48 protein-coding genes (1 of these 48 cut by a window edge) are annotated in these 56,647 nt (G+C 71.4%); 25 read left to right on the top strand and 23 right to left on the bottom strand.

The annotated features are described in order from the left end of the window. Positions 1-2,100 carry the 3' portion of a type I restriction endonuclease gene (locus ACH4VO_RS02350; protein WP_360983992.1) on the top strand. The gene continues 1,092 nt to the left of window position 1, outside the view, so only the last 2,100 of its 3,192 coding nucleotides appear in the window; its start codon lies off the left edge, out of view; its stop codon occupies positions 2,098-2,100. A gap of 45 nt (positions 2,101-2,145) precedes the next feature. Next, a complete protein-coding gene (locus ACH4VO_RS02345) occupies positions 2,146-3,783 on the top strand; it encodes a serine/threonine-protein kinase (RefSeq protein WP_360983989.1) in 1,638 nt (545 codons plus the stop codon). A gap of 68 nt (positions 3,784-3,851) precedes the next feature. Here ACH4VO_RS02345 and trxA read toward each other — a convergent pair whose 3' ends face one another. After that, entirely contained in the window at positions 3,852-4,193 is a 342-nt protein-coding gene (trxA, locus tag ACH4VO_RS02340) for a thioredoxin (RefSeq protein WP_360983986.1), read from the bottom strand. Then, positions 4,190-4,609, bottom strand: coding sequence for a MerR family transcriptional regulator (locus ACH4VO_RS02335; RefSeq protein WP_360983983.1), 420 nt, complete (start codon positions 4,607-4,609; stop codon positions 4,190-4,192). Before ACH4VO_RS02335 ends, trxA begins: the two co-directional genes overlap by 4 nt. A 198-nt stretch (positions 4,610-4,807) precedes the next feature. Between ACH4VO_RS02335 and ACH4VO_RS02330 the strand changes: the two genes are divergently transcribed. Together ACH4VO_RS02330 and ACH4VO_RS02325 are read left to right on the top strand one after the other, a co-directional pair. After that, positions 4,808-5,080: a type II toxin-antitoxin system prevent-host-death family antitoxin gene (locus tag ACH4VO_RS02330; protein ID WP_360983981.1), complete on the top strand. Its 273-nt coding sequence runs from the start codon at positions 4,808-4,810 to the stop codon at positions 5,078-5,080. Next, a complete protein-coding gene (locus ACH4VO_RS02325; RefSeq protein ID WP_360983978.1) occupies positions 5,073-5,525 on the top strand; it encodes a PIN domain-containing protein in 453 nt (150 codons plus the stop codon). Before ACH4VO_RS02330 ends, ACH4VO_RS02325 begins: the two co-directional genes overlap by 8 nt. A gap of 90 nt (positions 5,526-5,615) precedes the next feature. On the opposite strand, the gene ACH4VO_RS02320 is transcribed toward ACH4VO_RS02325, so the two are convergent. Further along, positions 5,616-6,983, bottom strand: coding sequence for a cation:dicarboxylate symporter family transporter (locus ACH4VO_RS02320; protein ID WP_360983975.1), 1,368 nt, complete (start codon positions 6,981-6,983; stop codon positions 5,616-5,618). Between the two features lie 158 nt (positions 6,984-7,141). On the opposite strand from ACH4VO_RS02320, the gene ACH4VO_RS02315 reads away from it, so the two are divergent. The 3 genes from ACH4VO_RS02315 (at position 7,142) to ACH4VO_RS02305 (ending at position 10,286) form a co-directional block, all read left to right on the top strand. Beyond that, positions 7,142-8,827, top strand: coding sequence for a sensor histidine kinase (locus ACH4VO_RS02315; RefSeq protein ID WP_360983972.1), 1,686 nt, complete (start codon positions 7,142-7,144; stop codon positions 8,825-8,827). Then, positions 8,824-9,498: a response regulator gene (locus tag ACH4VO_RS02310; protein ID WP_360983969.1), complete on the top strand. Its 675-nt coding sequence runs from the start codon at positions 8,824-8,826 to the stop codon at positions 9,496-9,498. The genes ACH4VO_RS02315 and ACH4VO_RS02310 overlap by 4 nt, the downstream gene beginning before the upstream one ends. A gap of 164 nt (positions 9,499-9,662) precedes the next feature. Next, on the top strand, positions 9,663-10,286 hold the full coding sequence (locus ACH4VO_RS02305) for a helix-turn-helix transcriptional regulator (RefSeq protein ID WP_360984345.1): 624 nt from the start codon (positions 9,663-9,665) through the stop codon (positions 10,284-10,286). Positions 10,287-10,721: 435 nt separating this feature from the next. Here ACH4VO_RS02305 and ACH4VO_RS02300 read toward each other — a convergent pair whose 3' ends face one another. After that, positions 10,722-11,747: an ATP-dependent 6-phosphofructokinase gene (locus ACH4VO_RS02300; protein ID WP_360983966.1), complete on the bottom strand. Its 1,026-nt coding sequence runs from the start codon at positions 11,745-11,747 to the stop codon at positions 10,722-10,724. 503 nt (positions 11,748-12,250) lie between these two features. Between ACH4VO_RS02300 and pta the strand changes: the two genes are divergently transcribed. The 3 genes from pta to pyk all read left to right on the top strand — a co-directional run bounded on the left by pta (position 12,251) and on the right by pyk (position 17,069). Next, entirely contained in the window at positions 12,251-14,323 is a 2,073-nt protein-coding gene (pta, locus tag ACH4VO_RS02295) for a phosphate acetyltransferase (protein ID WP_360983963.1), read from the top strand. 41 nt (positions 14,324-14,364) lie between these two features. Continuing rightward, positions 14,365-15,567, top strand: a complete 1,203-nt coding sequence (locus tag ACH4VO_RS02290) for an acetate kinase (RefSeq protein ID WP_360983960.1) — start codon at positions 14,365-14,367, stop codon at positions 15,565-15,567. A gap of 74 nt (positions 15,568-15,641) precedes the next feature. Further along, positions 15,642-17,069: a pyruvate kinase gene (gene pyk / locus ACH4VO_RS02285; protein WP_360983957.1), complete on the top strand. Its 1,428-nt coding sequence runs from the start codon at positions 15,642-15,644 to the stop codon at positions 17,067-17,069. A 103-nt stretch (positions 17,070-17,172) separates the two neighbouring features. On the opposite strand, the gene ACH4VO_RS02280 is transcribed toward pyk, so the two are convergent. The 4 genes from ACH4VO_RS02280 to ACH4VO_RS02265 all read right to left on the bottom strand — a co-directional run bounded on the left by ACH4VO_RS02280 (position 17,173) and on the right by ACH4VO_RS02265 (position 21,356). After that, complete coding sequence (locus tag ACH4VO_RS02280) at positions 17,173-18,471, bottom strand: hypothetical protein (protein WP_360983954.1); 1,299 nt, start codon at positions 18,469-18,471, stop codon at positions 17,173-17,175. Beyond that, positions 18,461-19,036 carry a DUF6114 domain-containing protein gene (locus tag ACH4VO_RS02275; RefSeq protein WP_360983951.1) on the bottom strand — a complete coding sequence of 192 codons (576 nt, stop codon included), beginning with the start codon at positions 19,034-19,036 and terminating at the stop codon, positions 18,461-18,463. The genes ACH4VO_RS02280 and ACH4VO_RS02275 overlap by 11 nt, the downstream gene beginning before the upstream one ends. A gap of 95 nt (positions 19,037-19,131) precedes the next feature. Further along, positions 19,132-19,776, bottom strand: coding sequence for a DUF6230 family protein (locus ACH4VO_RS02270; protein ID WP_360983948.1), 645 nt, complete (start codon positions 19,774-19,776; stop codon positions 19,132-19,134). Positions 19,777-20,375: 599 nt separating this feature from the next. Continuing rightward, positions 20,376-21,356, bottom strand: a complete 981-nt coding sequence (locus ACH4VO_RS02265) for a tetratricopeptide repeat protein (RefSeq protein WP_360983945.1) — start codon at positions 21,354-21,356, stop codon at positions 20,376-20,378. Between the two features lie 317 nt (positions 21,357-21,673). On the opposite strand from ACH4VO_RS02265, the gene ACH4VO_RS02260 reads away from it, so the two are divergent. Continuing rightward, the gene (locus tag ACH4VO_RS02260; protein ID WP_360983942.1) at positions 21,674-22,303 is read left to right on the top strand and encodes a TetR/AcrR family transcriptional regulator; all 630 of its coding nucleotides are present in this window, start codon (positions 21,674-21,676) and stop codon (positions 22,301-22,303) included. 74 nt (positions 22,304-22,377) lie between these two features. Here the strand turns inward: ACH4VO_RS02260 and ACH4VO_RS02255 are convergent, their stop codons facing one another. The 7 genes from ACH4VO_RS02255 to ACH4VO_RS02225 form a co-directional block, all read right to left on the bottom strand. Continuing rightward, on the bottom strand, positions 22,378-23,043 hold the full coding sequence (locus ACH4VO_RS02255) for a hypothetical protein (protein WP_360983939.1): 666 nt from the start codon (positions 23,041-23,043) through the stop codon (positions 22,378-22,380). Positions 23,044-23,053: 10 nt separating this feature from the next. Continuing rightward, complete coding sequence (locus tag ACH4VO_RS02250; RefSeq protein ID WP_360983936.1) at positions 23,054-28,087, bottom strand: LamG-like jellyroll fold domain-containing protein; 5,034 nt, start codon at positions 28,085-28,087, stop codon at positions 23,054-23,056. A 326-nt stretch (positions 28,088-28,413) separates the two neighbouring features. Then, positions 28,414-30,114 (bottom strand): methylmalonyl-CoA mutase family protein, encoded by a 1,701-nt coding sequence (locus ACH4VO_RS02245; RefSeq protein ID WP_360983933.1) that lies wholly within the window; start codon positions 30,112-30,114, stop codon positions 28,414-28,416. A gap of 86 nt (positions 30,115-30,200) precedes the next feature. Further along, the gene (locus ACH4VO_RS02240) at positions 30,201-30,533 is read right to left on the bottom strand and encodes a DUF3817 domain-containing protein (RefSeq protein ID WP_360983930.1); all 333 of its coding nucleotides are present in this window, start codon (positions 30,531-30,533) and stop codon (positions 30,201-30,203) included. A 55-nt stretch (positions 30,534-30,588) separates the two neighbouring features. Further along, entirely contained in the window at positions 30,589-31,098 is a 510-nt protein-coding gene (locus ACH4VO_RS02235) for a MarR family transcriptional regulator (protein ID WP_360983927.1), read from the bottom strand. Positions 31,099-31,421: 323 nt separating this feature from the next. Next, positions 31,422-31,715, bottom strand: coding sequence for an MTH1187 family thiamine-binding protein (locus ACH4VO_RS02230; protein ID WP_307124914.1), 294 nt, complete (start codon positions 31,713-31,715; stop codon positions 31,422-31,424). Continuing rightward, positions 31,712-32,062, bottom strand: coding sequence for a DUF3817 domain-containing protein (locus ACH4VO_RS02225; RefSeq protein ID WP_069170648.1), 351 nt, complete (start codon positions 32,060-32,062; stop codon positions 31,712-31,714). Before ACH4VO_RS02225 ends, ACH4VO_RS02230 begins: the two co-directional genes overlap by 4 nt. A 210-nt stretch (positions 32,063-32,272) precedes the next feature. On the opposite strand from ACH4VO_RS02225, the gene ACH4VO_RS02220 reads away from it, so the two are divergent. The 4 genes from ACH4VO_RS02220 to ACH4VO_RS02205 all read left to right on the top strand — a co-directional run bounded on the left by ACH4VO_RS02220 (position 32,273) and on the right by ACH4VO_RS02205 (position 34,906). After that, positions 32,273-32,905, top strand: a complete 633-nt coding sequence (locus tag ACH4VO_RS02220) for an AIM24 family protein (RefSeq protein WP_360984342.1) — start codon at positions 32,273-32,275, stop codon at positions 32,903-32,905. Further along, positions 32,905-33,555: an AIM24 family protein gene (locus ACH4VO_RS02215; RefSeq protein WP_360983923.1), complete on the top strand. Its 651-nt coding sequence runs from the start codon at positions 32,905-32,907 to the stop codon at positions 33,553-33,555. The genes ACH4VO_RS02220 and ACH4VO_RS02215 overlap by 1 nt, the downstream gene beginning before the upstream one ends. Beyond that, complete coding sequence (locus tag ACH4VO_RS02210) at positions 33,552-34,334, top strand: AIM24 family protein (protein ID WP_360983920.1); 783 nt, start codon at positions 33,552-33,554, stop codon at positions 34,332-34,334. Before ACH4VO_RS02215 ends, ACH4VO_RS02210 begins: the two co-directional genes overlap by 4 nt. A gap of 95 nt (positions 34,335-34,429) precedes the next feature. Continuing rightward, positions 34,430-34,906, top strand: a complete 477-nt coding sequence (locus tag ACH4VO_RS02205; RefSeq protein WP_360983917.1) for a MarR family transcriptional regulator — start codon at positions 34,430-34,432, stop codon at positions 34,904-34,906. A 64-nt stretch (positions 34,907-34,970) separates the two neighbouring features. On the opposite strand, the gene ACH4VO_RS02200 is transcribed toward ACH4VO_RS02205, so the two are convergent. Together ACH4VO_RS02200 and ACH4VO_RS02195 are read right to left on the bottom strand one after the other, a co-directional pair. After that, positions 34,971-36,443: a HAMP domain-containing sensor histidine kinase gene (locus tag ACH4VO_RS02200; protein WP_360983914.1), complete on the bottom strand. Its 1,473-nt coding sequence runs from the start codon at positions 36,441-36,443 to the stop codon at positions 34,971-34,973. Continuing rightward, positions 36,440-37,099, bottom strand: coding sequence for a response regulator transcription factor (locus ACH4VO_RS02195; protein WP_360983911.1), 660 nt, complete (start codon positions 37,097-37,099; stop codon positions 36,440-36,442). The genes ACH4VO_RS02200 and ACH4VO_RS02195 overlap by 4 nt, the downstream gene beginning before the upstream one ends. A gap of 116 nt (positions 37,100-37,215) precedes the next feature. Here ACH4VO_RS02195 and ACH4VO_RS02190 point away from each other — a divergent pair, with 116 nt between their 5' ends. Continuing rightward, the gene (locus ACH4VO_RS02190; protein ID WP_360983908.1) at positions 37,216-37,812 is read left to right on the top strand and encodes a PepSY domain-containing protein; all 597 of its coding nucleotides are present in this window, start codon (positions 37,216-37,218) and stop codon (positions 37,810-37,812) included. A gap of 290 nt (positions 37,813-38,102) precedes the next feature. Here ACH4VO_RS02190 and meaB read toward each other — a convergent pair whose 3' ends face one another. Then, positions 38,103-39,074: a methylmalonyl Co-A mutase-associated GTPase MeaB gene (meaB, locus tag ACH4VO_RS02185; protein ID WP_360983905.1), complete on the bottom strand. Its 972-nt coding sequence runs from the start codon at positions 39,072-39,074 to the stop codon at positions 38,103-38,105. A 30-nt stretch (positions 39,075-39,104) separates the two neighbouring features. Beyond that, complete coding sequence (locus tag ACH4VO_RS02180) at positions 39,105-40,307, bottom strand: acetyl-CoA C-acetyltransferase (RefSeq protein ID WP_360983903.1); 1,203 nt, start codon at positions 40,305-40,307, stop codon at positions 39,105-39,107. Between the two features lie 295 nt (positions 40,308-40,602). On the opposite strand from ACH4VO_RS02180, the gene mce reads away from it, so the two are divergent. From mce to ACH4VO_RS02145, 7 genes are all read left to right on the top strand, one after another. Further along, a complete protein-coding gene (gene mce / locus ACH4VO_RS02175) occupies positions 40,603-41,031 on the top strand; it encodes a methylmalonyl-CoA epimerase (protein WP_360983900.1) in 429 nt (142 codons plus the stop codon). A gap of 244 nt (positions 41,032-41,275) precedes the next feature. Then, the gene (gene scy / locus ACH4VO_RS02170) at positions 41,276-45,103 is read left to right on the top strand and encodes a polarized growth protein Scy (RefSeq protein WP_360983897.1); all 3,828 of its coding nucleotides are present in this window, start codon (positions 41,276-41,278) and stop codon (positions 45,101-45,103) included. A gap of 194 nt (positions 45,104-45,297) precedes the next feature. Then, positions 45,298-46,236 carry a cellulose-binding protein gene (locus ACH4VO_RS02165; protein ID WP_360983894.1) on the top strand — a complete coding sequence of 313 codons (939 nt, stop codon included), beginning with the start codon at positions 45,298-45,300 and terminating at the stop codon, positions 46,234-46,236. An 86-nt stretch (positions 46,237-46,322) separates the two neighbouring features. Further along, complete coding sequence (locus tag ACH4VO_RS02160) at positions 46,323-47,330, top strand: ABC transporter ATP-binding protein (RefSeq protein WP_360983891.1); 1,008 nt, start codon at positions 46,323-46,325, stop codon at positions 47,328-47,330. A gap of 5 nt (positions 47,331-47,335) precedes the next feature. After that, entirely contained in the window at positions 47,336-48,115 is a 780-nt protein-coding gene (locus ACH4VO_RS02155) for an ABC transporter permease subunit (protein WP_360983888.1), read from the top strand. A gap of 132 nt (positions 48,116-48,247) precedes the next feature. Next, positions 48,248-49,420: an ABC transporter ATP-binding protein gene (locus ACH4VO_RS02150; RefSeq protein WP_360983885.1), complete on the top strand. Its 1,173-nt coding sequence runs from the start codon at positions 48,248-48,250 to the stop codon at positions 49,418-49,420. Then, a complete protein-coding gene (locus ACH4VO_RS02145) occupies positions 49,417-50,292 on the top strand; it encodes an ABC transporter permease subunit (RefSeq protein WP_360983882.1) in 876 nt (291 codons plus the stop codon). The genes ACH4VO_RS02150 and ACH4VO_RS02145 overlap by 4 nt, the downstream gene beginning before the upstream one ends. Positions 50,293-50,308: 16 nt before the next feature. Here the strand turns inward: ACH4VO_RS02145 and ACH4VO_RS02140 are convergent, their stop codons facing one another. Next, complete coding sequence (locus ACH4VO_RS02140; protein WP_360983879.1) at positions 50,309-50,638, bottom strand: ATP/GTP-binding protein; 330 nt, start codon at positions 50,636-50,638, stop codon at positions 50,309-50,311. A 209-nt stretch (positions 50,639-50,847) separates the two neighbouring features. Here ACH4VO_RS02140 and ACH4VO_RS02135 point away from each other — a divergent pair, with 209 nt between their 5' ends. Beyond that, positions 50,848-51,879 (top strand): LLM class flavin-dependent oxidoreductase, encoded by a 1,032-nt coding sequence (locus tag ACH4VO_RS02135; protein ID WP_360983876.1) that lies wholly within the window; start codon positions 50,848-50,850, stop codon positions 51,877-51,879. Between the two features lie 97 nt (positions 51,880-51,976). Here ACH4VO_RS02135 and ACH4VO_RS02130 read toward each other — a convergent pair whose 3' ends face one another. Then, positions 51,977-52,369: an SCO5389 family protein gene (locus ACH4VO_RS02130; protein WP_307124930.1), complete on the bottom strand. Its 393-nt coding sequence runs from the start codon at positions 52,367-52,369 to the stop codon at positions 51,977-51,979. 263 nt (positions 52,370-52,632) lie between these two features. Between ACH4VO_RS02130 and nucS the strand changes: the two genes are divergently transcribed. Next, positions 52,633-53,304 carry an endonuclease NucS gene (nucS, locus tag ACH4VO_RS02125; protein WP_360983873.1) on the top strand — a complete coding sequence of 224 codons (672 nt, stop codon included), beginning with the start codon at positions 52,633-52,635 and terminating at the stop codon, positions 53,302-53,304. A gap of 252 nt (positions 53,305-53,556) precedes the next feature. Here the strand turns inward: nucS and ACH4VO_RS02120 are convergent, their stop codons facing one another. Next, the gene (locus tag ACH4VO_RS02120) at positions 53,557-56,046 is read right to left on the bottom strand and encodes an ATP-binding protein (RefSeq protein WP_360983870.1); all 2,490 of its coding nucleotides are present in this window, start codon (positions 56,044-56,046) and stop codon (positions 53,557-53,559) included. A 213-nt stretch (positions 56,047-56,259) separates the two neighbouring features. Further along, complete coding sequence (locus ACH4VO_RS02115; protein WP_360983867.1) at positions 56,260-56,583, bottom strand: STAS domain-containing protein; 324 nt, start codon at positions 56,581-56,583, stop codon at positions 56,260-56,262. Positions 56,584-56,647: the final 64 nt, after the last annotated feature.

Below are 56,647 nucleotides of genomic sequence, written 5' to 3'. Positions count from 1 at the left end.
AAGGTCATCGTCATCACGGACCGCCGTGTCCTGGACAAGCAGCTCCAGGACACGATCTTCCAGTTCACGCACACGCCGGGCGTGGTCGTCCGGATCGACGAGGACTCCGCACAGCTGGCCGACGCGCTGACCGGCGCCACCGCTCGTATCGTCATCACCACCCTGCAGAAGTTCCCGTTCATCCTGAAGAAGGTCGGCGGGCTCGGCTCCCTGCGCTACGCGGTGATCATCGACGAGGCTCACTCCTCGCAGGGTGGCGACGGCTCGGCGGCGCTGAAGAAGGCGCTCGGGGGCAACACGGTGGACGCGGAGGGCGATCCGCTCACCGCCGAAGCGCTGGCCCGGGGTCAGCAGCCGAACATGTCCTTCTTCGCGTTCACGGCGACCCCCAAGCCCAAGACGCTCCAGCTCTTCGGGACTCCGGACGACACCACCGGTCAGCCCGGTCCGTTCCACGTGTACTCGATGCGTCAGGCCATCGACGAGGGCTTCATCCTCGACGTCCTGGGCAACTACGCCACCTGGAGCACCTACTTCAAGCTGCGCAACGATGCCGCTGAGCAGGTCGAGCAGCAGGTGGACCCGCGTAAGGCGCGTTCGCAGCTGGTGCGGGCGGCTCTGCTGTCCGAGGCGTCCATGGCCCAGCGGGCCAAGATCATGGTGGATCACTTCCGTTCGCACAGCGCCGCCAAACTGGGTGGGCGGGCCAGGGCCATGGTCGTCACCCCGAGCCGCGAACACGCGGTGCGGCTCTACCTGGAGATCCGCAAGTACGTCAACGAACGCGGAGCCACCGACTGTGCGGCTCTGGTGGCCTTCTCCGGATCGTTGACCCTCGACGGGGTCGAGTACACGGAGTCCAAGCTCAACGGCTTCCCTGAGAAGGAACTGCCCGGCCGGTTCGGTTACGTACGGACCGACGATCCGAACCCCCCGGCCGTGCCGAAGCCCGAGTACCGCATCCTCGTCGTCGCGGAGAAGTACCAGACGGGTTTCGACCAGCCGCTCCTGACCACCATGTACGTGGACAAGCCGCTGGCCAACGTGGCGGCGGTGCAGACGTTGTCGCGTCTCAACCGCACTCACCCCGAGAAGTCGCAGGAGGACCTGTTCGTCCTCGACTTCGCCAACAAGCCGGAGGTGATCCGCGACGCCTTCCAGCAGTACTACGAGGTGTCGCTGACCGACGAGATCGACCCGAACCTGCTGTTCGACCGGCAGGACGAGGTCATGGCCTACCAGTTGCTCGTGGAAGCCGACATGGAGGCACTCGTCACGGCGTACTTCGCCGCTTTCGACGACGGTCGTGCCTCCGAGGACGCGGTGAAGAAGGCTCACGCCCAGCTGTACCGGTACACCGCCCCGGCGGTGGACCGCTACAACGACCTGGTGGCCAACGAGCCGGACAAGGCCCAGGAGTTCCGCCGCGCCCTCCAGTCGTACGTCAAGGCGTACGGGTGGCTGTCGCACGTCATCGGCTTCGAGAACCGTGAGCTAGAAAGGCTGTTCCAGTACGGGCGGTTCCTGCTGCGCAGGCTGCCGCGCCCGGACGGAACCGCAGCGGCGGACATAGGCGAGACGGTACCGAGCCATATGCGGGTCAAACAGACCGGCACGCCTGAGCTGAAACTGGACGCGGCCGGTGCGCAGATCCTGCCCGGCCTGCCGGAAGCCGCAGGCGCGGCAGCGGAGATCGAGGAAAAGTCACTGGCGGAGGTCATCCAGTCGATCAACGACGATCTGGGAGCGGACCTCACCACGACGGACCAGATCCTGCTGGGGCAGCTGGTCGTCGCGATCGCGGAGAACCCGGACATGCAGGAGATCGGGCTGCACCAGGACGAGGCGACCTACGGTCGTGAACTGGCCAAGGAGATGGACGACTTCGTCATCCGGCAGGCACAGTCCAACGACGCGCTGATGGTCCGCTACTTCGACGAGGACCAGGTCAACAAGCTGTTCCGGCAGGTGGCGACAGCACAGTCGTACAACCTGATCCGGCGCCCGGCGCGTCGCGAGGCCGACCGGCTGGCCACGGCCGAGCGGGCGGCCGAACTGAAGAACGGAGAATCGGGGCGGGCCGAGCCCGGAACGCCGTAACCTGCACGAACGATCGACGCATCAGTACAGGGAAAGGCGTGCCACATGGGGGACTCGGCACCGCGGACAGCGACGGGTACGGGACGTCCCCTCGCGGGACGGTACCGCCTGGGGACACCGATCGGCGCCGGTGGCATGGGCGAGGTCTGGCAGGCGTACGACGAGGCGCTGGACCGCAGGGTCGCCGTCAAGATGATGCTGGACGAGCAGCCCGGTATGTACGCCGCTCAGCAGGAGATGCTGGAGACCCGGCGCCAGCGCTTCCTGCGTGAGGTACGCACCACCGCCGGGCTGCACGAGCATCCCGGACTTCCGGCGGTCTACGACACCGGGGTCGACGAGGTGACCGGGCGACTGTACGTGGTGATGCAGTTACTGAGGGGGCGTGAGGTCCAGACCCTCATCGACGAGACGGACTACGACTACGAGCCGCTGCCGGTGGCGTGGGCCGCGGCCATCGGAACGCAGATCGCCTCGGCTCTCGGCGAGGTCCATCACCATGATGTCGTCCACCGGGACGTCAAGCCCGCCAACGTGATGCTCACGCCGGGCGGAGTGGTGAAGGTGCTCGACTTCGGGGTCGCGGCGCTGCTCGGTACCGGCGGCGCTCATCCGCATCTCACGCAGGAGGGGATGACGGTGGGTACTCCGGCCTACATGTCCCCCGAGCAGAGTCTCGCCAACGCGGTGGGCCCGGCGGCGGACATCTACGCACTGGCCTGTCTGCTCCACCAACTCCTCGTCGGCACAACACCGTTCATCGCCTCGCGTGACCGGTCCCTTGCCTGGCATCACGTGCACACCGCCCCGCCGGCCGTCCGGTCACTCCGTCCCGACGTACCGGCCGAGGTCGAGCGGTTGCTGCTCCGCATGCTGCACAAGGACTCGGAACAGCGTGTGGGTGCTGCGACGGTCTACGAGACATTGCTGCCTCTGGCCGCTGCGGGGGCTCCTGCCGGAACTCCGCGACTGCTGACCGCCGACGGTCTGGAGCTCGACCCCTGCACTCCGTTCACGCGGCCGTTCGGCGGATCGGTGCGCCGGGAGGCGGGCCGGGCAGCGATGTACACACCGACCGTGGCCGATGCCGTCGCCGCGTCGCCGCCCCCGTCCGGCCCAGCACCGCTGACGGACGCGGAGGCCGACGAGGCAGCAGAGCGGGCGGGAGAACTCGCCCGGCAAAAACAGTTCACGCAAGCATCTGACGTCCTGGCGGCGGCCCTCGACCGTGCCGGGGAGGGCGTGCTGGCGGAGGATCTTTCCCTGTCTCTCGCGCATGTCAAGTTCCTGGCCGGAGCACACCGAGAGGCTCTCGGCCTGTTCGAGCAGGCCGCCGAAGCGATCGGTGCGAGGTTCGGCCCCGACGATCACGAAACACTGCAATGCCGCTACTACGCGGCCGAGTGCCTCGTGGAACTCGGCGAGAAAACTGCGGCCCTCGCGGCCTTCACGGTCTACGCCGCACACGCCCCGGACGACAACGATCCGCTGTCCGTCGAGCGCCATCTCGCGGCACTGGCCCACATCATGCGCCTGGAAGCAGGTGCTGAGCATTTCTCCCGCGCGCGCAGAGCGGCACGCACGCTGGTCGATGCGACACTCCGCTATCGCGGGACGGACACGACCGCGCTCGCGGGCATCGAGGATTTCGTGAAGCGCCTGAATCGCTTCGACAGAGCGTAGGGGACCAGCTGTTCGGGCAGGGTCCCCCGCCCGGACAGCTGGCCCGGCGGCCTCTGAGTCGCCCGGTCTCAAGCCGCCGGGAGCACGTCCTCGAGCTCCTGGAGCAGCCTGCGCTTCGGGCGGGCTCCCACCATCGACTTCACGGGTTCGCCGTCCTGGAAGACCATCAGGGTCGGCATCGAGAGCACCGCGTAGCGGCTGGTGACGTCCGGGTTGTGGTCCACGTCGATCTGCACCACCTTGACGCGGTCGGCCTCCTCGGCGGCGATCGCGCTGAGCACCGGGGCGAGTTGGCGGCAGGGTCCGCACCAGTCGGCGGTGAACTCGACCAGGACCGGCAGGCCTGCTCCCCGTACCTCCTCGTCGAACGTCGTGTCGGTGACCTCGGTTACACCTTCTGCGTGGATCATCTGTCCTCGTCCTCCCAGTTGAGTTCGCATCGGGGTTCGGGACCGCCCGGCACCACGGCCGACGCCTCCAGTTCGGCGCGCGCCAGCTGGGCGCCGACCTGCGTACGAACCGTCCGCAGCTGGTCGATGAGCTGGTCCAGCTCGCCCAGCTTGCGCCGGTAGACCGCCAGCGAGGCGGGGCAGGCGTCGCCGGCCGGGTGGCCGGCGCGCAGGCAGTCGACGAAGGGACGGGTCTCCTCCAGTTCGAATCCGAAGTCCTGCAGGGTCCGTATCTGCTGGATCAGCCGCAGATCGCCCTCGTCGTACGTGCGGTAGCCGTTGTCCGCCCGGCGGGCGTGCAGCAGTCCGCGTGATTCGTAGTACCGCAGCGTCCGTGTCGTCGTCCCGGCGCGTTCGGCCAGCTCCCCGATTCGCATACCGCGACCGTATTCCTTGACGTCCGCGTCAAGGCAAGGGCTTGACCCCGTCCACAGGTACGAAGTCCACATCCGCGATCCCCGCGGCAACGGTCCGGGCACCCTGGGCAGTGCGTCCACCATGCCGTCGTCCACATCCCGTACGGCTGAGAACCGGAGGTTCGGGCGCCCGTGTAGAACAAGTAGTACGCTGACTCCATGAGCGACAGCAGCGAGGTCCCGCTCCGCGAGCTGAATCAGCAGACCTCGCGGGTCATGGCCCGGGTGCAGGCCGGCGAGACGGTCACCATCACGAAGGACGGCGTTCCCATAGGAGACATCGTCCCCCGGGGTCTGCCTCTGGGGAGACCCGCGTACCCCTTCCGCACGGACCCCATGGGGCCGCTGGACCTTCCCGACCTGGGCGGGCCCGAACTCTCCGACGACGAGATCGACGCCACGCTGCGGGGCATGGGCACGGCCGATGACTGACATCCCCGTCGCGATCGCCGACACGAACGCGCTGTACCGCCTCTTCACCCCCAAGGACCCCCGCCACGGGGCGCACAGAGAAGCGCTGAGCAAGGTGGGGCACCTCGTGGTGCCCCCGATGGTGCTGACCGAACTGGACTACCTGCTGACCTCGAAGATCGGGGCGGGCGCCTCCATGAACGCGCTCGACTTCGTGGCACGCCAGGTCGAGGTCCGCCGCTTCGAGATCCCGGACGTCGCGTCCCACCTGCGGAGCACCATGGCCGTCATGCGCGGGTACCAGGACGCCGACAACGGCCGGGGGGTCGGCCTGACCGATGCGATGAACGTCGTACTCGCCGCCGCCTACCGCACAGCCGATCTCTTCACCTCCGACCGGCGCTTCAGGATCATGCGCCCGCTCACCGGCCACGCCGCGTTCCGGCTCCTTCCGGACGACTTGTGAGCCGGCGCCCGGAACCACTCCCGAGCCACCCCGGGAACACGGAAGCGGCCGGTACGGGAGTCCCGTACCGGCCGTACCTGTGTTCAGGTGTTACGCCTTGACCAGCGAGGGCTGCTGCTCCTCGCCGTCCCGGGCATCCGGGACGTGCGGTTCGCCGCCGTGGGCCTCGTCCGTCATCGTCTGCTCGTCGAACGGGAGCGCTCCGGAGAGGACCTGGTCCACCCGGGCCCGGTCGATCTCCTTGGTCCAGGTGCCGACGAGCACCGTGGCCACCGCGTTGCCCGCGAAGTTGGTGAGGGCGCGGGCCTCGCTCATGAAGCGGTCGATGCCGACGATCAGCCCGACGCCGTCGACCAGTTCGGGACGGTGCGACTGGAGGCCGCCCGCGAGGGTGGCCAGTCCGGCGCCCGTGACGCCCGCCGCTCCCTTGGAGGCGATCACCATGAAGACCAGCAGGGAGATCTGCTCGCCGATGCTCAGCGGGTCGCCGGTCGCGTTGGCGATGAACAGCGAGGCCATCGTGAGGTAGATCGCGGTGCCGTCGAGGTTGAAGGAGTAGCCGGTCGGCACGGTGATGCCGACGACGGGCTTGCTGACGCCCATGTGCTCCATCTTCGCGATCAGCCGCGGCAGGGCCGACTCCGAGGAGGACGTGGACAGGATGAGCAGGAACTCGCGGCCCAGGTACTTCAGCAGGGTGAAGATGTTGACCCCGGCCACCAGCCGCAGGATCGCCCCCAGGATCACGAACACGAAGACCGCGCAGGTGACGTAGAAGCCGATCATGATGATCGCCAGCGACTTCAGCGCGTCCACGCCGGTCTCGCCGACCACCGCGGCCATCGCGCCGAACGCGCCGACCGGGGCGACCCACATGATCATGGCGAGGATGCGGAAGACGAGGCGCTGGATGTGGCCGATGCCCCGCAGGACCGGTTCGCCGGCCGAGCCCATGGCCTGCAGGGCGAAGCCCGCCAGCAGCGCGACGAGCAGGGTCTGCAGCACCTCGCCCTCGGTGAAGGCCGAGACCATGGTGGTCGGGATGATGCCGAGCAGGAAGTCCACGGTGGACTCGCTGGCGCCCGAGGCCTGCTTCTCCCCCGCGGCACGCGCGGCCTCGGTGAGGTGGAGGGTGGAGCCGGGCTCCAGGAGGTTTCCGACGACCAGGCCGATGGCCAGGGCGACGGTCGACATCACCAGGAAGTAGCCGAGGGCCAGACCGCCGACGGCGCCGACCTTGGCGGCCTTGCGCACGGAGCCGACGCCCAGCACGATCGTGCAGAAGATGATCGGCGAGATCATCATCTTGATGAGGCTGACGAAGCCGGTCCCGATGGGCTTGAGCTCCACGGCCAGGTCGGGGGCGGCCAGTCCCACCGTGATGCCCAGCACCACGGCGGCGATCACGGCCAGGTAGAGATAGTGCGTACGGTCCCGTCGTGCGGCTGTCTCTGCCACGGGAGCCCTCCTCGGCTGTCTGCGGTCCCTCCCCCGTCCCTGGGGGCCCCGGTGACTATTCACCTCCCTGTGACGGCCGTCACCCTTGCGTTCATATCGTTCACGGACGCTTTCGAGCCACCTTGGGCGGATGCGTGCCGCACGGCAGACTGGATGCCATGCGCCTCCCCCGTACCCGCCCCCGCAGCCTGGCCGGCCAGCTCTTCGCGATGCAGGCCCTGCTGGTGGCCCTGATCGTGGCCGGATGCGCCTTCTTCACCTACGCCTCGGGGCGGACCCAGGCCGAGGAGACCGCCGCCCGTCAGGTGCGGGGGGTCGCCCTCGCGATGGCCGGATCTCCGTCCGTACGTGAGGCCATCCGTACCCCTGATCCGTCCGCCGCACTCCAGCCGTACGCGGAACGGGTCCGGGCGGACACCGGTATCGCCTTCATCACGATCATGGACACGGACGGTGTCCGCTGGACGCACCCGGACCCGGCCCAGATCGGCAGGCCCTTCATCGGGCACACCGAGCAGGCCCTGCGCGGCGAGACGTTCACGGAGACGTACACCGGCACGCTGGGGCCCTCCATACGGGTGGTCACGCCGATCCGCGACGGCGGCCGGGTCGTCGGGCTGGTCAGCGCGGGCATCACCGTCGAGCGCGTCTCCACCCAGGTGCGGGAACAGCTCGGCGCGCTGGCCCTGGCGGCCGGCGGCGCCCTGGCGCTCGGCGGGCTCGGCACGTACGTCATCAACGCCAGGCTGCGGCGGCACACGCACGGGATGAACGCCCAGGAACTCAGCCGGATGCACGACTACCACGAGGCCACCCTGCACGCGGTGCGGGAGGGCCTGCTGATGCTGGACGGGCGGCGCCGTATCGCGCTGATCAACGACGCCGGACGGGAGCTGCTGGGACTCGGCCCGGACGCGGTCGGGCGGACGGTCGACCAGTTGGCGCTGCCCGCCCCGCTGACCGGGGCCCTCCTGGCCTCCGGGCCGCGCGTGGACGAGGTCCACCTGACGGCGGACCGGGTGATCGTCGTGAACACCAGCCCCGTGGTCGGCGGCGAGCGGCGCGGCACGGTGGTGACCCTGCGGGACCACACGGAGCTGCAGGCGCTGTCCGGGGAGCTCGACTCCGAGCGCGGTTTCACGCAGGCGCTGCGGTCACAGGCGCACGAGGCCGCGAACCGGCTGCACACCGTGGTGTCGCTGATCGAACTGGGCCGGGTCGAGGAGGCGGTGGAGTTCGCCACGGCGGAGCTGGAGCTGGCGCAGGTCCTCACCGACCGGGTCGTCGGCGCGGTCGGTGAGCCGGTACTGGCCGCGCTGCTGCTCGGCAAGGCGGCACAGGCCAACGAGCGCGGTGTGGAACTGGCGCTCGGGGAGGACAGCCTCATCGACGACGGGGCCCTGCCGTGTTCGCTCGTGCCGCGCGACCTCGTGACCATCCTCGGCAATCTGATCGACAACGCGGTGGAGGCCGCCTCGGACGCGTCGACGGGAGGCATCACGTCGAGCGGAGGCGCCGCCCCGGGACACGGTGACGGGTCCGTGCCGGCGCAGCGCGCCGCGTCGCGCGCCCTGGTCACCGTCACGGCGCTCACCGACGCGGACGGTCTGCTGCTGCGGGTGGCGGACACGGGCCGGGGCATCGGCCCGGAGGACGCCGACGAGGTGTTCGAGCGCGGCTGGACCACACACGGCGCGGGGCGCGGCCTGGGGCTGGCGCTCGTACGGCAGACCGTCCACCGCAACGGGGGGACGGTCACTCTGGGGCGCTCCGCGGACGGCGGCGCGGAGTTCACGGTACGGCTGCCCCTGGCGGGCCGCCCGGCGCGGGTGGTCACCACATGATCCGGGTGCTGATCGTCGAGGACGACCCGGTCGCCGCGGACGCCCATCAGCTGTATGTGGGCCGGGTCCCGGGTTTCGAGGTGGCCGCCGTCGCCCATACCCGGGCGGCGGCCGTGCGCGCGCTGGAGCGGATGCCGGTGGACCTGCTGCTGCTGGACCTGTACCTGCCCGACGGGCACGGGCTGCAGCTGCTGCGCTCACTGCGGGCCGCGGGCCACGGGGCCGACGTGATCGCGGTGACGTCGGCGCGGGACCTGGCGGTGGTGCGGGAAGGCGTGTCGCTCGGCGTCGTGCAGTACGTGCTGAAGCCGTTCACCTACCCCACCCTGCGCGACCGGCTCGTGCGGTACGCCGAGTTCCGGGCGGCGGCCGGTGAGGCCAGCGGCCAGGAGGAGGTGGACCGGGCGCTGGCCGCCCTGCGGGTCTCCCAGCCGGCCACGCTCCCCAAGGGCCTGAGCGGGCCGACCCTGGAGGCGGTGACCACGGCGCTGCGGGCGTCCGCGGAGGGGCTGACCGCCTCGGCCGCCGGGGAGGAGCTCGGCATCTCCCGGATCACCGCGCGCCGCTATCTGGAACATCTGGTCACGGCCGGCCGTGCCGAGCGGCGGCCCAGCTACGGCCACGTGGGACGGCCCGAGCTGCACTATCGGTGGGTGGCCGAAAATCGCTGATCCTCCTGGGACCCTCACCCGGAACCACTAGGAGGATCGTACGAAGGGTGAACTGATAAGAACAGCCTGTAGCCAGAGGGTTCTCTTCCTTCTACGGTGGGGCCGTGCACCCCACTCCGCCCTTCAACGCCCCCGCCGCGCGCCGACTCCGCGAGGCACTGGGAATGGCTCCCGGACATGTTGCGTACGGGCTCGGCGCCCAGTACGGACTCCGGATCACCGCGGAGACGGTGATGGCCTGGGAACGCGGGGTCGCGCTGCCCGGCGAACGCGAACTGACCGCCCTCGCGGGCGTGCTGTGGTGCGCGCCCGGCGAACTGCTGGCCGACGCGAGCACCTTGCGCGAGCACCGCGTGGCCCGGAACGTCTCGGTGGACGACCTCGCGCGGACACTCGGCATGACGGCCGCCGCGTACCTGCGCGTCGAGGAGTCGGGCCGCTGGCGCGGCAACGAGCGCCAGGCCACGGCCCTCCGCGAGGCGCTGGACCTGTCCGCGGCACAGTTCCTCACGGCGACCGGCCGGAACGAGGAGCTGAGCGAGCTGCTGACCAGGGCGGTGACCACGCGCTGGCAGGCGTACGTCCGGCCGGTGGCCAAGCTCGTCCCGCTGGACCGGGTCCTGGTGCAGGACGTGCTGGAGCAGCTGCACACCGACTACCAGTCCCTGATGGTGTCGACGCTGAGCTGGAACACGGCGGGCCGGGACCGCTCGGGGACGGCGGGCGATGCGGGGCGGGAGTTCCTGGACCGGGTCGTCGAGCGGTTCTGGCACACGGCGGGCATCTGACCCGGCTGCCCGGCCTGGCCGGCCTGGTGCGCCCGGCGGAAGCGGGCCCGCTGTGAGCCAGGCCGGGCGACTCCGGCCGGCGCGCGCCCGGCGGCCAGCGGCGGGTCCGTGCGCCGTTCCCGTCCCGGTGGCGGGGGTCGCCGACGGGCCCGGGCGTCGCCGGGGCCGAGGGTGTCCCGCGCATCCCGGTGGTTCGGCGCGCGGCGCCGGATGCGGTGCATCGCACGGCGGAGGAGCGTCCGCCTCCTGGACGTACCTGGAGGTTCCGGTAGCGCGGCGAGGTGCCGTAGCTGCCGTCGTGCGCCCCCCGGGAGTCGCGGGACAGCCCTCAAGGGTTGCCGGAGAACAGCATGTGGGCCAGCAGCACGCTGACCTGCGAGCCCAGGTCGCACAACCCACAGGTCAATTCCCGGCAAGCCCTCAGGCCGGGGCCGGTCAGAAGACCGACTCGGCCTCGTACATCCGGCCGATCGGCACGGTCTTCAACCGGGTCACGGCGTCCGCGAGCGGGGCCATCACGATGTCCGTGCCGCGCAGAGCCGTCATCCGGCCGAAGTCTCCGCGGTGCACGGCCTCCACCGCGTTCCACCCGAAGCGGGTCGCGAGCACCCGGTCGTACGCGGTCGGGGTGCCGCCGCGCTGGACGTGGCCGAGGATGACCGGCCGGGCCTCCTTGCCGAGGCGCATTTCCAGTTCGACGGCGAGGCGGTTGCCGATGCCCTGGAAGCGCTCGTGCCCGAACTGGTCGATCTCACCCTTGGCGTACGGCATGGAGCCCTCCGCCGGGTGCGCGCCCTCGGCGACGCAGATGACGGCGAACTTCTTGCCCCGCGCGAAGCGTTCCTCGACCATCTTGACCAGGTCGTCGACCTCGAAGCGCCGCTCCGGTAGGCAGATGCCGTGGGCACCGCCGGCCATGCCGGACTCCAGCGCGATCCAGCCCGCGTGGCGACCCATGACCTCGACGACCATGACCCGCTGGTGCGATTCGGCGGTGGTCTTGAGACGGTCTATGGCCTCCGTGGCGACGCCCACCGCCGTGTCGAACCCGAAGGTGCGGTCGGTCGCGGAGATGTCGTTGTCGATCGTCTTCGGGACACCCACGACGGGCATGCCGGCGTCCGACAGCATCCGGGCCGCCGTCAGCGTGCCCTCGCCGCCGATCGGGATGAGGGCGTCGATGCCGTAACGCCGGGAGAGCTCCTCGCAGTTCTCGGCGCCTTCGCGCAGCCGGTCGCGCTCCAGCCGCGCCGAGCCGAGGATCGTCCCGCCACGGGCCAGGATGCCGCTGACCGCGTTGAGGTCGAGGGGGCGGAAGTGGCCGTCGAGCAGTCCCTTGAACCCGTCCTCGAAGCCGATCACTTCGTCGCCGTGGCCCACGACCGCTCGGTGCACGACCGACCGGATCACGGCGTTCAGGCCGGGGCAGTCCCCGCCTGCGGTGAGAATTCCGATGCGCATCCTGCTCTGTCTCCTGCTCGCTGAGGGCGGTCCCGTCATCCCTGGTGGATCAGCGCACGGCGTCGGGTGGCGGAGTGCGCCTCCCACGCCGCCCGGGCCGCGGGGTACGCCGCGAGGCGGAGGCACGTCCGCATACGGGATGTATCCGGGCGTTCCGGCGACGCGGCGAGGCTCCGGGGCTGTCGCCACGCGCCCGCCAGGGGTTACGGGACAGCCCATGGTGCCAGGTCTCCGGGGCCCTTCGTGGAAACGCCCGTACCGTGAGCCACCACGATTGTCCCACGCCGTCCGGGGCACCCGCGCTTCCGGCTCCCGTGGGAGAGACACGGCGGCAGGCCGCGGGGCCGCTCCTGTCAGGTGCTTCCCGCCGGGCGACGGACCTGCCCCCGTAGGTATCGTCAAGGGGGCAATGCCGGGGTGTGGCCCGAAAGTGGCGTCATCCGCCCGAAGGGCAGGCGGAACCGCCGAGACGCACCCCGGCCGGACAGGACGGGAGAGCACGCGTGGCGCGCAGCGTGTATGTGACCGGGATCGACCGGGGAGACGGCCGTCAGGTCGTCGACCTGGGAGTCATGGAGCTACTGACGCGTCAGGTCGACCGGGTCGGTGTCTTCCGGCCGCTGGTCCACGACGGCCCCGATCGGCTGTTCGAACTACTGCGGGCCCGCTACCGGCTCTCGCAGAGCCCGGAGACCGACCACGGCATGGACTACCACGAGGCGTCCGCGATCCAGGCGGAGAAGGGGACCGACGAGCTCGTCTCCCGGCTCGTCGAGCGCTTCCACCGGGTGGCCCGCGACTACGAGGTGGTGCTGGTCCTCGGCAGCGACTACGCCGCCACCCAGCTCCCGGACGAACTGGCGCTCAACGCCAGGCTCGCCAACGAGTTCGGCGCCTCGGTGATCGCCGTGGTCGGCGGTCAGGGCCAGGACGCGGAGTCCGTGCGCTCCGAGACGCGCAACGCGTACCGGGCCTACTCCGGGCTCGGCTGCGACGTCCTGGCCGTCATCGTGAACCGGGTGGCGTCCGAGGACCGCGAGGACATCGCGGAGCACCTGGCGGCCACGCTCCCGGTCCCCTGCTCGGTCCTCCCGGAGGATCCGGCCCTCTCGGCGCCCACCGTCGCCCAGATCACGTCCGCGCTCGGCGGGACGGTGCTGCTCGGCGACGACTCGGGGCTGGCCCGCGACGCGCTGGACTTCGTCTTCGGCGGCGCGATGCTGCCCAACCTCCTCAAGGCACTCACCCCGGGCTGCCTCGTCGTCACCCCCGGCGACCGGGCCGACCTGGTCGTCGGCTCCCTCGCCGCGCACAGCGCCGGAACCCCGCCCATCGCGGGCGTCCTGCTGACCCTGGACGAGCGCCCCGGCGAGGAGATCCTCAAGCTGGCCGCCCGCCTCGCCCCGGGGACCCCGGTCGTCGCGGTGGCCGGCGGCTCCTTCCCCACCGCGGGCGAGCTGTTCGCCCTGGAGGGCAAGCTGAACGCGGCGACGCCCCGCAAGGCGGAGACGGCGCTCGGCCTCTTCGAGCGCCATGTGGACACCGGCGCCCTGCTGGAGCGGGTCTCGGTGGCCCGCAGCGGCCGGGTCACTCCGATGATGTTCGAGCACGAACTCCTCGAGCAGGCCCGCGCGGACCGCCGCCGCGTCGTCCTCCCGGAGGGCACCGAGGAGCGCGTCCTGCGCGCCGCCGACGTGCTGCTGCGCCGCGACGTCTGCGACCTGACCCTGCTCGGCGACGTGGAGGTCATCCGCAAGAAGGCCGCGGACCTCGGTGTCGATCTCGCCGGCACCCAGCTGATCGACCCCCGGTCCTCGGAGCTGCGCCAGGACTTCGCCGAGCAGTACGCCCTGCTGCGCGCGCACCGCGGAGTGACGGCCGAGCTCGCCTACGACGTGGTCTCGGACGTCAACTACTTCGGCACGCTGATGGTCCAGGAGGGACTCGCCGACGGCATGGTCTCCGGCTCGGTGCACTCCACGGCGGCGACGATCCGCCCGGCCTTCGAGATCATCAAGACGAAGCCGGGGGCCTCGATCGTGTCCTCGGTCTTCTTCATGTGCCTCGCCGACCGCGTCCTGGTGTACGGCGACTGCGCGGTCAACCCGGATCCGGACGCGGAGCAGCTCGCCGACATCGCGGTCCAGTCGGCGGTCACCGCGGCCCGCTTCGGCGTGGAGCCCCGGATCGCGATGCTGTCGTACTCGACGGGTTCCTCGGGCACGGGCGCCGACGTCGACAAGGTGCGCGAGGCCACCGAGCGGGTACGCGTCTCGAGGCCGGACCTGCGGATCGAGGGCCCTATCCAGTACGACGCCGCGGTCGAGCCGAGCGTCGCCGCGACCAAGCTGCCGATGTCGGAGGTCGCGGGCCGGGCGACCGTGCTGATCTTCCCGGACCTCAACACCGGCAACAACACGTACAAGGCGGTCCAGCGTTCGGCCGGCGCCGTCGCGGTGGGCCCGGTGCTGCAGGGGCTGCGCAAGCCGGTCAACGACCTGTCGCGCGGGGCGCTGGTGCAGGACATCGTCAACACGGTGGCCATCACGGCGATCCAGGCGCAGGACGAGAAGTGACCCCGACGACCCCCGATCCCACCAGCGAAGGTTCGCGCTCCATGAATGACCCCCACCGCGTACTCGTACTCAACTCCGGCTCCTCGTCGGTGAAGTACCAGCTCCTTGACATGCGCGACCGGTCGCGGCTGGCGACCGGCCTGGTCGAGCGGATCGGTGAGGAGACCTCCCGGCTGGTGCACACACCGGCCGCCGGCCGGGCCCGCGAGCGGACCGGCCGGATCGCCGACCACGAACAGGCGCTGAAGGCCGCCGCGCGGGAACTGGCGGCCGACGGGCTCGGCCTGGACTCCCCCGAGCTGGCGGCGATCGGGCACCGGGTGGTGCACGGCGGGCTGAGGTTCTCGGAGCCCACCGTCATCACGGACGAGGTCCTGACGGAGATCGAGCGCCTGGTCCCGGTGGCCCCCCTGCACAACCCGGCGAACATCACCGGCATCCGCACCGCCCAGGCACTGCGCCCCGACCTGCCGCAGGTCGCGGTCTTCGACACGGCGTTCCACACGACGATGCCGGAGCACGCCGCGCGGTACGCCATCGACGTGGAGACGGCGGACACCCACCGCATCCGCCGCTACGGCTTCCACGGCACCTCGCACGCGTACGTCTCACGCCGGGCGGCGGAGCTGCTGGGCCGGCCGGTGGCGGACGTGAACGTGATCGTGCTGCACCTGGGCAACGGCGCCTCGGCCTCCGCGGTGGCGGGCGGCCGGTGTGTGGAGACGTCCATGGGACTGACCCCCTTGGAAGGGCTGGTCATGGGTACGCGTTCGGGAGACATCGATCCGGCGGTCACCTTCCACCTGAAGCGGGTGGCGGGGATGTCGGCCGACGAGATCGACGTCCTGCTGAACAAGAGGAGCGGTCTGGTCGGCCTGTGCGGCGACAACGACATGCGGGAGATCCGGCGCCGGGTGGACGAGGGCGACGAGCGCGCGGCGCTCGCGTTCGCGATCTACGTCCACCGGCTGAAGAAGTACATCGGCGCCTATGCGGCGGTCCTCGGCCGGGTGGACGCCGTGGTCTTCACGGCGGGGGTCGGGGAGAACTCGGCTCCGGTGCGGGAGGCTGCGATCGCGGGACTGGAGGGCTTCGGTCTCGCGGTGGACCCGGAGCGCAACGCCGTACGGTCCGGCGAACCGCGGCTGATCTCCCCCGAGGGCGCGCGGGTGGCCGTGGCCGTGGTGCCTACGGACGAGGAGCTGGAGATCGCCGGCCAGACCTTCGCACTGGTCCACAACTGAGCGGGCCCGCGCCCCTTTGTATCTTCCACCAGACGGAATATTCCGCAGCGAAACAAACCGATAGGATCCGCCCCATGCGCCGTTCCAAAATCGTCTGCACCCTCGGTCCCGCCGTCGACTCCCATGAGCAGCTCGTCGCTCTGATCGAGGCCGGCATGAGCGTGGCCCGTTTCAACTTCAGTCACGGTACCCACGAGGAGCACCAAGGCCGGTACGACCGGGTCCGCAAGGCCGCCGCCGAGACCGGCCGCGCCGTCGGCGTGCTCGCCGACCTCCAGGGCCCGAAGATCCGCCTCGCGAAGTTCGCCGAGGGCCCCGTCGAGCTGGTCCGCGGGGACGAGTTCGTCATCACCTCCGAGGACGTCCCCGGCGACAGGTCGATCTGCGGCACGACCTACAAGGGCCTGCCCGGCGACGTCGCCAAGGGCGACCCGATCCTGATCAACGACGGCAACGTCGAGCTCAAGGTCGTCTCCGTGGACGGCCCCCGGGTCACCACGATCGTCATCGAGGGCGGTGTCATCTCCGACCACAAGGGGATCAATCTCCCGGGTGCGGCGGTCAACGTCCCCGCGCTGTCGGAGAAGGACATCGACGACCTGCGGTTCGCCCTGCGGATGGGCTGCGACCTGGTCGCCCTCTCCTTCGTGCGGGACGCCGAGGACGTCAAGGACGTGCACAAGGTGATGGACGAGGAGGGCCGCCGCGTCCCCGTCATCGCCAAGGTCGAGAAGCCGCAGGCCGTCGAGCACATGGAGGGCGTCGTCGCCGCCTTCGACGGTGTCATGGTCGCCCGCGGTGACCTGGCCGTCGAGTATCCGCTCGAGAAGGTCCCGATGGTGCAGAAGCGCCTCATCGAGCTGTGCCGCCGCAACGCCAAGCCGGTGATCGTGGCGACCCAGATGATGGAGTCGATGATCACCAACTCGCGGCCGACCCGCGCGGAGGCGTCCGACGTCGCCAACGCGATCCTGGACGGCGCGGACGCCGTCATGCTGTCGGCCGAGTCCTCCGTCGGTGCGTACCCGATCGAGACGGTCAAGACGATGTCGAAGATCGTCGTCGCAGCCGAGGAGGAGCTGCTCTCCAAGGGCCTCCAGCCGCTGGTCCCGGGCAAGAAGCCGCGCACGCAGGGCGGTTCGGTCGCCCGCGCGGCGGCCGAGATCGCGGACTTCCTGGACGGCAAGGCACTGGTCGCGTTCACCAAGTCCGGTGACACGGCCCGCCGCCTGTCCCGTTACCGCGCCGCGCAGCCGATCCTCGCCTTCACCACCGAGGAGGCCACGCGCAACCAGCTCGCGCTGAGCTGGGGCGTCGAGTCCTACGTCGTCCCGCACGTGGACAACACGGACGCCATGGTCGACCTGGTGGACGCGGAGCTGCTCAAGCTGAAGCGCTACAACGACGGCGACACCATGATCATCACGGCCGGCTCGCCTCCCGGCGTCCCCGGGACCACGAACATGGTCCGGGTGCACCACCTGAGCGGCGAGCGCGCCTGACGTTCCCGTACGGCGCGACTGTGGGCCGTACCCCCGCGGGGGGTACGGCCCACAGCTCTGTGCGGCTCCCGGACGGGTCCTGGGGGCGGCAGCCGGAGTCCCTCTAGCTGTTGCCGCCCGTGAAGTAGTTCTGCAGTCCGGGGACCGTGAGCGAGCCGCCGAACTGGCCGGCCTGGGTCACCTTCACATCGGTGAAGAAGGCGAAGGGCACGTTCAGCGGCGGCGGGGTCTCGGGGCTGAACGTGATCGGGATGATGCCGAAGAGGTTGCCCTTCAGCTCCTCCGTGTACATCGTCACCGTGCCGTTGCGGATGGTGGACGTCGAGCCCTCACGCGCCTTGACGTGGCCGGTGGTGCCGACCGGACCCGTGGTCAGCTGGTGCAGGTCCTTGATGTCGATGGAGCTCGCGGTGAACTTCAGGACCTTCTTGGTGGTGCCGTCGCCCTTGCGCACCTCGACGATGCCCGCGTAGTCCAGTCCGTTGAGCGTGAGCAGTGAGGACCGCAGGATCCACGGGTCGTTCGGGAGCAGCGGGATGCCCTGTTCCAGATCGGCCGCGGCGAGCGCCTCCGGGTCGGCGGTCGGGCAGGGGAACCTCTCCTTGGCGCCGTCCGGGATGTCCTCGTCCTTCACCGGGTCGAGGCCCTTGACGTCTTCCGTCAGCTCCTCGACGTCCTTGCCGGCCTTGCCGGCCGCCTCGCGGATGGCCCGGGCGGTCCGCTCGGCCTCCGCCTCCGCCTTGTCCGCGGCCTTCCCGGCGGAGAGCTCCGGCGTCCGCGGGGTGGGCTCGGGCTCCGCCGGGGCCGTGTCCTGTGGCGCCGGGGACTGCGTGGTTGCTTCGGGAGACGGGCTCGCCGTCTCCTTCGTGGTCCCACCGAGGAGGTCCTTCAGCGCGTCACCGACGCCCAGCAGGTCGAGCGGGTTCGTCGACGTGCCGGAGGTGGGAGCCGGCTCGGGCTCCGTCGCGGCATCGGTGCCCGACGTACCGTCCGCGGAGGGCGTGCCCGGGCTCGTGGAGGCGGAGGGCTCCGGGGACGCGGTCGTGTCCTCGCCGGGCTGCGCGGGCTTCCCGTCCTCGCCGGTGCCGCCCGAGGGCGTGGCGCTCGGCGTGGGCGTCGCCTCCGGCTCGGCCGACGCGCTCGGCTCGTCGGAGCGGGTCACGCAGGGGCCGGGGGCGAACGGGATGTCGGTGCTGTCGTCGGCCATCGCGAGCCGGGGGGTGAGCCCCATGCCCACGAAGACCGCCGTCGGCATCGCGGCCAGCGCGAACGCCTTCTTGCCCGTCGGCATGTTCAGCTTCGTCAGCAGCGACTTCCTGGGAGCGGCGTGGCGCGGGCCTCTGCGCGCGCCCGGGCTGTCGTCCGTGGACGTGTTCGCCGGCTGTACCTGGTCACCCCGCACTGTGCCGTCCTCCTTCGGCGTCCGACGCCGTGTCGAACCCGGCTGTCTGCTGCTGGGGAACGGCCGCACCCTGGAACACGTCGTCGAAGCGCTCGCCGTGCCGGTGCGTGGGCTCGGCGGGCACACCGGCCGGGAGCTGGTCGCCGAGCGGCTGCTCGTCCTTCGCGGGCTCGCCGGCGACCCAGGAGACGGACAGGGCTCCACCGATGAGGGCGAAGACGAAACCGATCACGAAGCCGCCGATGTTGGCGACGGGAATGGAGATCAGGGCCAGCAGGATCGCCGCGACTCCGGCGAAGACCCGGACGATGCTGTGGAACCACATCGTCAGGCCCAGCGTGACCAGCAGGACTCCGATGATCAGCGAACCCGCGCCGGCCGTGGTGGACATCGCCAGCGTGATGTTGCCGAGATGCATGTTGGCGTACGGGAAGTAGGCGATGGGAAAGCCACCCGCCATGGTGAACAGACCCGCCCAGAACGGCCGGTTACCCCGCCAGGTGCGGAATCCCCGCCGAGCGACGGTGAGGTAGTGCTCGTTCTGCCCTGTGGACTCGGGGCTCATGGAAAACAGCTCCCTGGAACCGGTACTGCTGTGAGAGGAGAAAGGGTGGGTGGCCGGAATCCGGCGGTGCGAGCTCCGGCCACCCGGACGGGTGCTTAGTAGCACTCCTGGTCGGTGCCCGTGGAGAGCCGCAGCTTCAGACCGCTGAGGTTGAAGGTGCCGGCCGTGGTGGCCCATGCCTTCTGCTTCACGTTCTTCAGCATGGCCTTCTCGGCACGCTGCGAGAACCCGTAGGGGTTGGCCCTGGTCTCCGGCTGGATACCGGGCTTGCCGTCCGCCTTCGGCAGGGAGCCCGCGGCGACACCGATGTCGATGTTCTTGAACTCGGCGTCGGCGTCGAGTTCCGACACGTCGAGGTAGAGGCTCTTGGCGAAGACGCGCTTGCCGCCGCCGCCCGCCTCCAGCCTCAGCGTCACGTTGCCGACACCCGGCACCTTGGGCGTGACGACCGACTGGCACATGTTGGTGATGTAGGCCTTGCTGAAGCCCGACACCGCCACAGGGGCATGCATGTCCTTACCGTCGAGCGTCTTGCCCGAGGCCACGCTGCCGTACTGGACGAAGTCCCAGCCCTCGAGCTCGGTGGCCTTGACCTTGAACTCCTGCCCGGACACGCTGAACGACGCCGCCAGGGCGCCCTGTGCCAGGCCGATGCCCACCGCGGCGGTGGCCGCGACGCTCGGCACCATGACGAGAGCGAAACGCTTCCATCTCGTGCCACCGCGAACTTGGGAACTCATTCATTTCCTCCTTCTCGGACGTACATCTCCGGTACGGGCAAGGTGCCCGCCCTGGGATGGGAGAAGTGCTACGTCCTCGGGAAGGAGAGCGCCCGGACCGGAGGCGTGTACCGCATCCGGATCACCGGCGATCACCCCCGAGCGACAACCACTGGCCGCGCTTCTGCGCAGCCGGTTCGGACAGGCCCTGCCCAGAGGCAGGAACCCCCCTGTCCGCGATCGGCGCCACTGCCGCCGACCACCCGGTGGGGACCCAACAGGCCGCCGTCACCGACTGGCGGCCGGGATGCGGGTATTGGACCGAGCGTGGCCGATCGTGGTGCATTCCCGGCCGCGACACAAGGGGGGTCGTTACTCGCTAGTAACGACCCGATAACCGGGGCACGACAGCGGGGCACCGTCCGGCCACACAGGGTGGCAACGGTGGGACACCCGAACGGGGCGATTGAGACACGTAACCGGACAGATCCCAGGGGGCGCCTTACTGCCAGTAACAGCCCGTACTTCCGTCAAGATTTGGTAAAGCGCAGGCGTTCGTTGTCGTTCACCCGGGAAAACGGCCGCGGCCACCCGGAGGGCGCCGCGGCCGTGTTGTCACATCAGAACAAGACGCGCGCCAGGGCGGTCCGCGCGGCGGCGACCCTGGGGTCCTCGGGTCCGACGACCTCGAAAAGCTCCAGGAGTCGCACCCGTACCGCGTCCCGGTCGTCGCCGGACGTGCGGCGGACCGTTTCGACGAGCCGGCCGAAGGCGTCCTCGACGTGCCCGCCCACGAGGTCGAGGTCGGCGGCGGCCGTCTGGGCGGCCGGATCGGCCGGATTGTCCGCGGCGTCCTTGCGCACCTGCTGCGGGTCCACGCCCGCGACCCGGCCGAGGAGTTCGGCCTGGGCGAGGCCCAGCTTCGCCTCGGTGTTGGCCGGGTCGTCGGAGAGCACGTTCTTGTACGCCTGGACGGCGCCGGCGAAGTCGCCGGCGTCCAGCGCCTGGGCGGCGGCCTCCAGCAGCGCGTCGTACGGGCCCGCGGGCACCTCGGCCGGGGCGGCGTCCGCGGCCGCGCCGGGCTCGGCGTCCTGGTCCACCACGATCCCGGTGAGGCCGAACCGCTCCTCGCCGACCTGGATGAGCTGGTCCAGCGTCTGGCGGATCTGGCTCTCGGGGGCAGCGCCCTGGAAGAGCGGGAGGGCCTGCCCGGCCACCACGGCGAAGACCGCCGGGATGCCCTGGATGCCGAACTGCTGCATCAGCATCTGGTTGGCGTCGACATCGACCTTGGCCAGCACGAAGCGGCCGTTGTACTCGGCGGCGAGGCGCTCCAGGAGCGGGCCGAGCTGCTTGCACGGCTCGCACCACTCGGCCCAGAAGTCGATGACGACGGGCACCTCGGTGGAGCGCTGGAGGACGTCGGTCTCGAAGCCGGCCTCGTCGACGTCGATCACCAGCGAGGCGGGGGGCACTCCGCCGCCGCCACCCTCCCGGGCCGACTGCGCGCGGGCCTGCTCCGCCTTCGCCTTGGCCTCGCCGGCCGCCTTCACAGCGGCGAGGTCGACGACGCCGCTCATGGACATGTTCCTAGGCTGCATGCGTACATCCTCCCCCCTGGGCGCACCGTTGCGAAAAGCTATCCGCGAACCGCCTCCGTCCACAGCCACGCCGGTGTGCGGGGCGCGCGGACGGATACGGCTCCGAGGCCCTGGAAACCCCGTACTTCTGCGCCGGGTCCCCACCCGGCACTGTGGCTGTCGATCGGTCGTGGCGTCACGGCGGGCGAGCCGCCGTCCTTACGCTACGACCCGTAGCGTAACTGCCCGCACCCCCTCCAGGGCAAGGGTGCCCGGTGATCTGTCTCACGCGTACCGGGGCCGGTCAGCGGTACTTACCGGCCGGTATGGTTCGCCGCATGCTCAGCGACAGCCTCCCGGAACCCGCCCGATCGGGACGCCCCCGCAGCCTCGCGGCCGATACCGCGATCCTGGAGGCGACCCGTGCGTCGCTGGTCGATCTCGGCTGGTCGAAGCTGACGATGGGTGATGTGGCCACGCGGGCCGGGGTCGCGAAGACGACCCTGTACCGCCGCTGGGCGGGGAAGAACGAGCTGGTCGTGGACGCGGTGGCGGTCCTCTTCGACGAGCTGGAACTCCCCGATCTGGGGAGCCTGGAGGCCGATGTCGAGGCCGTCGTCCTGCAGTTCGCCGCCCTGCTGGAACGACCGGAGACGAAGACCGCGCTGATGGCGGTCGTCGCGGAGGCGACCCGGGACGAGGCGCTGCGGGATCGGATCAGGAACTCGATCGTGGCACGGCAGAAACGGCTGGTCCTCCAGGGCCGCGAACGCGCCCAGGCGCGTGGGGAACTGCCCGCCGAGCCCGATCCGGCGGTGGCGGCCCGCACCGCCGACCTGATCTTCGACGTGATCGCCGGCGCCGTGGTGCACCGGGCGCTGGTGAGCGCCGAACCCGTGGACTGCGTCTGGGCCCGGCACTTCACCCGGCTGCTGCTCTCGGGACTGGGAGCGGCCGCGGCCGAGTAGTCCCCGTGGCACACGGACGAGCATGAGGGCGGTACCGGCAACCCGGTACCGCCCTCGTCGTCACGCCTCTTCCGTCAGTCCAGTTCGGGCCAGACGTTGAGGCAGCCGTCGTCGACGACGAACTCGTTGTAGCCGAGTCTCTCGCCCAGTGCCAGGAACCGCTGGTGTGTGGTTCCGCTGATCCGGACGAAGTACGCCTGCAACGCTCGCAGGAGCAACCGGAACGCGAGGTCGGCGCCGACCTCGGCGACAGCCCTCTCCAGAGCCGACACCAACTCCGGGAGGGGAGCCGCGTACAGCGACGTCGTCCCCGCCTCGGCCAGTGCCGGCCCGACGGCCCGTATCTCGTCGAGGACCGCCGTCCGCAGCTCCTGGTCCTGCGAGCGCCCGGGGACCGCCGGGACGAACGAGGGTTCGTCCCGGCGGATCCGGACGACGCACACGTCGGCGATCCTCCGCAGCCACGTGCGACCGTCCATGGCGTGGGCGGTCGGATCGAAGTAGCCGCGTGTCGCTCCGAGCCACAAGGTGACGATCACCTCATCGCTCAGCGACGACGCCAGAAGCCGCTGCACGTCCTCCAGCAGCTGCCGGGAGTAGGCCCCTTCGAACTGGTCCGCGACCGCTGCGACGACATCGGTCGCGGCGGCCTCGTCCGGAACCGGCGCCGGGTCCCGGAACTTCTGCGTCAGGCCACTGAGCCCGAAGTCCTCGTCGAACTCGTCATGCGCTCTCTCCACGACCGACGTCCTATTCCGGGTAGGAGGTGTACACCACGTACTTCTTCGGGTGCTCCTTCACGTACTTCAACTGGATCACCACGGTACTGCCGGTGGCCGTTCCCGCTCGCGCGCCGTCCTTGGTGAAGACCTTGCCGAGTGATCCCTCGCCCCTGAGCTCCCAGCGGATCTCCTTGAGGTCGACCGTCGGGTTGAACCCGATTCCCTTGCCTCTCTTCTGCGCCTGCTTGGAGACCCACTTCGCCAGGACGGCGGCGTTGCCCGGAGCCTGCGCCCACTGGGCGAACGCGTCGGAGACGGCGCGGGCGGCTGTCGCCTCGTCCGTCCAGTTCGTCGCCTTGCCCTTGGTCTGCGCACGCTCCCAGGCCCTCTGGTCGCTGATGACGTGGTCCGTCAGGGTGTGTGCGCCGCTGATGCCCTCGTCCGCGATGATGTTCGTGCAGTTGTGGACCAGGACGTCCTGCGCGCGTCCTCCTCGGGTCCGCACGAAGAACGTGTGCAGGCCGCCGACCGTCAGGTCGTACACCGCACGCGGGTCGAGACCGGAACGGTCCCGGACGGTCGCCACCGTCTCCTCCGTGCCCTGCGAGGTGCGCAGACGGTCACCTGCCGTGAGGTCGGAGGTGAGGGTCCATCCCCGGCCGACGACGAAGAACTTGTGCCCGGCCGTGCTGCTCAGCGCCGAGCCGTCGGCCATGGTGAGGTCCACCAGGCGCTCGGTGTCGTGCTGGAAGGTGCCGGTCACCGGCCGGGAGGCCGACGCCCCGCTCACCGGGTCGCTCGCCAGCAGCCGCTCGCCCACCCGTACGGTGTCCACCGACCGGTGTGAGCCGTCCGCCATGAGCACCTCGGTGCCGGCGGGGAAGCTGTTGGTCCGGCAGGCCGTGAGCGCGTCCTCGATGACGTTGACCTCACGCTCGATGGCCGCGAGGACCTGAGGGTCGAGATCGAGGTTCTTCAGGACCCGGTAGGCGTCACCGACGCCCACACCGGTCTTCATCGCCGCGTCGAGCGCGCGTACCGCATCCACCGCGTCGGCGATCTTCTTGCCGGGAATGAAGTTGCTGGCGGCCCAGAGACAACCGCTCACACTCCCCTTCGCACACTGGACGAAGTCGTCGACGAGCATGTGCCACAGGGTCTGCAGCACCATCTTGTCGAAGATCATCGTGATCTCCAGACGGCTGAAGTACTTGTCGATGTACGCGGTCTGGTTCTCGTGCTTCTCGCTGCCGAGCCACACGATGGAGTCCACCGGGCAGGTCGCGGCGCTGACGTCGGCGCCGGCGTCCTCGTCCGCGCACAGGTAGAAGTCAACGGTGACGTTGAAGCGGAGCTTGTACTTCACCGTGCAGCCGCCGAAGCCGATGTCCAGAACGCAGTCGTTCTGCGGCGCCGGATCCCCCAGCTGCTCGACCTTCTGCTTGGTGAACATCTGGCCGATGCCGGTAACACCGCCCGTGGTCACCGTCTCCCGTTCCTTGGCGTTCTCCGTCCGGACGGCGGCTTCCTGCGCCTCCCGCGCCAGGTCCTGCGCCCTGGCGGCGGACGCCTCGGCGGTCGTGGCGTCGCGTTCGGCCTGGTCGGCCACCCCGCGCGCACTCGCCGCGTCGGTCTCCGCGGCCGTGGCCGCGCTGCGTGCCGAGGACGCGTCCAGTTCCGCGGCGTCCGCCGAGTTGCGGGCATCGGTCGCGTAACCGGTGGCCGCGGACGCCGCGGCGGCTGCCGCTGCCGCGTCGCTGGTGGCCTGCCGGTTGTACTCGATGGTGTTGGCTTCGGCCTTGAGGGTCGCCTTGACTGCGGCGGCCGCCTCGGCCGCGGAGGCGCGTGCCTTGTTGACGGACGCGGCGGCCTGTACGGCGGAGTCCGCGGCCTGGGACGCGGCCGTGGCCGCGGCCTTGTCGTCGGCGGACGCCTTGGCCGCCAGTGCCTTGGCCGTCGCTGCCGCCTTGGCCGCCTCGTCCGCCCTGGCCTGGGCGACCGCTGCCTGCTGCTCGGCCAGCGACTTCGCCGTCTGGCCCAGCAGCACGGCGAGGCCCGCCGAGGAGTCGGTCTCGCGGAACGGGGTGCCCAGTGCGATGGCGGTCCCGGCCGCCGCGACGGCCTGGACCGCGGCGTCACGAGCCGCGTCGGCCGCCTGGGACGCCGCGTAGGCGTATCCGGCGGTGCGTACGGCCTCGGCCGCGGTGGCGACCGCTTCGATGTGGGCCATGTCCGCGTTGGCCTTGGCCTCGGCGGCCTTGGCCTTCGCCGTGTCGGCGAGCGCCTTGGCGGCGCGGACGTTCTGTGCGGCCGCCTCGGAGGAGGCGATCGCGTCGGCCGCGGCCGAGTGCGCTTTCGCCACGGCGGCGTTGGTGATCGCCACATCGCGCTGGGCGGCGTCGGAGGCGGCCCTGGAACGTGAGGCGGCCGCTTCCGCCCTGGTCGCCGCCTCGCGGGCGTTGGACGCGGCCGTGGTCGCCGTGTTGGCGGCGGCACGGGCGTTGGACGCGGCCGTGGTGGCCTCGTCCGCCGCCGTGCGGGCCTGGGTCGCCGCGGCCCGGGACGCAGCCGCCGCGGCGGTCCCCTCGTCCGCGTCAGCCTTGGCCTCCAGGGCCCACCACTTCGCCTCGGCGACATCCCGGTCGCTCTCGGCCCGCAGTGCTCCGTCGCGGGCCTCCTTGGCCCCGCGTTCGGCCGCCAGCGCCTCGTTCTTCTTGGTCGCGGCGGTAGCTCCAGCCGTCTGCGCGGCACTCAGCGCCCTGCCCGCGGCCTCCCGCTGGGCACGCGCCTCCTGGTCGGCGGCGGCCGCCTTGGCCCGTTCGGCTGCGGCGATGTCCTTCTGCGCCTTGGCGTTGTCACGCTCCTTCTCCGCGGTGGCCCGCTTCGACCTCGCGTCGGCGGCGGCCAGCTTGGCGGTCTGCTCGGCGGCCTCCGCCCTGGCCTGCGCGGCCTTGGCCTTCTTGGCGTTCTCCGCCGCCTTGGTGGCCTGCTGTTCGGCGCCGGTGGCGGCGGCCTTGGCCTGCGCGGCGGCCTCCTCGGCCGCGGCGCGCTTGAAGGCGGTCTGAGCGGCGTGGGACTGCGTGGCGCCCAGCGAGTAGAGCGCCTTGCTGTCCGCGGCGGTGGCCGAGACCGCGCTCAGCGTCGCCTCGATCGCCTTGGCCGAGGACTGCGCGGCGGAGGCCGAGGCCTTGGTCACCTGCGCGGACTGGCGGGCGTAGGTGAGTCCTCGGCCGTAGGGGGTGCCGTTCGCCAGCGCGACGGCCCCGGCCTCGGTCTGCGCCGTGGCGGCCTTGTCCGCCTGGGTCTGGGCGGAGGCGGCCGCGCTCTTCGCGATCGTCAGCTGCGTGGAGACCGCCTTCTTGGCGTCGCTGATCGCGGTGGTGGCGTTGGTGAACACCGCGGCCTTGGGGTAGCTCGGGTCGGTCTTCGGCTTGCCCTGCCAGTACTTCTGGAAGACCAGCATCCGGCTGACGATGTAGGCCTGGCCCTGCGCCTCGATCATGGCGTCCGAGGCCTTGCGCAGGTCCTTGTACGCCTGGATCTCGGCAGCCACGAGGTCACCGCGCTGCTTGGCCTGGCTCGCCTGTTCGGCCTGCCATTCGGCGTCCGCGACCTCCACCACGTCGCCGAACTTCTTCATCGGGTCGTAGGGGTTCTCGGTCGCGCAGCCGGCCCATTGGGTCTTGAGCTCCTCGGCCTCCATACGGAATTCGAGGGAGTCGGCGTCCGGGCTCACGGAGGGCAGTCCGCCCAGCCGGATGAAGCGGGCGATCTCGTAGGCCGACAGCTTCTTCAGGTCCTCCTCGGAGGTGAAGCCGTAGACACCGCCGTACGGCTCGTTCTCCGACTCCTTCTTCCGCTGCGCGAGGATGGCGATCGCGTTGTCCAGCGACGCCTTCGAGGGCTTGGTCGCCGGCAGCCCGTCGAAGTTCTTCGTCCCGTCGTCGAGCAGGAACTGCTGCATCGTCAGGGCGTAGTCGGGTGCTTCCAGGAAGCTCATGTAGTCGGCGCCGCTGACGGCGAACGGTTTCGTCTTGGCGGCCCAGCCCGTCCGCCGGGTCTCGTGGGCGGCGTCGGCCACCCGCAGGTCGTCCTGGTCCTCCCGGCGGGCGATGCCGAGCGTGCCGAAGCCCCAGGTGTAGACAGCGAGGCGGGCGTTGACCGCCGGTCCCGTCAGGCCCTGGGCGGCGGCGGCCTTGACCTTCGGCCCGCCGGCGTGCAGCCAGTTGCCGGTGGTGCAGTAATCCGCGCGCGCGATGCGCTGGGGTATGGCCGCGCCCGAGGCCTGCAGGTCGTTCAGAGCCCGGCTCCAGACCCGTACGTCGTCCATACGGCCCGGGAAGTAGCCGGTCGGCTGCCCCGCCGCCAGACCCCGGCCCACCTCGATGTCACCCGTGGCCCGCCACCCCTTGGCATGGGGCGCGACGGCCACGCGGGCACCGTTCACGTACAGCCGGATCTGGCCGGCCGCCGCGTCGAAGACGCCGGTGAGGTGGGTCCAGTCGTTGGTGGTCGCCACGGGGGCCGTGCCGGTGACGGTGTCCCAGGCCGTCGCGGCCGTGTCCTCCTTCGGCATGGCGAAGGCGGGCTTGCCGTCCGCACCGATCCTCAGCGCGAAGCCGGAGACCTCGCTGCCCGGCTGCGAGATGACGGTGTAGGCCTTGCCGGGCTTCTCCGACCGCAGCCACGTCGAGACGGTGAAGGACTGGTCCGTGGGCAGCGGCACCGGCACGGTGAGGTAGTCGTCCACCCCGTCCAGCCGCAGTGTGCGGCCGCCGGACCCCCCTCCCCAGATGTCCTCGTTGTCGGTCCTCGGCCCGGCGTAGACGCCGTTGTGGTGTGTGGCCTCCGGCCCGCCCTCCAGGTCCTGCCCGGTCGGGGTGTAGTCCGGCTCGCTCCACTCGAAGTCGTAGTTGGCGACCTCGCCCTTGAGCGGATAGACGGGCGACTCGCCCTCCTGGGCGGCCGACGCGCTCCGTGGTGCCGAGGAGGCCTGCGGTACCACCGCGTGGGCGAGCGTCGTCATCGTCGAGAGCGCGGTGACGAACGCGGTCGCGGTCATCAGTCTGGCCACACCCCGCCGGGTGCGGCCAGGTCCTATCGGGATTTTGATCTGCACGGTCCACCGTTTTCCTGGTCATCGGATGTGCCCCAGGCGATGTGGAACGGTGCGACGCGCGACGAATCCGAGCTCTCCGGGCGACACCCTTCGAACACCGCCCAGAGCTCGCCAGGATCATGACACTTATGACGTCCCGTCACAACACCTTCACCTCGGTGCAGGTGTCGTGCCCTCGGTGGCCACGGCGCCGGAGGCACCCGAAGGTCGGCCGTGTGCACGGAAAGGCCGGCCGGGACGCCCCGGCCGGCCTGTGCGCGCCGCGCCCGTCAAAAGCCGGGCGGCTCCGTGTAGACGCCCCACTCGTCGCGCAGGACCCCGCAGATCTCGCCGAGGGTCGCCTCCGCGCGTACGGCCTCCAGCATCGGGCCGATCATGTTCGAGCCGTCCCGGGCGGCGGCCAGCATCGCGTCGAGCGCGCCGCGGACCTGCGCGTCGTCGCGGGCCTCCTTGCGCCCGCCCAGCGCGCGGACCTGCTCGCGCTCCACCTCGTGGCTGACCCGGAGGATCTCGAGGTCGCCGGTGACGGAACCGTGGTGCACGTTGACGCCGACGACCCGCTTCTCGCCCTTCTCCAGCGACTGCTGGTAGCGGAAGGCGGATTCGGCGATCTCCCCGGTGAACCAGCCGTCCTCGATGCCGCGCAGGATGCCGGAGGTCATCGGTCCGATGGGGTGCTTCCCGTCGGCGTGGGCCCGGGTTCCGCGCTCCTTGATCTGCTCGAAGATCTTCTCGGCGTCCGCCTCGATGCGGTCGGTGAGCTGCTCGACGTACCAGGAACCGCCCAGCGGGTCGGCGACGTTGGCGACGCCGGTCTCCTCCATGAGCACCTGCTGGGTACGCAGGGCGATCTCGGCCGCCTGCTCGGAGGGAAGGGCGAGGGTCTCGTCCAGGGCGTTGGTGTGCAGGGAGTTGGTGCCGCCGAGGACGGCGGAGAGCGCCTCCACGGCGGTGCGCACGACGTTGTTGTACGGCTGCTGGGCGGTGAGCGAGACACCGGCGGTCTGGGTGTGGAAGCGGAGCCACTGCGCCTTGTCGGTCTTCGCGCCGTACGTCTCCTTCATCCAGCGGGCCCAGATCCTGCGGGCGGCGCGGAACTTGGCGATCTCCTCGAAGAAGTCGAGGTGCGCGTCGAAGAAAAAGGACAGGCCGGGGGCGAAGGTGTCGACGTCGAGACCGCGGGAGAGGCCCAGCTCCACGTAGCCGAAGCCGTCGGCGAGGGTGTAGGCGAGCTCCTGCGCGGCCGTCGCCCCGGCCTCGCGGATGTGGTATCCGGACACGGAGAGCGGCTTGTAGGCCGGGATGTCACGGGCGCAGTGCTCCATCAGGTCACCGATGAGGCGCAGGTGCGGCTCGGGCTGGAAGAGCCACTCCTTCTGGGCGATGTACTCCTTGAAGATGTCGGTCTGCAGGGTGCCGTTGAGCACGCCCGGGTCGACACCCTGGCGTTCGGCGGCGACCAGGTACATGCAGAAGACGGGGACGGCGGGGCCGCTGATCGTCATCGAGGTGGTGACGTCGCCGAGCGGGATGTCCTGGAAGAGGACCTCCATGTCCGCGGCGGAGTCGATGGCGACGCCGCAGTGGCCGACCTCGCCGAGCGAGCGGGGGTCGTCGGAGTCCCGTCCCATCAGGGTGGGCATGTCGAAGGCGACGCTGAGACCGCCGCCGCCGTTGGCGAGGATGGTCTTGTACCGCTCGTTGGTCTGCTCGGCGTTGCCGAAGCCGGCGAACTGGCGGATGGTCCAGGTGCGGCCGCGGTAGCCGGTGGGGTACAGCCCGCGCGTGAAGGGGTACTCACCGGGCCAGCCGATCCGCTCGAAGCCCTCGTACGTGTCTCCGGGGCGGGGGCCGTACACGGGCTCCACCGGGTCCCCGGAGAGGGTGGTGAAGTCCGCGTCACGCTTGCGGGCCTTGTCGTAACGGGCCTGCCAGCGGTGGCGGCCTTCCTCGATCGCGTCAGCGTCCATACACACAAATTTACTAGGACGTCCTAGTAAATGTCGATGGCAAACCGCCCGGCGCTTCGCGCGGGGCGGTTCGGGGGTGAGATCCCTCAGACCTGTACGGGCCGCGCGGAACCGTCGGTGATCAGCGGCTCGACCTCCCGGACGACCGTGCGCTCGACGAAGAACGCGGCCGTCGGGATCGTGCCGGAGATCAGCACCCACAGCAGCTTGCCGACCGGCCACTTCGCCTTGGAACCGAGGTCGAAGGCGAAGACGAGGTAGATGATGTAGAGGACACCGTGGATCTGGGAGACGACGAGCGTCAGCCCCTCACCGGTGTCGAAGCCGTACTTGAAGACCATGCAGGTGCACAGCACCAGCAACATGACGGCGGTGACATAGGCCATCACCCGGTAGCGGGTCAGCACACTGCGTTTCATGGCATCGAGCGTAACCGGGCGGCCGGGGCGATCTTGCGGCGCCCTGCCCGTGCGGCTACTTCTCCTCGAAGTCGTGGGCCGCGACCCGGAGCGGCCGCAGCATCGCGAAGATCTCGGCGCACTCCTCGGCGTCGTACACGCCGAGCCCGAAGTCCATCGCCATCAGGTCCTCGGTGGCCGCCTCGACGACCTCGCGGCCCTTGTCGGTGATGGAGGCGAGGGTGCCGCGCCCGTCGTTCGGGTTGGGGCGCTTGGCGACCAGTCCGGAGCGCACCAGCCGGTCGACGGTGTTGGTGACGGACGTCGGGTGGACCATGAGACGCTCGCCGATCTTGGACATGGGCAGCTCACCGGCCTGCGAGAAGGTGAGCAGGACCAGGGCCTCGTACCGGGCGAAGGTCAGCCCGTACGGTTTGACCACCGCGTCCACCTCGGCGAGCAGGATCTGCTGCGCACGCATGATCGAGGTGATCGCCCCCATGGAGGGCACCGGTCCCCAGCGCCGCTGCCAGAGTTCCTCGGCGCGGGCGATGGGATCGAAGGGCAGGCTGAGCGGCTTCGGCACGGCACGACCTTACCCACTGGTCACATGCCGGTCAGCCCTGTCTCGCACTTCGGTACCGGACGCTCTCACCGGCCGCCTCGCCCCTCACGCCCGCCTGCCGGTGCGGCGCGCGACCGGCCCGCACACCCCTCGGCGGTACGGGCACCGGCCCCGCCCGCACGGCGCCCGGCAGGGCTCCGGTGGGCCGCGGCCTCCGCCGGGCGCTCCCACCGCCCCGCCGGGACCGAGCCGCGCCGACCCGGGGGCCGGGGCCCGGGGCGGACGTGTGCCACCGGGGCACCCGGACAGCGGGGCGGCGCGAGAACCCGCCGAGGGGCCGGGTCTCAGTCCGCCAGGTGGCGTTCGACCGTCTCGACCTTGGAGGTCAGGCCGTCGGTGACACCCGGCCGGATGTCGGCCTTCAGGACCAGGGACACGCGGCCGGCGCGGGCCTCGACCGCGGCGACGGCCCGCTTGACGACGTCCATCACCTCGTCCCACTCGCCTTCGATCGAGGTGAACATCGCGTCCGTGCGGTTGGGCAGCCCGGACGCGCGGACGACCCGTACGGCGTCGGCGACGTACTCACCGACGTCCTCGCCGACACCGAGCGGGCTGACGGAGAAGGCCACGATCATGCGCTGACCACCCCTTCGCGGCGGGCGCGGGCGGCGATGACGCCGTCGGCCTCGTACTTCTTGAGCAGCTTCTCGCCGTAGAGACCGCCGAAGGGCACGACCGCGAGGAGGAAGAAGAGGGCGACGCGCTTGAACGGCCACTTGGCCTTGACCCACACGTCCAGCAGGAACACCAGGTAGATCGTGAAGAGGAGGCCGTGCAGCGCGCCGAGGGGCGGCATCAGGAAGTCGATGTCCGAGACCCGCATGAGCAGCGAGCCGAAGATGAGCAGCGCCGGGAAGGAGAGCGCCTCGGGAAGCGAGATGAGGCGCAGCCGGTGCAGGGCGGAAGCGGTCTTGATGTCCACGAGGGCACCTTCGGTGGGAGGGGGCGTGTCGGCTTGTGAACGCGGGCACAAGCACAGCCATTGTGGCATCGCCCCCGGCCCGCCGCGGCGCGGGGTCCGCGGCGGGTCGCCACGGCACGTATCGGCTCATACCAGGGCCGGGCCGGGGCACGGATCCTCCCTGGGGACCTGTCCCCGGCGCCGCCCGGCGGTTACGGTCGCCTCGTGGCGATGTTCCGACTGCAAGGCAGCAAGACGCTGGCCGTCGACCTGACAGGCGATGCCGTCAAGGCGAAGAACGGCTCGATGGTCGCGTACGACGGCCGTATGGACTTCAAGAAGATGTCCGGCGGCGGTGAGGGGATCCGCGGCATGGTGACCCGCCGGCTGACCGGCGAGCAGATGGCGATGATGGAGGTGAAGGGGCAGGGCACCTGCTGGTTCGCCGACCGCGCCAGTGAGATCAACCTGGTCACGCTGCACGGCGACAAGCTGTACGTCGAGGCGAGCAACCTGCTGGCAGCCGACGCGGGGCTGCGCACCGGCACCACCTTCACGGGGCTACGGGGCGGGGCCACCGGCAACGGCCTGTTCACGACGACCGTCGAGGGCAGCGGTCAGGCGGCGATCATGTCGCACGGTTCGGCCGTGGTCCTGCGGGTGACGCCCCAGTACCCCCTCAACGTCGATCCGGGCGCCTACATCGCGCACCAGGGCGATCTGCGGCAGCACTTCCAGTCCGGGGTGAGCTTCCGCACGTTCATGGGCGAGGGCTCCGGGGAGTCCTTCCAGATCCGCTTCGAGGGCGACGGTCTCGTCTACGTGCAGCCGAGCGAGCGCAACACCGTCGGGGGTGATGTCTGATGCCGTTCACCGAGATCAACTCGAAGATGGTCGAGGCGAGGGTGCTGCCCGGCCAGAAGATGTACAGCCAGCGCGGGGCGATGCTCGCCTACCGGGGCGACGTGTCGTTCACCCCGAACATCCAGGGCGGGCAGGGCGGCCTGGCCTCCATGATCGGCCGGCGCGTCGCCAACGAGGCGACCCCGCTGATGACGGTCGAGGGCGACGGTACGGTGATGTTCGGCCACGGCGGTCACCACATCCAGGTCATCGGGCTGTCCGGCGACACCCTCTACGTGGAGGCGGACCGGCTGCTCGCCTTCGACGGGACGCTCCGGCAGGGCACGATGTTCATGGGCTCGCAGGGCGGCGTGATGGGTATGGTGCGCGGCCAGGTGACCGGTCAGGGCCTGTTCACGACCACCCTCACGGGCCATGGGGCGGTCGCGGTGATGGCCCACGGCGGAGTGATCGAACTGCCGATCACCCCGGGCCGCCCGGTGCACGTGGACCCGCAGGCGTACGTCGCGCACCACGGAGAGGTGACCAACAAACTCTCCACGGCGCTCGGCTGGCGCGACATGGTGGGACGCGGCTCCGGGGAGGCGTTCCAGCTGGAGCTCAGCGGCAGTGGTGCGGTGTACGTCCAGGCGTCGGAGGAGAAGCTGTGAGCACCCCTGTGATCTTCGATCCGGTGACGCTGCCGTCGGACGACAACGTCAACGCGTACACCTTCTGCGTGGAGCTCAAGGGGAGCCAGTGGTTCCTGCAGAAGGGCAAGATGATCGCCTACTACGGGCGGATCGACTTCAACGGCATCGGGCACGGCCGTTTCGAGCGGCTGATCCGCACGAGCTTCCACTCCCCCCTCCACGCGAGCGACTGGGTGGTGGCCGAGGGCAGCGGGAAGATGCTGCTCGCGGACCGGGCCTTCGACGTGAACTCCTTCGACCTGGAGGACGGCAACCTGACGATCCGGTCCGGCAATCTGCTCGCGTACCAGCCCTCGCTGGCACTGAAGCAGTCGATCGTGCCGGGCTTCCTCACCCTGATCGGTACGGGGAAGTTCGTGGCCGCCTCCAACGGCCCGGTCGTCTTCATGGAGCCGCCGATCCGGGTGGACCCGCAGGCACTGGTGGGCTGGGCGGACTGCCCCTCGCCGTGCCACCACTACGACCACGGGTACATGACGGGCGTCATGGGCGGGCTGCGGTCCCTGACCGGGATCGGCGGCACGTCGGGCGAGGAGCACCAGTTCGAATTCGTCGGCGCGGGTACGGTGCTGCTCCAGTCCACCGAAGCGCTGATGGCCGAGCAGGCGACGGGTCTCACCCCGCACGAGCCGGGGGTGCCGGGAGGCGGGCAGCACTCACCAGGGGCGGGCCAGCACGGGTCCACGCCGCGTATGCCCGGTCAGCTGGGGGACCTCCAGCGCCGCTTCGGACTGTGAACGGTACTCTGCGGAGTGTGACGCGGGGTCGCGCGTGCCCGGTATCACGTCAACCGACTTCGTCCGGCTTTCAACTTCTTAGGTAGAATCCATACATGGAGACCGAGACGGCCACCCGCTGGCTGACCGATACGGAGCAGTGCGCCTGGCGTACCCACCTGGATGTCGCCAGGCTGCTGACACACCAGCTGGAGAAGGATCTCCAGCCGTTCGGGCTGACCATGAACGACTACGAGATCCTGGTCAACCTGTCGGAGTCGGACGACCAGCGCATGCGGATGAGCGATCTCGCCGGGGCCACCCTGCAGTCCAAGAGCAGGCTCTCCCACCAGATCACCCGTATGGAGACCGCGGGCCTGGTGCGGCGCGAGCACTGCGAGTCGGATCGGCGCGGGCTGTTCGCGGTCCTGACCGAACTGGGTGCCGAGACCATGCGGAAGGTGGCGCCGCACCATGTCGAGTCGGTGCGCAGGCACTTCATGGACCTGCTGTCGCCCGAGGCGCTCGGCGAACTGCACGCGGCCCTGACCCCGATCGCGGACCACCTGCGCGGCCGGCGCGGCAAGCCCTGACGTACCGGCGCGCCGATCCCCGCGGGATCGACGCGCCGGCCCGGCGGCCGCTGGCCGGCTGCTCTCAGGGGCGGCCCGGCAGCCGCAGGACGAACGCCGCGCCGCCCTGCGGGGCTGTGCCCACGGTGAGCGTGCCCCCGTGCCGGGCGGCTACGTCACGGGCGATGGCGAGGCCCAGACCGGCTCCGCCGTCGTCCCGGCTGCGGGCGTCGTCGAGCCGGACGAAACGCTCGAAGATCCGGTCCCGTTCCTCCTCGGGCACACCCGCGCCGTCGTCGGCGACCTCCACCAGGACGTCCCCCCGTTCGGCCCGCACGGCGACGGTGACCGAACCTGCCGCGTGACGCTCGGCGTTGTCCAGCAGATTGCCGACCACCCTGGCCAACTGCCCGTGTGAGCCGTTCACTTCGAGGGGCGCCTCGTCCTGGACCGACACCGCGACCGTGATCCGGTCGCCGGTGCGCTGGGAGACCTCCTCACGGACCAGCGCACCCAGTCCGACAGCCGCTCGCCCGGGCCGCTCCCCCGCGTCCAGCCGGGCCAGCAGCAACAGGTCGGCCGCCAGCCCCTGCAGCCGTACGGTGTCGGCCACCGCGCCCGGCACGTCCAGCAGTTCCGGATGCGCGGCCCCCACCTCCAACTGGGTGCGCAAGGAGGCGATCGGGCTGCGCAGCTCGTGCGAGGCGTCCGCGACGAAGCGCCGCTGCCGATCCACCGAGGCCTCCAGTACGGTCAGCGTCGCGTTGGTGGTACGGGCCAGCCGCGCGATCTCGTCCCGCGAGGACGGCTCCGGTACCCGGCGCCCCAGGTCCTCCGAGGCCGTGATCGCGGCCAGTTCACGCCGGATGCCCTCGACGGGCCGCAGCGCCCGGCGCGTCACCAGCCAGGTCACGCCGGCGACGACGAGGAGGAGGACGGGCAGCCCCGCCAGCATCGCGCTGCGCACCGAGCCGACGGCCTCCTGCTCGGCGGCCAGGGGGGCGCCCGCATGGACGGTCAGGGTGACGCCGGCCGAGGTGGTCCCCTCGACCGCGGCGAAGCGGTAGTCCGCGGTGTCGCCGTCGACGGTCGCGGTGCCGTTCCCGAAGTCCGGTTCTTCCGAAGAGACTTCGCCGCGCGCCGGATCGCCGCCACCGTCGTCGCCGTCCGCACGGCCGCGGTCACCACCGTGGTCGTCCCTGCCACCGTCGTCGTCGGCGGCCACAGGATCACCGGTGCCGGCCACGGGCGCCGGGACGACCTGAGGGGTGGCCGTACCCGAGACGGCCTCCAGGCCCTCGGACACGGCCACCACGCGCCCCTCCTCGTCGGTCACCTGGATCGGGTGGACGTCCTCGTCGCCCAGGTCCAGGGCCGCGTACGGCACGTCCAGGGCGAGCTGCCCCGCCACCTCCCGCGCCGCCACCTCCGCCTCCAGCCCCGCCCGGTCGGTGAGGTTGGCCCGCAGCACCAGGAGTACGGCGAGACCGGCGCCGACCAGGGCGACGGCGACGACCAGGGTGGCGCCCAGCGCGGCCCTGGCCCGTACCGACCTCACAGCGCCTCCAGTCGGTATCCGGCGCCCCGCACCGTGCGGATCGAGGCGGCGCCGAGCTTGCGGCGCAGGGTGCTGACGTAGACCTCCACGATGTTCGGGTCGCCGTCATAGGCGAAGTCCCAGACGTGCTCCAGGATTCGGGCCTTGCTGACCACCTCGCCGGCCCGCACCGCCAGCTGTTCCAGTACGGCGAACTCCTTGGCCGTCAAGGTGATCTCCTCCTCGCCCCGGTGCACCCGCCGGGCCGCGGTGTCCAGCCGCAGCGTGCCGACGGCGAGCACCGGGGAGGCGGACCCGCCACGGCGGCGCAGCAGGGCCCTCACCCTGGCGACGAGGACGACGTAGGAGAAGGGCTTGGTCAGGTAGTCGTCGGCGCCCGTGTCGAGGCCCTCCGCCTCGTCGTACTCACCGTCCTTGGCGGTCAGCATCAGGATGGGCACGTCGTGGCCCGCCGCGCGCAGTGCGGCACAGACCCGGTAGCCGTTCATGCCGGGCAGCATGATGTCGAGCACCACGAGGTCGTGGACCCCCTGGCCGGCGCGGTGCAGTCCCTCCAGCCCGTCGTGGACGACGTCCACGGCGAACCCCTCGGCGGTCAGCCCCTTCGCCAGGGACAGCGCCAGGCGCTTCTCGTCCTCCACGATCAACAGACGCATGGCCACAGGGTGGCAGGCCGCACCTGAAGACGGCTTCAGGTGGCTTCAGGCTGCGTTCAGCATCGCCCCGCCAGTGTGGGTCCCCTCGAACCGCACATTCCCTCGGGGAGGACCACATGAAGCGCAACATCGCCATCGCCACCGTCACCGCGGCCGTACTCGTCGGCGGCGCGATCGCCGCGACCACCGCCCTCGCGGACGACGACGGGGGCCGGCAGGACAGGGTCTCGCGAAGCACGGACCGCACCACGGTGAGCCGCGCCGCGGATGACCGGGTGACCCTCGAGAGGGCGGTCGCCGCCGCGCTGGAGGCGGTTCCGGGGACGGTTACCGAGGCCGAGCTGGACGACAGTGACGGCGACGACGGCCGGCGCGTCTGGGAGCTCGACGTGTACGGCTCGGACAAGGTCTGGCACGACGTGACGGTGGACGCGGGATCCGGGAAGGTGGTGTCCGCCCGGGACGACGACGGCGACGGCCGCGACCGGCACGCTCCCCGGTCGGCGTCCGTCCCTCTGAGGGCGGCGGCCGGCGCGGCGCTCGAGGCGGCGCCGGGGACGGTGACCTCCGTGGACCTGGACGACGACCGTGACGACGACAGGGGCGGTGCGCCGCGGTGGGAGGTCGACGTCAGGGGCGAGGACGGCCGGGAGCACGAGTTGCGGGTCGACGCGTCGACGGCGGTGGTCACCACGGATCGCCACCACGACTGACACCCCGCTGGCCGGACCGGACGAGGACGGCGGCCGGCGGACACTGCCGTGACCGGTCACCCGGCCCGGGGACTCCGGCCGGTGAGCCGCACACAGCGGTCCCGGCCCCGCCCCCGGGGTGCGATGAGCCCCACGTCCCCCTGGTCAGGGCCGTGGGGCGTAGCCGCTGCGAACGCCGGTACCCGTGGGCGGCCGGGGCGGGCGGTGGACGGCTGGTTGCCGCCGGGCGGCCCCGCAGGGACCGCCCTCCGTGCCGGGTTCCCGGGCGGCCCGCACGCCGCCCGGGGCCGTCAGTCCCGCGCCGGGCTACCGGTGAGCCCCGCGACCAGTTCGTCCGCCGCCGCGTACGGGTCGAGCGACCCGGCGGTGATCCGTTCCGCGAGCGCGTCCAGCCGGCGGTCGCCGTGCAGGTCGGCGATCTTCTCGCGCAGCGCGGTCACGGCGATCGTCTCGACCTCGCGGGCCGCGCGGGCGGTGCGCCGCTCGGCCAGGACACCGCGTTCCTCCATCCACGCCCGGTGCTTCTCGAGCGCCTCGACGACCTCGTCGACACCCTCGCCCCGGGCCGCGACCGTCTTCACGATCGGCGGCCGCCAGTCGCCCGGCCCCCGGGACTCCCCCAGGCTCAGCATGTGGTTGAGCTCGCGGGCGGTGGCGTCCGCGCCGTCCCGGTCGGCCTTGTTCACGACGTACACGTCGCCGATCTCCAGGATTCCGGCCTTCGCGGCCTGGATGCCGTCGCCCATGCCCGGGGCGAGCAGCACGACGGAGGTGTCGGCCTGGGAGGCGATCTCCACCTCCGACTGGCCCACCCCCACCGTCTCCACCAGGATCACGTCGCAGCCCGCCGCGTCGAGCACCCGGATCGCCTGCGGCGCCGACCAGGCGAGGCCGCCCAGGTGACCGCGGGTGGCCATCGAGCGGATGTAGACGCCCGGGTCGGAGGCGTGCTCCGACATCCGGACCCGGTCGCCGAGGAGCGCGCCCCCGGAGAACGGCGACGACGGGTCGACCGCCAGCACCCCGACCCGCCTGCCCGCCTTCCGGTAGGCGGAGACCAGCGCCGAGGTGGAGGTGGACTTGCCCACACCCGGCGATCCGGTCAGGCCGACGACGTACGCGTGGCCCGCCAGCGGGGCCAGGGCCGCCATCACCTCGCGGAGCTGGGGCGAGGCCCCCTCCACCAGGGAGATGAGCCGGGCCACCGCACGCGGCCTGCCCTGGCGCGCCTGTTCCACCAGGGTGGGGACGTCCACCTTCACGCTCGGTCTCCTCGCTCTCGTACGGTGTGACTACTTGCCGGGGACGCGGATGATCAGCGCGTCGCCCTGACCGCCGCCGCCGCACAGCGCCGCCGCTCCGGTGCCGCCGCCGCGCCGCTTCAGTTCCAGCGCCAGGTGCAGGACCACCCGGGCGCCCGACATGCCGATCGGGTGACCGAGAGCGATCGCGCCGCCGTTCACGTTGACCTTGTCCGAACTGACACCGAGGTCCTTCATCGACTGGACCGCGACGGCCGCGAACGCCTCGTTGATCTCGATGAGGTCGAGGTCCTCGACGCCGATGCCCTCCTTCTTCAGGGCGTGGCGGATGGCGTTGGACGGCTGCGACTGCAGCGAGTTGTCCGGGCCGGCCACGTTGCCGTGGGCGCCGATCTCGGCGATCCACTCCAGGCCCAGTTCCTCGGCCTTGGCCCTGCTCATGACGACGACCGCGGCGGCGCCGTCCGAGATCTGCGAGGAGGTGCCGGCCGTGATCGTGCCGTCCTTGGAGAAGGCCGGGCGCAGCTTGCCGAGCGACTCGGCGGTCGTCTCCGGGCGGATGCCCTCGTCCTTCGAGAAGAGGACCGGGTCGCCCTTGCGCTGCGGGATCTCGACCGGGGTGATCTCGGCCTCGAAGAGGCCGTTCTTCTGGGCGGCGGCGGCGCGCTGGTGCGACAGGGCACCGATCTCGTCCTGGGCGGCGCGGTCCAGGCCCAGACGGGTGTTGTGCTTCTCGGTGGACTCGCCCATCGGGATGTTCTCGTAGGCGTCGGTCAGACCGTCGTACGCCATGGAGTCGAGCATCTCGATCGCGCCGTACTTGTGGCCCTCACGGGACTTCGGGAGCAGGTGCGGGGCGTTGGTCATCGACTCCTGGCCGCCGGCCACCACGACGTCGAACTCTCCGGCGCGGATCAGCTGGTCGGCGAGCGCGATGGCGTCGAGACCGGACAGACAGACCTTGTTGACGGTGAGCGCGGGGACGTTCATCGGGATTCCGGCCTTGACCGCCGCCTGCCGTGCCGGGATCTGCCCTGCCCCGGCCTGGAGCACCTGGCCCATGATCACGTACTCGACCTGGTCACCGCCGATGCCCGCGCGGTCCAGCGCGGCCTTGATGGCGACGCCGCCGAGGTCGGCGCCGGAGAAGCTCTTCAGGGAGCCGAGGAGCCGGCCCATGGGCGTCCGCGCGCCCGCGACGATCACTGAGGTGGTACCGGTCGTTCCTGACATGAGGCGCAGCCCCTTGGGATCGGTTGTGAACGAGGGTGAGGAGGGACCGGCACATGAGGAGCGGCGTCACAGAGCCGGTCACGCACGTCCGCGGCGTTGTCGTCGGTCGGCATGGCTCCGCCATGGCTTCCTCCTCCGCCCTGCGGCCGTCCGCACCCGGCCCCGCTCCGTCTTCCACTCCTCATGTGCCGGTCCCTCCGCTTGAATGTACTGAGCGGTACCGCGCCCGTCATCCGGCTGTGGGTGTGATCGCGCGCACGTTGCGTAACCATCCCCGGGGCGCTGCACTGGTTCCATGCTGACGCGAATCGACCACATCGGAATCGCCTGTTTCGACCTCGACAGGACGGTGGAGTTCTACCGTGCGACCTACGGGTTCGAGGTGCACCACACCGAGGTCAACGAGGAGCAGGGTGTCCGCGAGGCCATGCTCAAGATCAACGGGACCTCGGACGGCGGTGCCTCGTACCTCCAGCTGCTGGAGCCGACCCGTGAGGACTCGGCCGTGGGCAAGTGGCTGGCGAAGAACGGTGAGGGCGTGCACCACATCGCCTTCGGGACCGCGGACGTCGACCAGGACGCCTCGGACATCCGCGGCAAGGGGGTCCGGGTGCTGTACGACGAGCCGAGGACCGGGTCGATGGGGTCCCGGATCACCTTCCTGCACCCCAAGGACTGCCACGGCGTCCTCACGGAACTGGTCACCGCCAGGGGCGAGCACTGACCGACCCGTACCCGGCCCGGTAGAGTGGGCGGTTCCGGGCCGGGGCCGGGCCGGGGCCGCACCGCGTCCCCGCCGCTGATCTGTCACCATTCCCCGGGGGGACCGTTCGTCCGCGAGCGGTACCCGTTCGGAGAATTGCGACCAGGGTTGGGGTCCCCCCCTGCTCAGTGGGGCATCCCCTGCTCGAACGAAGTTGAGAGCTCGGGGAAGAAGTCGAGAGCTCGGGGAAGGATGGGACCGCGCAGTGCGGGGCTACGAGAGCCAGCAGAGCCACCGAGCTGACGACGACCATCTCTCGCGGTTCGAAGCCGAGATGGACCGGCTGAAGACCGACCGGGAGAAGGCCGTCCAGCACGCCGAGGACCTCGGCTACCAGGTCGAGGTCCTGCGTGCCAAGCTGCACGAGGCCCGGCGCACCCTCGCCACCCGTCCCGCGCACGACGGCACGGACTTCGGCTACCAGGCCGAGCAGCTCCTGCGCAACGCCCAGATCCAGGCCGAACAGCTGCGCACCGACGCCGAGCGCGAACTGCGCGAGGCCCGGGCGCAGACGCAGCGGATCCTGCAGGAGCACGCGGAGCACCAGGCCCGTCTGCAGGCGGAGTTGCACACCGAGGCGGTCCAGCGGCGTCAGCGCCTCGACCAGGAACTGGCCGAACGCCGGCAGACCGTCGAGTCCCACGTCAACGAGAACGTCGCCTGGGCCGAGCAGTTGCGGGCCCGGACGGAGTCCCAGGCCCGCCGGCTCCTGGACGAGTCGCGCACCGAGGCCGAGCAGTCGCTGGCCGCCGCCCGCGCCGAGGCGGCCCGGCTCGCCGACGAGACCCGACGGCGCCTCAACGCCGAGGCTGAGACCGCCCGTTCCGAGGCCGAGACCACACTGCTGCGGGCCCGCCGGGAAGCGGAGCGGCTGATGGCCACCGCGTCCGCCCAGGCGCAGGAGGCCGCCGCCCACGCCGAGCAGCTGCGCTCGACGGCCACCGCCGAGACCGACCGGACGCGGCAGCAGACCGCGGAGCTCAACCGCACCGCCGAGCAGCGCGTGCAGGAGGCCGAGACCCGGCTGCGCGAGGCCCGCCTGGAGGCCGAGAAGGTCGTCGGCGAGGCGAAGGAGGCCGCGGCCAAGCGGCTGGCCGGCGCCGAGTCGCAGAACGAGCAGCGCACCCGTACGGCCAAGTCGGAGATCGCCCGGCTGGTCGGGGAGGCCACGAAGCAGGCCGAGGCCCTGAAGGAAGAGGCCGAGCAGGCGCTGGCCGACGCCCGGGCGAAGGCCGAGCGGCTGGTCACCGAGGCCGCGGAGAAGGCCCGTACGGTCGCCGCCGAGGACGCGGCGGCCCAGCTCGCCAAGGCCGCCCGCAGCGCCGAGGAGGTCCTGACCAAGGCCTCCGAGGACGCCAGGTCGACGACGAAGGCGGCGGCCGAGGAGGCCGACCGGATCCGCCGCGAGGCCGAGGCCGAGGCGGACCGGCTGCGCGGCGAGGCCGCCGAGCAGGCCGACCAGCTCAAGGGCGCGGCCAAGGACGACACCAAGGAGTACCGGGCCAGGACGGTCGAGCTCCAGGAGGAGGCGCGCCGGCTGCGCGGCGAGGCGGAGCAGCTGCGCTCCGAGGCCGTCGCCGAGGGCGAGCGCATCCGCGGCGAGGCCCGCAGGGAAGCGGTCCAGCAGCTGGAGGAGGGCGCCCGCACCGCCGAGGAGCTGCTGACCAAGGCGAAGGCGGACGCCGAGGAGCTGCGGACCTCCGCGGGCACCGAGGGCGAGCGCGTGCGCGCCGAGGCCGCCGAGCGCGCCGCCACGCTGCGCAAGCAGGCCGAGGAGGCCTTGGAGCGCAGCCGTGCCGAGGCGGAGAAGCTCCGTACCGAGGCCGAGGAGCAGGCCGCCGCCCTGACGTCGGCCGCGGAGAAGGCCGCCGGGAAGCTGCGCGAGGAGACCGAGCGCGCGATCGAAGCCCGTAAGGCCGAGGCGGCCGGCGAGCTGGCCCGGATGCACACGGAGGCCGAGTCCCGCCTCGCCTCCGCCGACGAGGCGCTCGGCACGGCCCGTACGGAGGCCGAGCGGATCCGCCGCGAGACGAGCGAGGAGTCCGAGCGGCTGCGCGCGGAGGCCGCCGAGCGGCTGCGCCTGCTGCAGGAGCAGGCCACGACGGAGGCCCAGCGGCTGCGTGACGAGGCCGCCGCCGACGCCGCGGAATCCCGCGCCGAGGGTGAGGCCGTCGCCGTACGGCTGCGTACGGAGGCCGCCACCGAGGCGGAACGGCTGAGGACGGAGGCGCAGGAGAGCGCCGACCGGGTGAGGTCGGAGGCCGCCGCGGCGGCCGAGCGGGTCGCGACGGAGGCCGCCGAGGCCCTCGCCGCCGCCCAGGAGGAGGCGGGCCGGCGCCGCCGTGAGGCCGAGGAGACGCTGGGCAGCGCCCGCGCCGAGGCGGAGCAGGAGCGCGGGCGTGCCCGCGAGCAGAGCGAGGAACTCCTCGCCTCCGCCCGCAAGCGGGTCGAGGAGGCGCAGGCCGAGGCCCAGCGGCTGGTCGAGGAGGCGGAGCGCCGGGCGGCCGAGATGGTCTCGGCGGCTGAGCAGACCGCCCAGCAGGTACGCGACTCCGTCGCCGGGCTGCAGGAGCAGGCCGAGGAGGAGATCGCCGGACTGCGGTCGGCCGCCGAGCATGCGGCGCAGCGGACGAGGACCGAGGCGCAGGAGGAGGCGGACCGGGTCCGGGCGGACGCCTACGCCGAGCGCGAGCGGGCCGCCGAGGACGCCGGCCGGATCCGCCAGGTGGCGCACGAGGAGTCGGAGGCCGCGAAGGCGCTGGCCGAACGGACCGTCTCCGAGGCGATCGCCGAGTCGGAGAAGCTGCGTTCGGACACCTCCGAGTACAGCCAGCGGATGCGTACGGAGGCGTCCGACGCCCTCGCCTCCGCGGAGCACGACGCCTCGCGCGCACGGGCCGAGGCCCGTGCGGACGCCAACCGGATCCGTTCCGAGGCGGCGGCGCAGGCCGACCTGCTCGTCGGCGAGGCGACGAGCGAGAGCGAGCGGATCCGCGCGGAGGCCGCCGAGCAGGCGGAGCGGTTCGTCGGCGAGGCCACCGAGGAGGCGGAGCGGCGGCGGGCGGAGGCGGCGCAGACCGTCGCCTCGGCGCAGGAGCACGCGTCCCGAACCCGCGAGGAGTCCGAGCGGCTGCGCGCCGACACGGAGTCGGCGGCGGAGCAGTTGCGGGCCGAGACGGAGTCCGCGGCGGAGCAGTTGCGCGCGGAGGCCCGCCAGGAGGCGGACCGGGTGCTGGACGAGGCGCGCGAGGCCGCGGCGAAGCGCCGTGCCGACGCGGCCGAGCAGGCCGACCAGCTCGTCGGCAAGGCCCGGGAGGAGGCGTTGCGCGCCGCCACCGAGGCCGAGGAGCAGGCCGACAGGATGGTCGGCGCGGCACGCAACGAGGCCGTCCGGATCACCTCGGAGGCCACCGTCGAGGGCAACTCCCTGGTGGAGCGGGCCCGCGCGGACGCGGACGAGCTGCTCGTCGGCGCGCGCCGGGACGCCACGGCCACCCGGGAGCGGGCGGAGGAGCTCAGGACCCGTCTGGAAGCCGAGATCGAGGAGCTGCACGAGCGGGCCCGGCGCGAGACCTCGGAGCAGATGAAGACGGCGGGTGAGCGTGTCGACAAGCTGATGAAGGCGGCGACGGAGCAGCGTGCGGAGGCCGAGGCGAAGGCCAAGGACCTACTGGCCGACGCGAATTCGGAGGCGAGCAAGGTCCGTATCGCGGCGGTGAAGCGCGCGGAGTCTCTCCTCAAGGAGGCCGAGACCAAGAAGGCCGAGCTGACCCGCGTGGCCGAGAAGCTGCGCGCCGACGCCGAGGCCGAGGCCAAGCGGATCGTCGACGAGGGCCGTCGCGAGCTGGACCTCCTGGTCCGCCGGCGCGAGGACATCAACACGGAGATCTCCCGAGTCCAGGACGTGCTGGAGGCGCTGGAGTCCTTCGAGGCTCCCGCCGCCTCCGGCAAGTCCGCCAACAGCGGCTCGGGGGCCGTCAAGGCGGGCGCCGCGGCGGGCAACCGGGCGGGTGGCAAGACGTCGGATGGGTAGGCACTGCTCACCGGCCGTTCCGCGCCGGGTAATTCGCCATGAACATTCAACCCTTCGGTGACAAGCACTCCGGAGGGCAGCCACTCAAAAGGGGTGTCATTCTCCATATCAAAGCGGCATCTTCACGTTGACACGCCGCCCAGCCCCCTAGGATTCCTACCAACACCTCACCGGTCTCATTCGACAGGAACCCCATGAGCGACCCTTCCTCCCCCTTCGGCTTCGAGCTCGTGCGACGTGGATACGACCGCGGTCAGGTGGACGACCGCATCACCAAGCTCGTCGCCGACCGTGACAGTGCTCTCGCCCGCATCACCTCTCTGGAGAAGCGGATCGAGGAGCTCCACCTCGAGACGCAGAACGCCCAGGCCCAGGTCAACGAGTCCGAGCCGTCCTACGCCGGGCTCGGCGCCCGCGTGGAGAAGATCCTCCGCCTCGCCGAGGAGGAGGCGAAGGATCTGCGTGAGGAGGCCCGCCGCGCCGCCGAACAGCACCGCGAGCTGGCCGAGTCGGCCGCCCAGCAGGTGCGCAACGACGCGGAGTCCTACGCCGCGGAGCGCAAGGCCAAGGCCGAGGACGAGGGCGTACGCATCGTCGAGAAGGCCCAGGGCGAGGCGGGCACGCTGCGCAGCGACGCCCAGAAGGACGCCCAGCAGAAGCGCGAGGAGGCGGACGCCCTCTTCGAGGAGACCCGCGCCAAGGCCGCCCAGGCCGCCGCGGACTTCGAGACGAACCTCGCCAAGCGCCGCGACCAGTCGGAGCGCGACCTCGCCTCCCGCCAGGCGAAGGCGGAGAAGCGTCTCGCCGAGATCGAGCACCGCGCCGAGCAGCTCCGCCTGGAGGCGGAGAAGCTCCGCACGGACGCCGAGCGCCGGGCCCGTCAGACGGTGGAGACCGCGCAGCGCCAGTCCGAGGACATCGTGGCCGACGCGAACGCGAAGGCCGACCGGATCCGCAGCGAGTCGGAGCGCGAGCTGGCGGCGCTCACCAACCGCCGCGACTCGATCAACGCCCAGCTGACCAACGTCCGCGAGATGCTGGCGACGCTGACCGGTGCCGCGGTGGCGGCCGCCGGCTCGCCGGCGGACGACGAGCCGGCCACCCGCGGGGTGCCGGCCCAGCAGAGCCGCTGACACCGCGTACATCAGCTGTACCCTTGTGCGCGCCCGGTTCCACCCGTGTGGTGGCGCCGGGCGCGCGGGCGTTCTAGCGTGATCGCATGATCGAGCTCGACGGACTCACCAAACGCTTCGGCAACAAGGTTGCCGTGGACGGCCTGTCATGCCGGGTCAGACCGGGCATGGTGACGGGATTCCTCGGTCCGAACGGGGCGGGCAAGTCCACCACCATGCGCATGATGCTCGACCTCGACAACCCGACGAGCGGCTCGGTCCGCATCGACGGCAAGCACTACCGCGAGCTGCGGGAGCCGCTGAAGCACATCGGGGCCCTGCTCGAGGCCAAGGCCATGCACGGCGGCCGCAGCGCGTACAACAACCTCCTCTGCCTGGCGCAGAGCAACCGCATCCCGGCGAGCCGTGTCTCGCAGGTACTCGACACGGTCGGGCTGGGCGCGGTGGCGAAGAAGAAGTCGAAGGGTTTCTCCCTCGGTATGGGCCAGCGGCTGGGAATCGCCGCGGCGCTGCTCGGTGATCCGGAGATCCTGATGTTCGACGAGCCGGTCAACGGCCTGGACCCCGAGGGAATCCACTGGATCAGGAATCTGATGAAGGCGCTCGCCGCGGAAGGCCGGACGATCTTCGTCTCCTCGCACCTGATGAGTGAAATGGCCCTGACCGCAGATCACTTGATTGTGATCGGCCAGGGCAGGCTGCTCGCCGACACCTCGATGGCCGACTTCATCCACGAGAACTCCCGAAGCTATGTGCGGATGCGCTCCCCGCAGCAGGAGCGGCTGCGGGACGTGCTGCACGGGGCGGGGATCGTGGCGGCCGACGCCGGCGACGGCGCCCTGGAGATCGACGGCGCGGAACCGGAACCGCTCGGTGAGCTCGCCGCCGGACACGGGATCGTGCTGCACGAGCTCAGTTCCCAGCGCGCTTCGCTGGAGGAGGCATTCATGCAGATGACCGCGGGCGCCGTGGAGTACCACGCCCACTCCGAGCGCGAGGGGCGGCCCCAGCCGCCGCCGGTGGGACCGCACTGGGGCGATCAGTGGACCCGGCAGGCCGGTACCGCGTCCGGCGACGGCACGAAGGGGGAGTGAAGGGCATGGCCTCGGTACCCGCAGTCCTGAATTCGGAGTGGACCAAGATCCGCACGGTCTCGTCGACCACCTGGACCCTGATCTCCGCCTTCGTCGTCACCGTCGCGATGGGCGCGGCGCTCAGCGCCCTGCTGAACGCCCAGTTCGACGACCTGCCCGCCGCGGAGCAGGCCACGTTCGACCCCACGTTCGTGAGCTTCTCCGGCATGGTCCTGGGTCAGCTGGCGATGGTCGTCTTCGGCGTCCTGGTGGTCGGTACGGAGTACAGCTCCGGCATGATCCGCACCTCGCTCGCGGCCGTTCCGCGGCGCGGTTCGTTCCTGTTCAGCAAGATCGCGGTGGCCGGCGTGCTGGCCCTGGTGGTCGGGCTCGCCACGAGCTTCGTGACCTTCTTCCTCAGCCAGGCCCTGCTGGGCGACCACAGCACGGGCATCGGCGCGGAGAACGTGCTGCGCGCCGTCTTCGGCGGCGGCGTCTACATGGGACTGATCGCGGTCTTCTCCATGGGCGTGGCGGCGATGCTGCGCAGCTCCATGCTGTCGCTCGGCATCCTGATGCCCTTCTTCTTCCTCGTCTCGCAGATCCTCTCGGCGGTTCCCGGTGCCAAGAGCGTGGCGCGCTACTTCCCCGACCGGGCCGGATCCAAGATCATGCAGGTGCTGCCCGACGCCATGAACAGCGATCCGGCACCCTACGGTCCGTGGGGCGGGCTCGGCATCATGGCGCTGTGGGTGGTGGCCGCGCTGATCGGCGGGTACCTCGTCCTCCGGAAGCGGGACGCCTGAGGGCCCCCACGCCGCCCCGCCGCGACGACTTGGCCGTTACCGGTACCGCCTGGTTATCCTCCTAACTCTTACGGGGGTGCGCGGCCGGGTGGCCTGTCGCCCCGACGACAGACACGTCGATGGGGCTGGAGAATGATCGAGGCAGTCGGCCTGACGAAGCGCTACGGCGCCAAGACGGCCGTGTACAACCTTTCCTTCCAGGTGCGGCCGGGAGCGGTCACGGGCTTCCTCGGCCCGAACGGGTCCGGCAAGTCGACCACCATGCGCATGATGCTCGGCCTGGACCGGCCGACGTCGGGCCATGTGACGATCGGCGGTCACGCCTTCCGCAGCCTTCCCAACGCGCCGCGCCAGGTGGGCGCGCTGCTGGACGCCAAGGCGGTGCACGGTGGGCGCAGCGCCCGCAACCACCTCCTGTCCCTGGCCCAGCTGGCCGGTATCCCGGCAGCCCGGGTGGACGAGGTCCTCGGTGTCGTCGGCCTGCAGGACGTCGCCAAGAGGCGGTCCAAGGGCTTCTCGCTCGGCATGGGACAGCGGCTCGGGATCGCGGCGGCGCTGCTCGGCGACCCGCAGGTGCTGCTCTTCGACGAGCCGGTCAACGGACTCGACCCCGAGGGCATCCTCTGGGTGCGCAACCTGATGAAGCGACTGGCGTCGGAGGGCCGTACGGTCTTCGTCTCCAGCCACCTGATGAGCGAGATGGCGGTGACCGCCGACCATCTGATCGTGATCGGGCGGGGACAGCTGCTCTCCGACATGAGCGTCACGGACTTCATCTCCGCCAACTCCGCGGACTTCGCCCGGGTGCGCGTCGCCACGGACCGGCCGGAGGGCCGGGAGAAGCTGACGGCCTCGCTCACCGGGGCGGGCGGCCGGGTCATGCCGGAGGCGGACGGGGCCCTGCGGGTCACCGGTCTGGCACTGCCCCGGATCAGCGACCTGGCGCACGCGGCGGACGTGCGGCTGTGGGAGCTCTCGCCGCATCAGGCCTCCCTGGAGGAGGCGTACATGCGGATGACGCAGGCCGCCGTGGACTACCGCTCGACGGCCGACGCCAAGGCGGGACTCCAGCCGCCGGCGCCCGGCTACGGGGCCGGTCACGGGGCTTCCGGGCAGCCCGGCCACGTCCCGCAGCCTCCGTCCGAGGTGCCGCAGCAGGGCTGGTACGCCCCGCCGCCGCCCGGACAGAACCCGTACGCCGAGCCCGCGCCCGCCGCCCCTCACGGGCCCGTACCGGCGGCCGGGACGGCTCCGGCGGCGCCCGCAGACCCGACCACGCGCGAGACCAGCGAGGACCCCCGATGACGACGCCGGCCACCCCGCCGCCCCCGCAGGCGCCCCAGCAGCCCTTCCAGCAGCCGCAGCAGGGCTGGGGCGGCCCCGCGGGTACCTACGCCTCGCCGATCCCGGTGCGCAGCCCCGGCCTCGGCGACGCCATCGCGTCCGAGTGGACGAAGATCCGCTCCGTGCGCTCCACGATGTGGACCCTCGGGGTGATGATCGTCCTGCTGCTCGCGGTGGGGCTGCTCGCGGCCTTCGCCGTCAGTGCCTCGGACGCGGAGCTCGAGGACACCCCGGTGCTGAGTCTCGGCTTCTTCGGCGTCCTGCTCGGTTCGATCTGTGTGATCACCCTGGGCGTACTGACCATCGCCTCGGAGTACGGCACGGGCATGATCCGTACGACGCTGACCGCCTGTCCGAGCCGCTCCCGGGTGCTGATCGCGAAGTCCGTCGTCTTCTTCCTGCTCACCTTCTCGATCACCGCGGTGACGACGGGTATCGTCGGCCTGCTGCAGACGGCCATGCTGGGCGGCGCGACGGCTGGCGGAGACGACTGGCTGCGCGCCACGGTGGGGGTGGCGCTCTACGTGGCGACGCTCGGGCTGCTGTCGCTCGCCATCGGCGCGCTCGTCCGGCACTCGGCCGGCGCGATCACCCTCATGATCGCGGTGGTCCTGCTGCCGCTGGTGCTTGCGATGTTCATGTTCTCGCCGAGCCTGGCCGACGTGCAGGAGGCACTCCTCGAGTACTCGATCCCCAGCCAGCTCGCCGCGTTCTACGACGCCTCGGTCACCCCGTCGGGGCCGTCCGGCTGGGAACCGCTGTGGATCGTCGTCGGGGTGACGGCCGTCGCCATGACCGGCGCCTTCGTCTCCCTGGACCGCCGGGACGTCTGAGCCGCCCGGCCTATCCTCAGTAGCGCGGAGCGTTCCTGGACCGCTGCACCCGTGTGGTGCGGCGGTCCCTGGCGTTCCAGCAGGCCTTGTGCCAGTGCCTGCGGTCGTCGATGCCGCCGAACTCCGGCCAGGCGACCAGGTGCGGGACGCCGGAGGGGATCTCCTGGTCGCAGCCGGGGCAGCGGTAGCGCTTGCCCGCGGCGCTCGCACCGCTCACCGGGCGCACCGACCACTCCTCGCCCTGCCAGTTCTCGGTGGCCCCGCCCCCGCCGTACCGACCGGCCGCCTCTCGCGCGTTGCCGGTGGGACTCTCGCCGCCTCGGGGGCGGTTGCGGCGCGGGGACACGGGACACCTCACGGGGCGGTACGGGCAGTTCCCGTCCAGCGTAGAGCCCCGCGCAGCCGACGGGTGCCCGCCTGTGACGGGGGCGCCCGGAGGGACGGAGGGGTTAGCGGAAAATCGCAACAACTTTCTTCGTGGACCGTGCCTTTGGCACGTGTCGGACGTTGTTGCCGGTAGGGGGAGCCGCGTCGGCCGCAAGGAGGGAGAAGGCGATGCGCGTAGGAACGTTCGTTCTGGCAGCACAGTTTCCCGGCCAGGGACAGGGCGAGGCCCTGCACCGGGCCGTCCGGTCCGCGGAGGTCGCGGAGGAGTCCGGGCTCGATTCGGTCTGGCTGGCGGAACATCATTTCGTGCCGTACGGGGTGTGTCCCTCGGCCGTGACGCTGGCCGGGCTGCTGCTCGGCCGTACCCGCCGGATCCAGGTGGGCACGGCGGTGAGCGTCCTGTCGACGCAGCACCCCGTCTCCCTCGGGGAGCAGGCCGCGCTGCTGCATCTGACCAGCGGCGGACGCTTCGTCCTGGGGGTGGGGCGCGGGGGGCCGTGGGTGGACCTGGAGGTGTTCGGCGGGGGTCTCGACGCCTACGAGAGGGGCTTCCCCGAATCGCTGGAGCTGCTGCTGGACTGGCTCCGCCAGCCCCGGGTGGCGGGTACCGGCGAGCGCTACGGCTTCCGCGAGGTGGCCGTCGTGCCCCGCGCGGACGAGATCCTCGGGGACGGTCCGGCCGCCCCGGAGGTGATCGTCGCGTGCACGTCGCCGAAAAGCGTGAAACTCGCCGCTGAAAAGGGTTTGCCGATGCTGCTCGGAATGCACTGCGACGACGAGGAGAAGGCCGGCATGGTCGCCCTGTGGCGTTCCGCGGCCCGCGAAGCCGGTCAGCCGGCCGAGGTCGCGGAGGGGATCGGACATGTGTCCGCAGGAGTGGCCCAGCTCGCCGACGGGCGGGGGGAGGCCGCCGAGACACTCGTGAAGGCCATGCCGGGCTGGCTGCGGCAGGGGCTGGAGGCCCATGTCACGGTCGACGGCAGGCACCGCGTGATGCGGGACCCCGTCGCGTACACGGAGTTCCTGTGCGGTCTGCACCCGGTGGGGCCGCCCCGGATCGCCGCGGACCGGCTGGCGGCCACGGCGGAGCGCACGGGCATCACCCGCTTCGCCCTCCTGGTGGAGGGGTCGGGCGACCTCGCGACGACCGAGGAGAACGTGCAGCGGCTCGGCACGGAGGTGCTGCCCCTGCTGACGTGAGGCGGACATGCTGGTGGTCCTGGCGGTGCGGTGGTACGGGGGCTGCCGCCCCGGAGCCAGTTGCACCTCCCGCGGCCCGAAGCGGCAGCAGAAGCGCTCAGCAGTCCCGTAGTCCGGGCGACTGGTTGAGCAACTGACCCCTCACCGAGGTGAATCGGGCCAGACGCTCGTCGACCGAGGCGTCCAGTGGGAACACCGCGACGCGGTGGCAGTTCTGGAATGCGAGACGCACTCCGAAGTGCCGCTGGAGCGCGCCGCGTATCGCATCACTCGCGAGCGCGCGCAGCAGCTGACCACGTGCCTGCTCGTCCGGCGGAGGCGTCTGGTTGTCGGCGAACTGTCCACCGTCCACCTTCAGCTGGGCCACCAGGGAGCTGATCATCTCCCATGCGTAGGGCAGGGAGGTCCGGACGCAGTCGACGAAGTCGGCTTCGTCGACCTCGCCTCGCTCGGCCTGTTCCAACAGGGCCGGTGAGACGTCGAGCGACATGGGTTCTCCTCTCGCGACCCCGGTGGGTCACCGGGGCCTTACGGGCAGGGAAGGGGGCCGGCGACGCTGTGTGCACAGACGACGACCTCCTGCTTCCACGGTAAGGGCGCAGTCCGGGCCGCACCAGGAGATTGGGAACACAACCGGCCAATAACGAAGGGTCGCAAAGACGGACAAGCCAGAAGGCCGTGTGTCAAGGGCCGTACCGGACGGCAGGCCGGCGAATCGCGCGGGACGCCGGTGGTCGAGTAGCGTTGCCGACCATGCGTCTCGTCATCGCCCGTTGCTCCGTCGATTACGCGGGCCGGCTCACCGCCCACCTGCCCTCCGCCCCCCGTCTGATCCTCGTGAAGGCGGACGGCAGCGTCTCGATCCACGCCGACGACCGGGCGTACAAACCTCTCAACTGGATGTCACCGCCGTGCACCCTGAAGGAGGGCGCCGACGGCGGCGAGGGCGTCTGGACCGTGGTGAACAAAGCGGGCGAGAAACTGATCATCACGATGGAGGAAGTCCTCCACGACTCGTCCCACGAGCTGGGGGTGGACCCCGGGCTCATCAAGGACGGGGTGGAAGCGCATCTCCAGGAACTGCTCGCCGACCGCATCGAGACGCTCGGCGACGGTTACACGCTGATCCGCCGTGAGTACCCGACCGCCATCGGCCCGGTGGACATCCTGTGCCGGGACGCGGACGGCGGGACCGTGGCCGTGGAGCTCAAGCGGCGCGGCGACATCGACGGCGTGGAGCAGCTGACCCGGTACCTGGAACTGCTCAACCGGGACCCGCACCTGGCTCCGGTCCGGGGCGTCTTCGCGGCGCAGGAGATCAAGCCGCAGGCACGGGTGCTGGCGACGGACCGGGGCATCGGCTGCCTGGTCCTCGACTACGACGCGATGCGCGGTATCGAGGACGACAAGCTGCGGCTGTTCTGACCCCCGGGCGGCCGGTCGGCCAACTGCCTGGCGATCTCGTGCGGCGGGCCTGGCTCGGGTGCCCCCGGCGGCCGGCCACAGCCCGGTGACCTCGTACGGCCGGCCAGGCTCGGTGGTTCCCCGGCAGCCGGCCGCTGCCTGGTGCGGGCGTGCCCGCCCGCCTCGGGTGGCCACCCTGGTGCGGCGTGCCCTGTGGGCCGTCCTCGTTCGCCGGACGGGCCGGGTTTCCGGCGCGTCCGGCGATTCCGGGTCTCAGGCCACGGCCGGGGCGGCGCCCGACGGGCTCTCCGGCCCCGTACCCGCGTCGGTGGCCGTCGCCGACTCCGCAGGGCCGCTCGCCGAGTTGGTGGTCTCCGGCCCGGTCGCCGTCTCGCTGGGAGCCGGCTCCGTCGTGCTCTCGCTGGGGCTCGGGTCCGGCGAGGTCGCCGGGGGTGAACTGGTCGGCGTGGTGGTCGGCCTGGTCGGCTTCACGGTGGGCGACGGGTTCTCGGAGGCCGGCGGGTCGCTGGGGCTGCCGCTCGACGAGTCCGCCGGCTCGGGGCTCACCCCGGGGCTCGACGTCCCGGGGGACGGTGTCGCGCTGCCGGAGGGGACGGCGCTGCCCGAGGCTCCCGGGGAAACGGTCCCGTCGGCCGGGACGTCGCCGGAGGCCGGGCCTTCGGCCGGCTCCTCCACGGGAGGGCCGTCCTGTCCGGTCTCGTCCTCGGTGGCCGACTGCTCGGTCGTGACGTCGCGGCCCTCGGGGTCCTCGCTGCCGGAGGTCGCGCCCAGCGTCACCACGGTGCCCAGGACGGCCGCCAGCAGGGCGCCCGCGCCCACCGCAGCCAGATTGCGCCGGGCGCTCAGGAACACCCTCGGGCGGCTGCCGGGCACCCGGGCGGCAGGGGGTGCGGGCATCTGCCGGGAGACCAGGGTGGGTGGCTCCTCGATACGAGGGGGGAAGAGCGGCAGGGCGGTCGGGGCCCCGCCGGGCGGCGAGGCGGGCGGCGAGGCGGGCGGAACCTCGGCAGCCGGGACGCCGGCTCCCGGTGCCGGTGCGCCCGAGCGGTCCTCGACGAGGGCCAGCGCCCTGCGTCCCGCCACGGCCCCCGCCTTGTCGGCGAGCGCGCCCCGCATGCCGATGGACGCCTCCAGCTCGGCCCTGGCCCGGTCCAGGTGGCCGGTGCAGAGCGCGAGGACGCCCAACTCGTGGTGGAAGTAGGCCTCCTGTGCCACCTCACCGGCGATCCTGGCGGCTTCCTGGCCGATCCTGAGGGCCTTCTCCCACGCGCCCCAGTGCATCCCCGCCGCGAACGCCGGAGAGGCGCTGCGGGCCAGCAGGACGGCCACGTCGGCCTGGTCCCGCGCTTCGCCCTGCAGGAGGGGTGCCATCGAGGCGAGGAGGGCGTCCGCCTCGGCGACCGCGCGCTCCGGGGTGACGGACGGGTGCCCCGCCCACCAGGCGTAGTGCCGGGCGGCGCTGCGGGCGCGCGCCGACGCGTCCTCGGCGTAGCCGCTCGCCTCCAGCTGGGCCAGCACACCGGCGGCCAGCCGGTAGCGGGGGCCCGCCGGGGAGAGCAGACCGCACAGGGACAGCTCGCCCAGCGCGGCATCGGCGTGGGTGTCCCCCACCAGGGCCGGCAGGTGGGCCTGGTGGGGAACCTCTCCACCCAGCGCGACGGCGAAGTGCAGGGTCTCGCGGGCCGCCTCGCTCAGCCGGGAGGCGAGCAGCGCGGCGGGAGCCGCGCCCTCGCCCAGGCTGGGCAGGGGCGGGTCCTTCGGCTCGATCCGGCCGAACGGCGTGTCGACGGGTTCGTCGTCCTCGGGACCGTGGGGGGACTGCGGGTCCGCGCGCGTCTCGTCGCGCTGGCGCAGCAGGGCCCCGGCCTGGACGAAGCGCAGCGGCAGCCCTTCGGACTCGAACCACAGGTCGCCCGCCCAGTTGGCCTCCTCGTCGGTGAGGGCGCGCTCCACGACGTGTTCCAGGAGCTCGAGCGAGGTCCCGCGCCCCAGGCCGGAGAGGAAGACCTCTTCGATGTCCGTGTCCGCGGCGGGGATGGGCACCTCCGACGTCGCGGCGAAGAGGAAGGCGCACTCGGGTGTGGCGTCGAGGAGTTCCTGCAGTGCCGCGCCGCCCAACTCCAGGTCGTCGAGCACGACGACGGCGCCGATGCCGTGGAGGAGCGCCAGGAGGCCCTCGCGGTCGGGGCGGTGCAGCGGAGCCTCGTAGACGGTCTCGAAGAGCCCGTACAGCAGGTCCGTGACGGTCCGCTTGTGCCCCGAGAGCCGGACGACCCCGTCGGGGGCCAGGTCCGCACAGTCGGCGGCGACAGCGTTCAGCAGGGCGGTGCGGCCGGAGCCGGCGGGGCCGGTGAGCCGGACCGAGCGGCCCCGTGTCAGCAGCCGTACGAGCCGTTCACGCTCGTCCTGGCGCTCCAGGAGCGGCAGCCGGGGTGCGGGCGGACCCGGCGGTACCGGCGGGGCCGCCGCACGCTCCCGCTCGGCCCGCTGGGCGGCGGTGCGGCGTACGGGTGTGGCGGGCCGCTCCCCGGGCCGGCACGGCTCGATCTCGCTGCCGTCGACCGGGTTGACGGTGAGCAGCAAGCTGCCCGATGTCAGCCGCACCGTGCGGGACTGCTGGCCGGCCGGGTGCCCGAAGTCCGGTGTGAGCGCTTCGCGGGACTGCCGCCGCGGCCCGGTGCCGTCCTCGGAGCGGTCGTTCTCCCGGCCGTACTGTTCCGGTTCCCGGTTGGTCGGGTCCATCGTCAAGTCCCCCAGACGCGTAGCGCGGTTGCCCACCCGGCCTCGTACGCCCTGCTGTCGCTTCCGGTCCGGTGTCCGCCCGTGGGTCCGTGAACCGGCAGACGGCCGAAACCCTAAACCTTCGCAGAGTATCGGTGCACCGGCGGGGGGCCGCACCGTCCAGCCCGTCACGTTCTCAGGAGAATTGTGCGTGCATCGGCGCGGGAACAGGCCTCAGACGCGCGGCAGGGAGTCTGCGGCGATTCCGCCCTCGATGGCCAGAATGCGATGCAGTCGCGTCGCGACGAGCAGGCGCTGCATCTGCGGCGGGACGCCGCGCAGTACCAGCCGCCGGCCCGCCCGGCCCGCCCGACGGTGCGCACCCATGATGACGCCGAGTCCGGTGGCGTCCCAGGAGTCCAGTTCGGTCAGGTCCAGTACGAGGTCACCCCGTCCGTCGTCGACGGCCGAATGCAGAACCGTACGGGCGTCCGCCGCGCTTCGGACGTCGAGGCGGCCCCCGACGACCATCTCGGCGTGGTCGCCCCTGATGTGCATATGCGCTCCCCGGATGACTCCGCAGCAAGGTCGGTCTGTCTGAAACTCTTCCGTCTCCCCACCA

Source organism: Streptomyces sp. NPDC020780, from assembly GCF_044334475.1.
Classification (GTDB): Bacteria; Actinomycetota; Actinomycetes; order Streptomycetales; family Streptomycetaceae; genus Streptomyces.
Note: the sequence above shows the minus strand (reverse complement) of the source record. Positions and strands in the feature narration are given on the sequence as shown.

Excerpts from the sequence above, each read along its gene's own strand:
- ACH4VO_RS02345 (WP_360983989.1), top strand. The coding sequence starts at position 2,146 with ATGGGGGACTCGGCACCGCGGACAGCGACGGGTACGGGACGTCCCCTC.
- trxA (WP_360983986.1), bottom strand. The coding sequence starts at position 4,193 with ATGATCCACGCAGAAGGTGTAACCGAGGTCACCGACACGACGTTCGAC.
- ACH4VO_RS02335 (WP_360983983.1), bottom strand. The coding sequence starts at position 4,609 with ATGCGAATCGGGGAGCTGGCCGAACGCGCCGGGACGACGACACGGACG.
- ACH4VO_RS02330 (WP_360983981.1), top strand. The coding sequence starts at position 4,808 with ATGAGCGACAGCAGCGAGGTCCCGCTCCGCGAGCTGAATCAGCAGACC.
- ACH4VO_RS02325 (WP_360983978.1), top strand. The coding sequence starts at position 5,073 with ATGACTGACATCCCCGTCGCGATCGCCGACACGAACGCGCTGTACCGC.
- ACH4VO_RS02315 (WP_360983972.1), top strand. The coding sequence starts at position 7,142 with ATGCGCCTCCCCCGTACCCGCCCCCGCAGCCTGGCCGGCCAGCTCTTC.
- ACH4VO_RS02310 (WP_360983969.1), top strand. The coding sequence starts at position 8,824 with ATGATCCGGGTGCTGATCGTCGAGGACGACCCGGTCGCCGCGGACGCC.
- ACH4VO_RS02305 (WP_360984345.1), top strand. The coding sequence starts at position 9,663 with ATGGCTCCCGGACATGTTGCGTACGGGCTCGGCGCCCAGTACGGACTC.
- ACH4VO_RS02300 (WP_360983966.1), bottom strand. The coding sequence starts at position 11,747 with ATGCGCATCGGAATTCTCACCGCAGGCGGGGACTGCCCCGGCCTGAAC.
- ACH4VO_RS02290 (WP_360983960.1), top strand. The coding sequence starts at position 14,365 with ATGAATGACCCCCACCGCGTACTCGTACTCAACTCCGGCTCCTCGTCG.
- pyk (WP_360983957.1), top strand. The coding sequence starts at position 15,642 with ATGCGCCGTTCCAAAATCGTCTGCACCCTCGGTCCCGCCGTCGACTCC.
- ACH4VO_RS02275 (WP_360983951.1), bottom strand. The coding sequence starts at position 19,036 with ATGAGCCCCGAGTCCACAGGGCAGAACGAGCACTACCTCACCGTCGCT.
- ACH4VO_RS02270 (WP_360983948.1), bottom strand. The coding sequence starts at position 19,776 with ATGAGTTCCCAAGTTCGCGGTGGCACGAGATGGAAGCGTTTCGCTCTC.
- ACH4VO_RS02265 (WP_360983945.1), bottom strand. The coding sequence starts at position 21,356 with ATGCAGCCTAGGAACATGTCCATGAGCGGCGTCGTCGACCTCGCCGCT.
- ACH4VO_RS02260 (WP_360983942.1), top strand. The coding sequence starts at position 21,674 with ATGCTCAGCGACAGCCTCCCGGAACCCGCCCGATCGGGACGCCCCCGC.
- ACH4VO_RS02250 (WP_360983936.1), bottom strand. The coding sequence starts at position 28,087 with ATGACCGCGACCGCGTTCGTCACCGCGCTCTCGACGATGACGACGCTC.
- ACH4VO_RS02245 (WP_360983933.1), bottom strand. The coding sequence starts at position 30,114 with ATGGACGCTGACGCGATCGAGGAAGGCCGCCACCGCTGGCAGGCCCGT.
- ACH4VO_RS02240 (WP_360983930.1), bottom strand. The coding sequence starts at position 30,533 with ATGAAACGCAGTGTGCTGACCCGCTACCGGGTGATGGCCTATGTCACC.
- ACH4VO_RS02230 (WP_307124914.1), bottom strand. The coding sequence starts at position 31,715 with ATGATCGTGGCCTTCTCCGTCAGCCCGCTCGGTGTCGGCGAGGACGTC.
- ACH4VO_RS02220 (WP_360984342.1), top strand. The coding sequence starts at position 32,273 with ATGTTCCGACTGCAAGGCAGCAAGACGCTGGCCGTCGACCTGACAGGC.
- ACH4VO_RS02215 (WP_360983923.1), top strand. The coding sequence starts at position 32,905 with ATGCCGTTCACCGAGATCAACTCGAAGATGGTCGAGGCGAGGGTGCTG.
- ACH4VO_RS02205 (WP_360983917.1), top strand. The coding sequence starts at position 34,430 with ATGGAGACCGAGACGGCCACCCGCTGGCTGACCGATACGGAGCAGTGC.
- ACH4VO_RS02195 (WP_360983911.1), bottom strand. The coding sequence starts at position 37,099 with ATGCGTCTGTTGATCGTGGAGGACGAGAAGCGCCTGGCGCTGTCCCTG.
- ACH4VO_RS02190 (WP_360983908.1), top strand. The coding sequence starts at position 37,216 with ATGAAGCGCAACATCGCCATCGCCACCGTCACCGCGGCCGTACTCGTC.
- ACH4VO_RS02180 (WP_360983903.1), bottom strand. The coding sequence starts at position 40,307 with ATGTCAGGAACGACCGGTACCACCTCAGTGATCGTCGCGGGCGCGCGG.
- mce (WP_360983900.1), top strand. The coding sequence starts at position 40,603 with ATGCTGACGCGAATCGACCACATCGGAATCGCCTGTTTCGACCTCGAC.
- ACH4VO_RS02165 (WP_360983894.1), top strand. The coding sequence starts at position 45,298 with ATGAGCGACCCTTCCTCCCCCTTCGGCTTCGAGCTCGTGCGACGTGGA.
- ACH4VO_RS02160 (WP_360983891.1), top strand. The coding sequence starts at position 46,323 with ATGATCGAGCTCGACGGACTCACCAAACGCTTCGGCAACAAGGTTGCC.
- ACH4VO_RS02155 (WP_360983888.1), top strand. The coding sequence starts at position 47,336 with ATGGCCTCGGTACCCGCAGTCCTGAATTCGGAGTGGACCAAGATCCGC.
- ACH4VO_RS02150 (WP_360983885.1), top strand. The coding sequence starts at position 48,248 with ATGATCGAGGCAGTCGGCCTGACGAAGCGCTACGGCGCCAAGACGGCC.
- ACH4VO_RS02145 (WP_360983882.1), top strand. The coding sequence starts at position 49,417 with ATGACGACGCCGGCCACCCCGCCGCCCCCGCAGGCGCCCCAGCAGCCC.
- ACH4VO_RS02135 (WP_360983876.1), top strand. The coding sequence starts at position 50,848 with ATGCGCGTAGGAACGTTCGTTCTGGCAGCACAGTTTCCCGGCCAGGGA.
- ACH4VO_RS02130 (WP_307124930.1), bottom strand. The coding sequence starts at position 52,369 with ATGTCGCTCGACGTCTCACCGGCCCTGTTGGAACAGGCCGAGCGAGGC.
- nucS (WP_360983873.1), top strand. The coding sequence starts at position 52,633 with ATGCGTCTCGTCATCGCCCGTTGCTCCGTCGATTACGCGGGCCGGCTC.
- ACH4VO_RS02120 (WP_360983870.1), bottom strand. The coding sequence starts at position 56,046 with ATGGACCCGACCAACCGGGAACCGGAACAGTACGGCCGGGAGAACGAC.
- ACH4VO_RS02115 (WP_360983867.1), bottom strand. The coding sequence starts at position 56,583 with ATGCACATCAGGGGCGACCACGCCGAGATGGTCGTCGGGGGCCGCCTC.